The sequence below is a fragment of the Schinkia azotoformans genome (assembly GCF_035811335.1).
In the GTDB taxonomy this organism is placed as follows: Bacteria; Bacillota; Bacilli; order Bacillales; family Bacillaceae_J; genus Schinkia; species Schinkia azotoformans.
Genome location: NZ_JARSMD010000013.1, coordinates 56,322 through 103,795 on the forward strand (window position 1 = coordinate 56,322; position 47,474 = coordinate 103,795).

Sequence of the window (47,474 nt, forward strand, 5' to 3'; positions counted from 1 at the left end):
CTGTACAGCGGATTGAGTGTGGTTTCCATAGACCCCATCCACTCCGTACGGGTAGTACCCGAGTTGTCTTAAATTTTCCTGTAAAATCCGGACGGAAAGACCTTCATGTCCGTAGCGTAAAATAGTGCTTTCAGTAGCCGCTTTCTCGAATGATGCTTCAACATGAAGATTTGGGATCGAGACGGCAACTGCTGCCACGGCTGAGCTCATAAATAGCTTATGAGCTAAGCGCGTTTTTGAATTCATATCTTCCCCTCCTGTCTACATAAATTTGTCCATTCAGTTAAGATATTATGCGAAAAAAAAAAACAGCCCGATTCACGAGGCTGGTTCTGATGTATGCAAATTAAATTGTACAGGCTTGTTTGCATTTGTAATGGATTTGATTTTATATCCTTTTTCGTTAAGGTAGTCTAATAATTTCGGCAACATTTCAACAGTTACTTGTTTATCATGAAGAAGAACGGTTGGAATATAGCCTTTCTTTTCGGTCAAGTTTAATTGTTTAACGATATTGGTATAGACTTGGCCGGGATTATTATTTGTCCAATCCTCACTATCAATGTTCCAGTCCCAATAAATAAAATTTTCATTCTCCAGTCCGTTTTTAATATCATTTGTCAAATGAGGGAAACTGCCAAAAGGGACACGAATTAATGGGGTGTGAAACCTTGTTTGATCGTAAATAGCCCGCTGACATACCTTCATTTCATTGATGGCTACCTTTGGACTGGAATAAAACACATCTACCCGATGAGAAACACTATGGCATCCAACCGCATTGCCCTTTTTTATTATTTCTTTAAGAAGCGTTGGGTGCTTATCAATATTTCCTTTTATTAGAAAAAATGTAGCATGGGCATTCTTTGACTGAAGAATATTAAGAATATCTTGAGTATAACCGTTGGGACCATCATCAAAGGTCAAATAAATAACCTTATTAATTTGCTCATCTACTGGAAAAGAGGGGGATAATTGTTTTTTTTCAATGGAAGAAATAAAATGGGAACCCTCTTTTCCTTTTAGACCATCGGACTGAGCTTTAAAAGATGGAAAATTAAATATATTAGAAAGTATAATAGGCAGTGAACTAATAACTATTAATAGTGCAAATGTTTTTAGATAATGTTTCATGGTGTAAGATTGACGCTAATATTCACCTCTTTAACGCTTTACTATACCTATTAACTATATTACATTTATTCTATAATTTACAGGTAAAAATTTAGATTAAGGGGTTAAAATGATTATTACAACTGCAGGAAGAACGAACAATGAGATGGTTCAATTAGCTATTCGATATGCCACACTATTGCAAATACCTTACATATCGAGAAGAAAATTATCGGTAGAAGAAATAATGGTACAAGAGAAGGATGATGTATTAGTGGTCGGCCAAAACCGTTTGGATATATACCCATTGAATCATCCTCATGAGCCAATATTTTTTCACCCAAATTCAGCGATGTTTCGTGTGAAAAGAGTATTAAGAGGGGAGGATGATCCCCTTGTCTATGCAGCGGGGCTTAAGGAAGGAATGACTTTTCTTGATTGTACACTAGGACTCGGCTCTGATAGCATTGTTGCCAGCAGTGTTGTTGGGAAGACGGGGCGTGTCGTCGGGATAGAAGGAAATCGTTTTATTGCATTTTTACTCCAACATGGATTGAAGACATGGGAAAGTGGCAATGATGAAATGAATTTGGCAATGAGTCGAATTGAAGTTGTACAACGAAATAATCTCGACTTTTTAAAGGAACAAAAAAATAACTCGTTTGATGTTGTCTACTTTGATCCAATGTTCAATATGAAAATAGAAGAATCGGACGGAATAAAAGGTTTGAGGAATATTGCTCTTTACACAGATATTCTTGAAGAAACAATCGTGGAAGCAAAAAGAGTGGCAAATAAACGGATTATATTGAAGGACCATTGGAAAAGTACTAGGTTTGAAACATTTGGCTTTGCCGTTTTCCGCCGAAAAACTGCAAAATTTCATTTTGGTGTCATTGGAACGGATGATTAACAATTAAATTGGACACCTTACCGTTAGGGAGGTGGTTCGAACATGCCAAGAGAAACGAAAGCAGATCCAACAACAATCGGCCTTGGGTCTGCAGATGTGGAAGGTCAAGGAACGACTACGCAGGAAACTGGGAAATATAAAATGGACTCTTCACGTCGGAAAAAACGAAAAAAATCCGGTATCTTATAATGGAAGACTTAAAGGACTAATAGGAATTGATGCCAATAAGTTGGCATTGGTTCCTTTTTTTCTTAATGAACTGCACTCTCCCCCTCATTAATTGTGGTAAAATATTCTTCAAACAAAGAAATGGGGGCTAAGACAGTTATGGCTTTTATGACATCGAAATTAATGCAATCTTTTGAGACTAGTATATTTTCAGAATTAGCCGCATTCAAAAAAGAAAAAATTGCGCAAGGCATACATATGATTGACCTTAGTATTGGCAGTCCTGATCTTCCACCACCACCATTTATTATTGATGCATTGGTAAAGAATGTTCAGGATCCCACTCAATATGGTTATACTTTAACAGGGACAAAAGAATTTTATGAGGCAGTCCTAAGCTTTTATTCGAAGCATTATGGAGTTACCTTTAACCCTGAAACTGAAATAGTACAAATGAGCGGTTCCCAGGATGGTCTTCTTCATCTCCCTATGACTATATGTGACGAAGGGGATGTTATTCTCGTACCAGATCCGGGCTACACCGCGTACGCTGACGGTGTGCGAATGGCAAAAGCAGCTGCCTACCCCATGCCCCTCTTAAAGGAAAATGGATTTTTACCTGATTTAGATGCGATTCCAGAGAAAATCGCGGAAAAGGCGAAAATGATGATTTTAAATTTTCCTGGAAATCCGGTACCGGCAATGGCAAATAAGCCGTTTTTTGAAAAGGCCGTTGCTTTTGCTAAAAAATATGATATCGTTGTTATTCATGATTTTGCCTATTCTGAACTTGTTTTTGATGGTCAAAAACCTGTTAGCTTTCTTGAGGTAGAAGGGGCTTTTGACGTCGGGGTTGAATTTAATTCCCTTTCTAAAAGCTACAATATGGCCGGTTGCCGAATCGGCTACATGATTGGGAACAAACAGATTGTTGGAGCATTAGCGAAACTAAAATCTAACTTGGACTATGGTGTTTTTTCACCAATCCAAAAGGCTGCAACGGTCGCCCTCGTGAACGGCGATTCTTTCTTAAAAGAAAACAATAAGCGTTATGAATCAAGACGGGACGCACTGGTTGATGGACTCCGTACGATTGGTTGGGATGTGGAGCGACCACCGGCAACGATGTTCATGTGGGCAGAGATTCCAAAAGGATATACATCAAAAGAGTTCGCTATTAAGTTAATCGAAAAAGCAGGTGTTGTTGTCACACCGGGAAATGCATTCGGACCATCGGGGGAAGGATATGTTCGAATCGCTCTTGTTCAAGCAGAAGAAACATTAATAGAAGCAGTGCAAAAAATTAAAAACAGTGGTATTTTCTAAAGGAGATTTTTACAATGGATGAACTAACAAGATTACAATTATTAACGGAAGTGGTTATGGAATTTAGAACACTGCTGAGAAATGGAATGGAGGTTGATGAATTTGGGCAGATGGTCCTTGAAATTGTACAACAAGCAAATGACAGACACTTGCTCGAACTAGTTCAAGAAGCCTATGCACAAAGGCAAAAAAGCTTCGCTGCTATTGAAATACTAACTGAAGCCATGAGTTATATGCACGGTAAAATCGACCAACTCCCAAAAAGTATGTAAGTCTTTAGTTACATTTTTATTACAAAAGGGCTTATTCCTAGTTTTTTTACCAGAAACATGAGAAAATATTGAATAAATAATCAATAATAAAGACTGGGGAGACCAGCTCATGAAACTCTGGATGAGAAAACTTTTTGTCGTATTGGTAACCATTTTCACTTTTGGAACTGTTGTTCCGCAGCTATCAGTCGACATTGATAAAAATGTAAAAGAAAATAGTGATGTATCTGACCAAAATGATCGCTTATTAGTTGTTAATGACATAGAAGCATTAGAGGAAATAGAAACCGAAGAAAAAAGTGATCATTCATGGCAAAGTCTTGCGTTTTCGATTGATAATCACTCTGATTTAGTCACATCATTTACAGCTTATTCAATGATTCACGCTGAACAACAATCTATGATGAAATTTGGATCTACGATTGGTGATGTTATTGGCGACGAATTTAAACAGGTGATCCTGCCAAAAATTGAAGAGGCTATAGCTGGGCTTGCGGAAAGGGTTCCTGAAGATGATCTTCGTCAGTTGGTTATTTCAGAAAATCCAACTAGTGGACTTGGCGAAAAGATTTTTCATGTTTACCATAGCAATACAGGTAAGGATTTAATAAGATTCCATGTAAGACGGGACCATCCACCAAAGGAAGGGTATTGGTTTAACTTCCATTACCATACAGCCGAGGATGAGTTTTTAACTCATTATGATATGGGGTCGATTTATTGGGATAAAAATACTCCTCCGCATTGGATGAGTGCGTAAAAAAGAATAAAAGTTACATTTAAAAAACCGACATGGAAATTTGTCGGTTTTTTTACATTTATGCACTGGTAAATTTACCAAATGGGGAATTGTTCCAAAAACCTTCAAGCTGTGATGTAACAAATGTTATAGCTGATTGAGCTTTTTTAAAGTCCGGAAATGATCGGTTTTGGTTCCCTATATTGGCAGCTAGTCCAAGAAGTACCTAAAAAATTTGGCAGAAAAATTGTTATTATAGGGTCATAGTTTATGAGAAGCATGCGAATTATTAGTATATCAACATAATTTAATAACGAGAATAATACATACGAAGGAGAGAAAAACATCATGAAAAAGTTTATTATTACAGCAGGATTGGCGGGTACTTTATTATTTGCTTCGCAGGCTGATGCAGCCACGTACACTGTTAAAAGTGGGGATGTCTTATGGAAGATCGCGTATGACAATAATACATCTGCTTCACAAATAATAGAATGGAACGGGTTAACATCCGCAATGATATATCCAGGGCAAGTATTAAAAGTATCTCAAGATCTAACAAACTCCAAATATACTGTTAAAGCCGGTGATACAATCTATATCATTTCTCAAAAATATAATACTACGATAACAGCTATCCTTGCTATAAATGCGCAAATCACGAATCCAAATAATTTGTATATTGGACAAGTAATCAATGTTCCATCAACTTCTCAAACCGTGCCAGTACAGGAAACAACTGGTCAAGATATCATAAACAGTGGTAAGAAATACATCGGTGCAGGGTATCTTTATGGAGCTTCCACAACTAGGGCAGATGTATTCGATTGTTCTTCATTTATAAAAAGAGTATACGAGGAACATGGAATATATTTGCCAAGAACATCCCAGGAACAAGCTAATGCCGGTACGTCAGTTCCTTTTTCGCAAGCAAGAGTAGGCGATATCGTATCATATGATACAAATTTTGATGGCACGATTGATCATGCAGGTTTATTTGTTGACCCCAATACAATTTTGCATTCATCTTCTTCAAAAGGTGTGGATTACTCTAACACAACTTACTATTGGAAGGACCGTATGGTAAAGGTTACTAGAATAATAAAATAATAAAATAAAAGAAATTAAATCATGCCCTGGTACAAAAGTTTTTGACAAAAAATTATTATTTTTAACACATATAATGTAGTACCAAAACGATATTTGTCACTGTTAATGGTTTATTAATATTATTTTGTAAAAATACTACAAATTTTGTCGGAAGTTTAAAAATTCTAAAAAATAAGCATACCCTATCGAGGATGATATTATATAAGTACATTATTAACAGGGGGAGATGCGCTTGACATTAGAGGGTTTGATTCAAAAATTCGTGGAAGAAAAGGAACATAAACCAGCAAGTGCTAATGATTTACTAGATTTTTTAAAAAGGGGTTATATTCAAGGGAAACTTTCATTTGTTGAGTACAGAAAATTAATCCAAGAACTTGATCAACGTGGGGCAACAATGGCTTAAGTGAAAATTTTTTGCAAAACTAATTGAAAATTGTAAACGAATTCACAGACTAGAAAGTTAGTCTGTGAATTTTTTTTATTTAAATTTTATGTCTTTAATAAATTCTTAACTTGTTTTGCAAATTTGACAACTTTTTGATCATTTTTCTTTTATATTTTTTATACATTGTAGTATACTAAGTTAAGAATATTTAGATTATTTAATTAGTTCTGAAAATGTGAGGGATACATAACTACATGAGAAGGCTATTTGGTACCTGTTTATTTTTACTTTGTTTTTTGCCGGCATTGACATTAGCTAAAGGTGATATTACAGGCTTAACTTTAGAGGAAGCGGAGAATCATCATCAATTGAATATTGATATGGAAGACGAGAAAGTTAAGGATTTGTTGGAACAGTTGGTTATGGTTCCTCTAGAAAATGACTATAACCATCAAGAAGTGGCAGGTATGGTTTCACGTCTGGGACATATTCATCCAACGATTTTACACGATTTAGTTGTAAATAATGTTAAAATTAAGTTGTTCTCAGGAAAGTTAACGGATGAACCGTATTTCGCTGATTTAAAGGGAATATCACCAAGAGGCTGGAGCAGCCATAAAACATGGGATCAAGTGCCAGGTGCAGGTGGAACTTATATTGCTGCTGCAAAAATTGGGGCCAGCGAACCGGGAAACGGGCATGGATCCATTAACCTTGAATTACATGAAATAGCTCATTCAGTTGAGCGTACCGTCTATAAAGGACTTCGTAATAATGATGAATTTTTAGAAATTTGGAAGGAAGAGGTTCCGGTTATATTTCCGGATGATCCATATTTTAATTCTTATCCTGAAGAATACTTTGCAGAGGTCTTTGCGATGTATTATCTAAATGAAGATACAAATATAGAAGTACAGTTGAAAGCTCCAGAAACATATGAATACATTCAAAGGCTAGAAAAAAACGAAAAGATTTCAAAATTAATATTGTGACTATGCGATAGAAGGGATATCTCAAAAGAGAGGTAATCCTTCTATTTTTTGTTATATAAAATTGAATACTGAAAGATTGACCAATCGGTCATTAACGGATAAACTTAAATAAAATGTGATTTAAGGATGGTACAAATGATCGATAAAAAAACAACGATTATCGAAAATGCGATAAAGCTCTTTGCAGCAAAAGGCTATCATTCTACATCAATTCAGGAAATAGCTGATGCCTGCGGAATTGCGAAGGGAACTCTTTATAATTATTTTGAATCGAAAGATGATGTTATGCTTTCAGTTCTGAAATATTATTCAGGTATGATCATGGCAGAGGTAGAAAAGATTGCTAACGATCCATCTTTAACACCTAAAGAAGTTTTTTGGAGGCAAATTCATTATCAGTTAGATGAATGTGTGAAACATCGCGATTTTATTGAAATGCATATCCGGGAGTATGCTGTACCTGTTAATGAAGAGATTAATGATTTCTTATTTTCGATTCGATCCTATCGGATTCAGTGGTTGTCTAATTGTTTCCGTGCTGTATATGGAAAGGAGATAGAACCATTTGTATTAGATTTAGCAACGATGATGAATGGCATTTTACGGGAATATTTGGAATATATCATTTTGGATAAAAAACAATTTGATACTATTAAACTAACAAAATATATTATCAACCGTATGGATAATTTAGTAAAAGCTTTAAGGAACAGTGGTGAGTATTTCCTTGAGCATTCAGACCTTGTGGATTTCTTAAAAAATGGTTAAAATAGATTGTCATGACCAAACGGTCATTTAAAAGATTTAAAAGTTTCATAGATTATACTTGTAGAAAAGGGTGAACCTCATGAATTTATCTCATTTATCCATCAAAAGACCTGTAACGGTTTTGATGGTTATTATCGCCATGCTTATCTTTGGATTTATTTCATTTCCAAAAATGGCTGTTGATTTAATGCCAGAAATGAATCTTCCTGTTGCTGTTGTTGCCACAACTGTTGATGGTGGAACACCGGAGGAAGTAGAAAAGCTGGTAACAAAACCGATAGAAGAATCATTAGCTTCTATTGCTAATGTTGATACGATACAGTCTAGTTCTGTTTCCGGCTCTTCTTTAGTAGTGATCATGTTTAATTGGGGAACAGATATTGACCAAGCAACATTAGATATGCGGGATAAAGTTGGTATTATAGAAGGAATGCTGCCTGATTCTGCAGGCTCTCCGAAAATTCTTAAGTTCGACCCTAACAGTGAACCAGTTATGACACTTGCTCTTTCTGGACATGAGAATGTCGGAGAATTAAAATCAATTGCTGATAATCTTATCAAAACAAACCTTGAACGTATTGATGGTGTAGCATCTGTTGGTATTAATGGCGGTCGTGACCGTGTGATTAAAATTACAGCTGACCCTAATAAACTTGAAATGTATGGAATCACCTTCGATCAAATTCGTGGGGCTCTAAGTGCAACTAATCTTTCCGGTTCGGCTGGTGAGGTTCGAGAAGGCGATGAAAAGCTCCAAATTAGGGTTCAAGGGGAGTACAGCAACATAAAGGAAATTGGTGAAACACCGATTTCAATTGCTGGCGGCAGTATTGCTTTAAAGAATATTGCTAAGGTTGAGGACACTGTTGAAGACATTACGCAGCTTAGTTATTATAACGGTGAGCCTAGTCTCGGTCTAACGATTACAAAGGCGACCGGCGGTAATACCGTTGAGGTTGCTGATGCGGTTCATAAAGAGTTAGAAAGCATCAAAGCACAATTACCTAAGGGTGTCGAGCTTTCGATGATTATGGATACATCTGTTTATATTAAAGATTCAATTAAAACAGTTGCTGAGCATGCTTTATTAGGATTAATTTTTGCTGTATTTATTTTATATTTCTTCCTAAATAGTGCACGTTCCACATTAGTTGTGTCTATTGTAATTCCAATTTCAGTTATTGCAACCTTCTCTCTCATGTATTTTTCTGGAGAGACGATTAACTTGATCTCTCTAAGTGGTTTATTACTAGGTCTGGGATCACTGGTCGACTTTGCGGTCGTAATCATGGAAAATATTTTCCGAAAAAGGCAAGAAGGGATGGGAATGCTTGAAGCAGCCCTTGAAGGTTCGAAGCAGGTTGGTAATGCTGTAATGGCATCTGCTTTAGCTCAGATTGTTGTATTTTTACCGATTGTTTTCGTTGAAGGTATTGCCGCTGAAATATTTGGACCTTTAGCTTTAACCGTTATTTTTTCCCATATAGCAGCATTAGTAGTATCCCTTATGCTTGTTCCAATGCTAAGTTCACGCTGGTTAAATGAAGTTCCTAATGAGGAAATTTATACAGCAGGAACGTACAAAGGATTTAACCCAGTGATGTGGTTTAATATTGGTTTTGAGAAAGTAGCGAAAGTGTATGGACGTTTCCTTAAATGGGCACTTGGTAAGCGTAAAACAGTTCTACTTGCGACAATCGCAATTCTTGTAGGATCAATTGCACTGTTCCCGTTGGTTGGTATGGAATTTATACCAAAAACAGATGAAGGCCAAGTTAGCATATCTGTTGAGATGCCGACTGGAACGATTTTAGAAGAAACAGAAAAAACAGTAACACAGATAGAGGAAGTAGTAAAAAAAGTACCTGAATTAGAGCATATCTATACTTCAATTGGCTCTAATGGTGGGGGCGGAGCAGTCTTTGCTTCATCATCTTCTAATATTGCTAACGTTAACTTGAAATTAGTAGATTTAGATAAGCGAGATCGTTCTACTGAAGAGATTGCCAATGAAGTTCGTAAACAGCTTGATTTCTTGCCGGATGCCAAGATCACTGTCTCAGAGGTATCTTCATCTTCTGGAATGGGCGGCTCTGCAATTCAGATAAATTTACGTGGTGATGATTTACATGTCTTACGTGATATTGCTGACATTATCGCGGGTGAAATTGAGCAGGTTGATGGTACGTATAACGTGAAAACTTCTTTAGATGCAACGAAGAAAGAATTTCAAATTGTTATTGACCAGAAACGTGCAAGCCAATATGGTTTAACAACCAATCAGGTTCTTTCAGCTGTTCGTATTTCCTTTGCTGGACAAAAAGTTACACAATTCCGCACAGGTGATGATGAAATTGATGTTAAGCTTGTAATGCCTTCTTACTTAAAAGAAGATAAAACTTATTTAGATAAAATCAGGATTACAACTCCACAAGGTGGAACCATTGCACTTTCTTCAGTTGCGGATATTAAGAAAGTGGACGTACCTCAAACGATTACTCGTACAAACCAAACGAGAGAGGTTCAAATCACCGGGGATGTTATGGGAAGTGACATAGCAACAGCTTCCAAAGCGGTTCAAGATCGCATCAGCAACATAAATCTCCCTGATGGCTATTCTGTTGATTACGGTGGACAAAGTCAAGAAATGATGGAGTCTTTCGCCCAATTAGGATTGGCTATGTTACTCGCAATCGTTTTAGTGTACATGGTAATGGCTGGACAATTTGAATCATTGTTTACGCCGTTTGTTATCATGTTCTCTATTCCACCAACTTTTATTGGTGTTGTAATAGGACTGTTGGTTACCGCTCAGTCAATGAGTATAATGGCACTTATTGGTTACATTTTATTAATAGGTATTGTTGTTAATAATGCCATTGTTTTAATAGATTATGTGATTCATCTAAGAAAAGATGGTATGGATCGTGATGAAGCGGTGTTAAAAGCAGGACCAATTCGTCTTCGTCCAATCTTAATGACAACACTTGCAACGATTTTAGCAATTCTTCCTTTAGCATTTGGCGGTGGATCTGGTAACGAAACACAGGCACCGATGGCAATTGTAGTTGCATTTGGATTAAGCTTTTCAACGTTAATCACACTTGTTCTAATCCCAGTCGTTTACTGTTGGTTTGATGATATTGGCGCTAAGAGAAAACGTAGAAAAGCTGAAAAACGAGCTAAGAAAATAAAGGCTGTCGCACAATCCGTACAGGCTCAAGAATAGAGGGAGAGAATATATGATGCATAAAAAAATAAAGTTACTACTATTTTCATTACTTTTAATTTTAACAGTTGCTGGTTGTGCTCCTAAACAGCCAGCAACAACTAATAAAGAGGAAGCAGGGGCAGTACCTGTTCAAGTAGAAACTGTGAAAAAAGGTGTATTGGATGCCCAAGCTGGTATTGCAGGTAAATTTGAACCTAAAGAAACGGCTGCTATTGCCCCTAAAGTGAACGGAAAAATTAAAACAATCAATGTTAAATTAGGTCAAAAGGTCAATAAAGGTGATGTTCTGTTCACTTTAGATCCTGAGGACCTACAAAATACAGTTAAGCAATCTGAAGCAGCCCTTAAGGTGGCACAAGCAAACTTAAAACAAGCGGAAGTTAGTTCAAGCCAAGGCCTTGACCAAGCTAAAAGTGGTCTTGTTCAGTCAGATTCTGGAATTACACAAGCCCAACAAGCATATGATGATGCAAAGCTTAATTTAGAACGTACTAAACAGCTTTATGATGCAGGTGCTGTTGCTTCTGTAGAATTAGAACAAAAAGAAATAGCATTCAAAAACGCGGAGATCGCTCTTAATAACGCAAAAATCTCACAAGAAAATGCACAAAAATCTGTACATTATGCGGAACAAAAATCGGCTATACAGGTTGCTAGTGCATCTGTTGAGCAAGCAAAGGTAAATTTAGAAAATGCTCGTTATCAACTGGCTAATGCAACGGTTAAAGCACCAATTAGTGGTATTATCTCAAGTGTTAACGGGGCTTCTGGTCAAATGGCTGGACCTTCACAAGGTGTAGTTACAATTGTTAATATAAATCCTATCGTTGTTAAGGGCAGCCTTTCAGAAAGCGATGTAACATCGATCAAAGTTGGGGCGGTAGTTAAAGTTGAAGTTCCGGCAGTGGATAAAACAATTGATGCGAAAGTTACAGCCTTAAGTCCTGTTATGGATCAACAATTGAAGGCTTATCCGTTTGAAATTGAAATTCCAAATGCGAACGAACAATGGAAATCAGACATGGTCGTAAATGTTGTTTTCCAAGGTATTGATGGCCAACTAAAGGAAAGTCTTATTCTTTCAAGAGAAGCAATTTTTGAAGAAGAAGGCAAGACTTATGTCTATAAAATTGAAAATGATAAAGCAACAAAAGTAGAGGTACAAACTGGAGAAGAAACAAGTGAACAAATTGTAATCTTAGACGGAATCAATGAGAATGATGTAGTTGTTGTAAAAGGACAATCACTGCTAAAAGATGGGGCTAAGGTAACTATTCAAAAACAACAATAAACACTGTAATATATGCATTTATGTCAAACATCTATCAATGATAGGTGTTTTTCTTTTAAAATCATCATTTTTACAATTATAATGGCTTTCAATATGCAGCAATTAATTATAATATAGAATTATATTATATTGATATTACAACATTGATATTACAATGAGCTTCTTATACAAAGGGGAAAGGTCAATGGATGAACTCACAAAATGGTTTCAAAACAAAAGTTTAAAAAGGATATTTATTTTTGCGCTTATTGTCCTTATTTTATTCAGCATGAAAAGTATGATTAACTTCATATTGCTGACGTTTATATTTTCATTTTTGATGGACCGTCTTGTGACCATTGTTTCAAGCAAGGTTCCGATTAATTGGAAATTGATAGTTTTAGTCAGTTATACAGCGATTGTTGGTTTATTAACCTGGGGTATTGTAAAATATTTGCCGATTATTACGTATGAAATTACCGCACTAATAAGGCAGGTAAAGACCTTCTACCAGCAGCCACAGGATAACATCATATTAAATTATATCTTTAGCTTCTTAGGTAAAAATGAAATTTCTCAGTATTTTGAGCAAGGTCTTGCATTTGCAATGAGGTCTTTTTCAGGAATTAGCCATTTAGCACTTCAGATTTTCCTAGCTTTACTGTTAAGTTTGTTTTATTTATTAGAGAAACCGCGTTTAGTTACTTTTACGAAAAAAATGAAATACAGTAAGCTTGCCCCATTTTATAATGAAATTGAGTTTTTCGGAGGAAAGTTTATTCGCACTTTTGGAAAGGTATTGGAAGCACAGTTTATTATTGCTGTTGTCAACTGTATGCTATCGATTATAGCCCTGTCCTTCATGGGTTTCCCACAATTATTCGGGTTGGCCATCATGATTTTCTTCCTTGGCTTAATACCGGTTGCCGGTGTCATCATTTCCTTGGTACCGTTGTGTATGATTGCCTACACAATTGGAGGGCTAATCAAAGTTGTCTATGTTTTAATTATGATTGCCATTATTCATGGAATTGAAGCCTATATATTAAATCCAAAGCTTATGAGTTCCAAGACTGATTTACCAATTTTTTATACGTTTATTGTGTTAATTTTCTCAGAGCATTTCTTTGGTGTTTGGGGATTAATTATTGGTATTCCAGTGTTTGTGTTTTTCCTTGATGTGTTTGAAGTTACAAAATCCGATGGAAAAGGCTGACTTTTTTGAAGTCAGCCTATTTTTTCTGTATTTTCGTTATTTCTTTTACTTCTTCAATACTAGCCAACCATTTTTGATAGTATTCCTTTTGTGTCTCTCTTCCGTATTTCTCAGTAATCTGTTCCCATTCATCTGCTGTTTGTTGTAATGCTTCTTCCGGAGTAAGTTTGTTTATTAATGCTAGGCGCATATTCCGATCAATGCTTTGCATATAGTCCCAGCTACCTGGAATCATCAATTCGGCATTCGTATTGATTAAGCTCTCCTCCAGGGTTGAAAAGAAATGCCTACTTACATCAACACTTGGGAATGGACCTTTTTCATTAATTGAAAAATGACTGTATCGATAGGGATCATTAATAGTTTCATAGGAATTAATTGAATAAATACTGACATCCTTAGACGTCAAGTATTTGATTACCTGCCAAGCTTTATCTGGTACTTTACTATTATTTGAGATCGCTAACACTCTGCCAATCCAGGAACCACCTGCAGGCGCATTTGGACCTCCGCTTGGAACAAGCGTCCAATCAACTAAATCTGCTACTTTGGAATTCCAAGTTTTACTATCATAGGAGAACCTTGCCGTATCACTCCACTGAATCGTCATAGCAAGATGACCTTGGAGAAAGGCATTATTTAAATCGACCCAGTCGTACATAGACCCTTCGGGAACTGCATGACTATTTTGTAAAGTAACAAGATCCTGCAGAGCTTTGACGCCAATTTCACTATTAATGGCCGGCTTCATATTGCTGTCAAAGTAGGACCCACCCATAGATAAGAAGCGTTCAGCAAACCAAATGTAGCCCATTCCACCGCCATTTAATATAGCCGTACCATAGAAGTCAATTTTCCCGTCGCCGTCTTCATCCCTCGTTAAAAATTGCGCAATTTTATCATACTCTTCCCAAGTTTTCGGTGGTGCTAAATCAACTCCGTATTTTTGTTTATATTCCGCATTGTATTTATCAAAAATATCCTTTCGATAAAACAATAGATGGGCATCCCCATCATAAGCCATTCCGTAGGTATGATCGCCATACTCCATATATAGTTTTTGATAAAAGGGCATTAAATCGTCTGCGAATTCATCCGTGATATATTCTTCTAATGGCAGCAGCATATCCCTTTCAACATAAAGAGGAAGTTTTACCGGGAATATGGAGTAAATATCATAGTCTTCTTTCGTTGCAAACAAAAAATTCTCCAAGTTATCTGTGAGCCTTTCCGGATAATTGTATTCTAATCGAACACCAAATTTCTCAGCAATTTCTTTTTCGTTCATTTTAAAAAACACAACAGCCCCTGGTGATTCAGCAATTACTTTTATTGTAGTTAAATTATCGTTATTTTCTCTTGCTACTGTTTGGGCGGGATTAGCAGGTTCTTGGCATGCCCCTAATAAGAGCAGTAGGAATGAAACTACGATCCATGAAAACAGCTGCATGTACTCACCTTCTTAGCTTTTTTTACCAACTCTATTTTACACTAAACTATTTCCCTTTTGTATTATAGTTTTGCCCTGTTTTCGACAAATTTCTAAAACTTTCCACATTAGAAATATCGGATTCATAGGCAGTGGTTTAGACAAGCTTTTACCGCAATGAATATCGTATTTATATAGCATTTAATAGGTAGGAAGGAGGGGGTGTTTTTTTGCTGCAAAAAAGAAAAAGTGGCTTAAGGTTTTGTATTTTTCCGGGTTATAACTGGTGTGGTCCCGGATGCAGTGGTCCTGGTGCTCCAATAAATGCTGTTGATGCAGCGTGTAGGGCGCACGATCTATGTTATCGCAGGGATAGAAATCCATGTGAGTGTGACCGTGAATTTATGCGACGACTCGAGAGGCAAATCAACCTAAGGACAGAAGAAGCAAGACATGCACGTATGCTCTATCAATATATGAAACTCCAATCCTTGTTTACTTGCAGATTTTACCGAAAATAGTACTAAAATGATCGCCACTTCCATTTCTTCAGTGAGATGAAGTGGTTTTCTTTTGTGTTATTTTAAGGACCTTTGAAGGTTTTAAATTGTCCATATTTGAATATATATATTTAAGATAGGGTTGGGAGGGATTGATTTGAACAAAAAGAAGATAATGAGTTCCCTAGGTGAAGCCAGTGAATTTTTAGGCGAAGAGTTTTGGGATGTAATTAATGATTTTCTCCCATTAGTAAATCCGCGAATTGATATCATTCGAACGGAAAAAGAGATGACCATTGTTGGAGAATTGCCCGGAATCCAATCAGAGGAAGACCTCTCCATTCGTATGCAAGGGCGGTTGCTTGTTATTGCAGGAGAAATTAAAAGGCCTTATATCGTGGATGGTCAAGAATTGATTAAGGATGAAAGGTTTACTGGTCCATTTAAACGAAAAATAAGGCTTCCAGAGGATTGTATGATAGAGAAATTAGCAGCTTCCTATATAAATGGTTTGTTAAAGATTGTGATTCCTGTTTACAGCGATGAGCAAAATGATCCTCAGCATGAAATACCAGTTCGTTTTTTAGAAAGCAATCATACCACCAACAATTAACAAGGACATGTAACTTTTTCCGAAAAAGGAATGATGTTAATGAATGGGGAAAAAAGCAACATTCTCCAAGATATTGTAGAAAAAATAGGTGCAATTGAAAAAAGGCTGCAGGAGATGCCCAGTCAACCAACAGTTTATCATATTACGATACAAAACTTGGATATACATGATCCGATATTAAAGGAACTGACATTTAGTCTAGAAAGCTTGGATATAAAGGAATTAAGCGGGGCTTTAAATATGGGGAATAATTTTGGACCAAAGGTTGAACAAAAACCGAAAAACGAGCCAGAAAAGAAGCAAACAAAAAAAGAGCAAACCGAGGAAGAACAGGAGAAAAAAGTTCCAGAACAAACTGATATTAGCAATATCATCGTGAAGGTAAATGGCACTCCAGTAAATTACACAGTTAGTTAAATGCTGAATGCGGTATGGGGAGGGATCCATGATGGCTGGGTATTTATCACCCAACTTCGTTATCGGATCGATTAAAATTGGTTCCATCGAGGGGGCATCTTGCCTTAATATGGGAAATAATTTTCCGAGTAACTTTTCGAGCCACAAAAAACAAAATCAAGGGTTTGGTTCTATAATGGGTGACCATAATGATATTAGAGATATTTTATCAAGGTTGGATGATTCGGATGTGTTAGATATGTATAATCAAATGGATCAGGACGACCCTCCGGAATGGATCAAAGAAATTGTTTCAGCAAAAAAATCAAGGAAAGACCAATAAAGGAAAGGAACCTATCCGTTTTGAAATAGGCTCCTTTCAATGTACTATCAGAATTTAGATTAATTTGTAGATAGTATAGAAAGGATATCGAGGGCCTTTAGGTCATCCCCTCGTGGGACTTGCCACCATTATTGGCGGCAAGTCGTGTTTTTCTAATTAATTAATAAAATCCGCCTCCCATCCAAGAAGCACCAACAATAATTAAAAGGATAAACAGGACAACGATTAAAGCAAATCCTGCTCCATATCCACATCCAACGCCACTCATTTATTACACCCCCTCTTTTATTAGATAATCCATAATATGTACAGCAATACAGACCGACATAGGAAGAGCGTTTATTTTATAAAAAATAGGCTGTAAATGGTACAATTGAAAGGACATGAAAAAGTGGAAGGATGTTACGATGAAAAAAACTGTAGTTTTAGCTGAAAAACCATCTGTAGCCCGTGATATTGCACGAGTGCTAAACTGTCAGAAAAAAGGAAATGGTTTTTTAGAAGGTGATCAATATATTGTGACATGGGCATTGGGGCATTTGGTTACATTAGCAGATCCTGAAAGCTATGATGATAAGTATAAGACGTGGAAGTTAGAAGATTTACCGATGGTTCCAAAGGATTTGAAGCTTGTTGTAATAAAACAGACAAGTAAGCAGTTCCATGCTGTTAAGAGCCAATTACTTCGTTCTGATGTTGGGGATATAGTAATTGCAACTGATGCCGGTCGTGAAGGCCAGCTTGTCGCGCAGTGGATTCTTGATAAAGCAAGGGTGAACAAGCCAACGAAACGATTATGGATTTCTTCGGTTACCGATAAAGCAATAAAGGAAGGCTTTCAAAGGCTAAAGAATGGCAAGGAATTTGATCCTCTATATCATTCAGCCGTTGCCAGATCTGAAGCAGATTGGTATGTGGGATTAAATGCCACAAGGGCATTAACATGTAAATTCAATGCACAATTATCATGCGGACGGGTCCAAACGCCAACACTTGCCATCATTGCCAAAAGGGAAGAAGAGATACGTCAGTTTAAAGCGAAACCGTATTATGGCATTCAAGCCCAGACAAATGAGAAGATTGTTCTGACTTGGCATGAACGTATAAGTAATGATACAAAAACATTTGCAAAAGAAAAGGCAGATGAAATATTATCAAAAGTCAAAAATAAGCAAGCAAAGATTATTGATGTGGATAAGAAAGCGAAAAAAAGCTTTGCTCCACAGCTCTATGATCTAACAGAGCTGCAGCGGGATGCTAACAAAGCATTTGGATATTCTGCAAAAGAAACACTGCAAATCATGCAAAAACTCTATGAACAGCACAAGGTTTTAACCTACCCAAGAACAGATTCACGGTATTTGTCATCCGATATCGTCGACACTTTAAAGGAGAGAGTTAAAGCTTGTGGAGTTGGTCCTTATAAACAATTGGCGCATAAACTTTTGCAAAAGCCGATTAAAGGAAATAGCTCCTTTGTCAATGACAGCAAAGTATCGGATCATCATGCGATTATTCCAACAGAGGAAACCGTATTTTTGAATAAATTCACAGATAAAGAACGGAAAATTTATAATTTAGTTGTAAAACGCTTTTTAGCTGTTCTTTATCCAGCTTTTGAATATGAGCAAACTACGATTAAAGCCGACATCGCAGGTGAAACATTTGTTGCAAAGGGGAAGAGGGTTCTCTCGTCGGGCTGGAAGGAAGTTTATGAAAATCGTTTTGATGATGAAGAAGATGGTGTTAATGAGGTGAAGGATCAGCTTCTTCCGTCTGTTGCAAATGGTGATGCATTGACTATTTCTGGGGTTATCCAAACAAAAGGTGAAACAAAACCGCCTACACGCTTCAACGAAGCATCATTGCTGTCAGCAATGGAAAATCCGGCAAAATATATGGCGGGTGAGAGTAAGGATTTAATTAGAACAATTGGTGAAACGGGTGGACTTGGAACCGTTGCTACGAGAGCTGATATTATTGAAAAACTGTTTAATACGTTTTTAATCGAGAAAAAAGGCAAGGAAATATTTATCACATCAAAAGGAAAACAACTGCTTGAGCTAGTCCCAGAGGAATTAAAATCGCCGGCCTTGACCGCCGAATGGGAGCAAAAGCTCGAATTGATTGCAAAAGGGAAGCTTTCGAAAAATGTATTTATCAATGACATGAAAAACTACGCCAAATCTGTTGTACACGAAATAAAAAATAGTAAGGAAAAATTTAAACACGATAATATGACGGGAACAAAATGTCCTGAATGCGGCAAGCTTATGCTTGAAGTGAACGGCAAAAAAGGGAAGATGCTCGTCTGTCAGGATCGTGAATGCGGGCACCGCAAAAATATCAGTAAAGTAACGAATGCGAGATGCCCTAACTGTCATAAAAGACTGGAGCTGCGTGGACAAGGTGAAGGTCAAATATTTGTATGCAGCTGCGGTCACCGTGAAAAGCTTTCTACATTCAATGAAAGAAGAAAGCAAAATCAGAATTCAAAAGTATCGAAAAAAGATGTCGCTAATTACATGAAAAAGCAAAATAAGCAGGAAGAACCAATTAATACAGCTTTAGCAGATGCTTTGGCTAAGTTGAAGTTGAAATAAAGAGCTTTTTCTTGATTGCATTTGAATCGCGGATTTGATAATTTATCATTAAATAGGAATTTTTATGTAATTTTAGGAGGTGATCATATGGCAATAAGTTTGAAATTGCCATTGAGTGCAGCTCCTCATGCAAAGCCTGGTATCGGAAAGGCGATACTTTGCATGAGTAGAGTTTAATGAATATCGCCTGATGGGCTTTTACGACCATTTCTGATCAAGGCTTTGCACCTTATTTTATTTAGATTAAATAAGGGAGCTGGCGGAATGAATTATGTAAAAGCAACTGCGGTATTACCGCAAGAATTAATAAAAGAAATTCAAAAGTATGTTCAAGGTGAAACGATCTATATTCCGAAACCTGAAGGTAGCCACCAGAAGTGGGGGACACGTTCCGGTGCGCGTCAATTGATTGCTGAAAGAAATGACCGCATTAAGCATGACTTTAGAAACGGAATGTCAATTGCTGAATTGGCAGATGAATATTTTCTTTCTACGGAATCTATTAAAAAAATCGTTTATTCAACTAAATAATGGGTGAAATCAAACAAAGCACTGACATTTTCTTATGGGATGTCAGTGCTTTTCCTTATGTAAACAACAATTCTAAATCATCTTTTACATTTTAGTAAGAGTGAATTTTCACTATAATAGTAAAGTAATTTAGTATTTGGAGTGATGAAAATGAAACCATTTATTCGTACAGATCAGTACAATTTCATAAGGGTGCAGGCAAGAAAACTAGTCAACGGACATTCAACTGCAAAAGATCCGGATGTAATAAAAGCTATAGAGGATATGGTATTAGAAAATATTTTAGCGATGTTTATAAATATGAATGATGAACAAAAACAATTAATTCAGCCTGTCGTTGAGATTCATGATAAAGAAATGGCTGAAAAATTTTTAGCACAATTAAAACAATATGTTATACCTTTTAACGTATCGGAACAGGCAGTTCGAAAATTGTTCCCGAAGGTCAAAAAATTATCGGTTCCACCTTTAGATAAGATGGATTTAAGGGATATTGTATATTTAAGTTGGTTTGGTAACAGTACTAGTAAAAAATATATTGTATCAAGCCATGATAATAAGTTGAGCGGGATTTATGGTTCTTTTACACAAGCAAATCAAAAAGGAATTTGCTCACTTTGCAATGGTCTAGGGGAAGTAGGCATGTTTCTAGCTGAAATAAAAGGGAAGGAGCAAGGGACGTTCACAAAACGTGGAAATTATATTTGCAGTGATAGTCAAAAGTGTAATGAAAATCTGACCTCACTTGATAAATTAACTGATTTTATAGAGCGATTAAAAGGTTGATTTATTGGATAAAATTGGCGCAACAATTGAGCAGTGATTTGGTGGTAGATAATTTGCGTTTATCCTCACCAAACAGAGGTCAATGTCGATTTGACTACGGACAATGACCAACTATTATGAAACTATACATAAAAATCATGGAACCTTTCTCAAATCTTATCGTCTAATTTGTAAATCAATTTAAGAGATACATTGATACAAAGGAGGACGACCATTCAATGAAAGGCTTTTATTTAATACTATCCCTTATTCTTTTTCTTACAGGCTGCGGTTCATCTAGTTCACCAGACTTTGGTTCAGCAAAATTTGGGAAAGATGATTATAAAATGATTACGGAAGCAAATAACCGTTTCGCCTTTAAATTACTAGACGAGCTAATCAAAAATAAAGAGGAGCAAAATACATTTTTCTCCCCATTTAGCATTCATTCTGCTTTATCAATGACCTTTAATGGTGCAGCAAGCGATACTCAAAAGGAGTTGGCTAAGGTATTACAAGTGAGTGATTATGAACCGTCAGATATTAACCGTGCTTATGCATCTTTCTTAAGTCGGACATACGAACGGAATTACGAAGCGACATTGAATATTGCCAATTCTTTATGGTTAAAAGAAGGCTCTCCTTTTTTAGAGGATTTTGTAAAGAAAACAGAGGATTATTATTTGGCGAAGGTCTCTGAAATGGATTTTTCAGATCCGAAGACAACTGATGAAATAAATCAATGGGTTAAACAGAAAACAAACGGCAAGATTGAAAAAATGATAGAAAATATTGAATCTAATACTGTAGCCTATTTGATCAATGCTATTTATTTTTATGGAGAATGGGATCATTCATTTGACGAAAAACAAACGTTTGAAGATACATTTTATGTATCAACAGACCAGCCCCAAAAGCTACCATTTATGAGGCAAACGAATGAATTTAAATATTTTGAAGATGAGCTAGTACAAGTAATAGATCTCCCTTATAAAGATAATGAATTAAGCATGATTGTGATACTGCCCAAAGAAGGGGCCTCTTTGGATGATTTTTACCAACAGCTAACATATGATCAATGGGTCAACCGGATAAATCAGTTTAATAAACAGGAGGTATCTATCACCCTTCCAAAATTTAAAATGGATTACTCTACTAATCTGAATGATTCACTGATCAATTTGGGAATGCCATCGGCTTTTTCTGGTAACGCTGATTTTAGCCGAATGGTAGAAAATGGTGGGGTTTGCATCGATGAAGTTCTTCATAAAAGCTATATTGAAGTTAATGAAAAAGGAACGGAAGCTGCTGCTGCAACATCTGTGAAAATAGAAGAGACAGCGAGCCCCGTGATGAAAATAATGAATGTCAATCACCCGTTCTTTTTTGTCATTCTGGATAACGAGTCAGGAATTATTTTGTTTATGGGAGAGGTTCATTCTCCTGAGGTCAATAAGAAATAGCAATTATAAATACTTCCATTTTATGGAATAATATGTTATTTAAAAAGATAGAATGTATTGAACGGTGCTTCATCAGGCATCGTTTTTATTTTGCAGAAGTATAATCCTAGAGGTCTAGAGGTGAGAATTATGAATAATTCTTGGAACAAAGTAATATATAAAATTTGGTCGCCTATTTATGATCGGATTTTTAATTCAGGTGCATTTCTACGAGCACGGAAAAAGGTTTTCGCTAATACACACTTCACCAATGAACAAAAAATTTTGTTTGTTGGGGTTGGAACAGGAGCAGATTTGGAGTTAATAGAAGATCAATTAGACCTAGATATAACTGCTATTGACTTTTCCCGCGATATGCTAGATAAAGCTAGAGCAAAATTCGAAAATTCTCCTATTAAGTTCCAAGAAATGGATGCTCAGAACATGGACTTTGAGAATAATACATTTGACGTCGCTGTCGCAAGTCTAATTATTTCAGTAGTGTCGGATGCAGATAAATGTTTAAAAGAGATTGGTAGAGTCGTTAAACCTGGTGGGGTAGTTGTTATCTTTGATAAATTTAGTGGAGAAACCCGAAAGCAATCAATCTCCCAAAAGCTGCTAAGACCCATTATTAAAGTATTAGGTACCGATATTGGGCTAAATTTTGAAGAGTTATATAGTATGAATAATGACTATTTAAAAATAGAAGTAGATACGCCCGTTATGATGAATGGCATGTATAGAAAAATAATTCTTAGTAAATTGTAATGCTTATCTATAAACCAATAATCATATTGATTTCAAAATAAGAATCAAATTAATTGACTTACTTGAAGGTAATAGGCTATTTTTTATATTATATTGTTTATTAAAAATTCACTTTAAATAACATCTTTGTTTTATTGAAATGGCAGAGGAGAGTAAATTTATGTCTATTGCGGAAAGTAATTTAATATCTGAAAAGGTACTTGAAATATTTAAAAACGATCCTGATCAAGAAATAAAGCTCGCTCAAGCGCAAAATGTAATGAACTCATTGAAGGAATTAATAAAATTATGCGGAGACGATCCTACTCGAGATGGGCTTCATGAGACGCCGGTTCGTGTCCTAAAAGCTTTTCTAGAGTACACAGAAGGCTATCGAGAAGATCCGAAAGAGCATTTAGAGAAGATTTTTGCAGTGGATCATCAGGAATTAGTCCTTGTACGGGATATTGAATTTTATTCAATGTGTGAGCATCATTTTGCGCCGTTTTTTGGAGTTGCCCATGTGGGTTATGTGCCAAGTGAAAAAATAACAGGATTATCGAAAATTGGCCGTATGGTAGAAGGGTATGCTAGACGGTTTCAAGTACAGGAAAGACTAACGAATCAAATTGCAGATGCGATTGAAGAAGTGCTACATCCTCAAGGTGTGATGGTTGTAGTAGAAGCAAAACATATGTGTATGTGTGGCAGGGGAATTAAAAAATCTAATTCATCGACAACAACGACAGCTGTGAGAGGGATGTTTGCTAATCAGTCTGATGCACGTATTGAGTTTTTATCATTATTAAACAGGTAATATTTCAATGGAAGTAAGATGAATTGACACGATTCGAAAAAATAGGCAGGTGAATTTATTGAGGCATGCAGTAATAACGGCAGGGTCGAAAGGGCTTGGGAAAAAGGTTACGGAACAATTTCTGGAAATGGGTTGCTCCGTTACGATCAATTATCGAAGCGATGTTACTCGGGTGTCTCAATTAATGACCGAATGGGAGCCTTATCAAGAAAAGCTACAATTCGTTCAGGGTGATGTGACCAAGAAAGAGGACATTGCGAATATAATTGAACAAGCTATGAAACGCTTTGGCAGAATTGATTATCTGGTCAACAATGCAGGTCCCTATATTTTTGAACGGAAAAAGCTCGTTGATTATGATGAAAAAGAATGGTATGAGATCATTAATGGCAATTTAAATGCGGTCTTTCATTTTTTGAAGCTAACCATTCCGATTATGAGAAAACAGAAGTTTGGCAGAATTATAACCTATGGTTTCCAAGATGCAGAGCACACACCTGGCTGGATTTATCGGTCTGCATTCGCTGCAGCCAAGGCTGGGCTTGTATCATTAACTAAAACAATCGCCTTTGAAGAGGCTGAATACGGGATTACAGCCAATATGGTTTGTCCTGGTGATATTATTGGAGAAATGAAGGAAGCAGATATTGAAACAGCTAGATTAATTAAAGATAATCATACACCTGTCGGACGTTCCGGTACCGGAGAGGATATCGGGCGGATTATCCGCTTTTTATGCGAAGATAACTCGGACTTTATCACCGGGAGTGTGATTTCAGCGTCAGGCGGTATCCAGGTTGTAAATCGTGGCTTGCAGTAAATATAAAATAAAGGATAAAGAACTTTTTAAACGAAAGCTCCTTATCCTTTTTTATTTTACTATTTTCCCTGATGGGCAGAGCCATCGTCATGGCTGACTTGCCATTCAACACCAAATTTATCTGTTAGCTTGCCGTAGCATTTGCTCCAGAATGTTTCCTGCAACTCCATTTCTACTTTGCCGCCTTCTTTTAGCTGATTGAAGATTGATTTGACCTCATCCATATCCGTGCTAACTATGGCTAGCTCAATGTTGTTCCCTTTTACATAAGGACGCCCAGGGAAAGAATCCGAGAACATAACTCTTGAACCTGATATCATAAGTTCAGCATGCATAACAAGGTTTTTTGCTTCCTCAGGCATAGGAAACTCAGGATTAGGGGGTGCATCTCCGAATGACATGATTCTTGCTTCAGAACCAAAAACCTGTCCATAAAATTCTACTGCTTGTCGACATTCTCCATTGAAAATCATATAAACATTTAAGGCCATTATTTCACTCCTAAGTAAATATTTGCATAGGCATTTCAATTTCTATTGTAACCAAAAGTATGAATAAATAAAAATGATAATTACTTTTAAAAAAATAAGACAATCGGCTGGCCATACGATAAAATAGAGATGTAACAAACTTCCAATTAATAGTTTCAAAAATCTAATAGAAGCAGGGGGTCCAATAATGAAGAAAAACCAATTAGGAACTTCAGACCTATATATAAGCGAAATTGGTCTTGGCTGCATGTCTCTTGGTACAGATGTAGAAAAAGGTATTCGAATTATTCATGAGGCGTTACATACAGGTGTGAATTTCCTTGATACGGCGGATCTTTATGATTTCGGAATTAACGAAGAAATTGTTGGTAAAGCGATTAAAGGTCGTCGTGGTGAGGTCATTGTTGCTACGAAGGTTGGTAATCGCTGGAACGAGAATAAAGACAGTTGGATTTGGGATCCATCGGCTAATTACATAAAAGCTGAGGTAAAAGAAAGCTTGCGCCGGCTTCAGACGGATTATGTCGATTTGTATCAACTACATGGGGGTACAATCGAGGATCCGATTGATGAAACGATAGCGGCTTTTGAGGATTTAAAAAAAGAAGGTCTTATCCGTCACTATGGAATTTCATCGATTCGGCCGAATGTTATAAATGAATTTGTAAAAAAATCAAATATTGTCAGTGTAATGATGCAGTATAGCTTACTTGACCGCAGACCTGAAGAACTTTTTCCACTCCTTAAAGAAAAGCAAGTTAGCATTATTGCCCGTGGCCCATTAGCTAAAGGGTTATTAACAGAAAAAATAAAGGACAAGACCACTGCACAAGTTTTCGAAAAAGGGTATCTTGATTATTCTTATGATGAAATTGTAGCTATTAACGGGGAAATACAAGACTTGTTGATTCCACCGCAAACGGTTAATAATATTGCATTACGGTACCCATTGTTTAATGAAACAGTTGCGACAATTATTCCAGGTGCAAGTAGTATCGAGCAGCTCAGAGAAAATGTGCAAGAAACAATAAAAAATCAAATCACATTAGAGCAATATGAAAAATTACAAGCAATTACAAAGCCAAGTATTTATATGCAGCATCGCATCTAGCCATACAACCAAAAGAAAAAGGGTATGAAATCAACTGGATCTGGATTTCATACCCTTGCTGTCAGGTGAAATATTTACTCAATGATGCCCACACCTTCTATCTTTACGTTCGCTTTTACTCTAAACTCGATTTCAGGGTAAATCGACTGCCACATTTCCCATTCTGTTTTGTTATTAAAATGTCTTGAGCGATATCGAAGTCCAAAGCCGATAGGGTCAAGATTTGCTTTTTGAAGGGATACCAAAAAGTCCTTGATCCTATTTTCTAAATCTTCCTTAGCCGCTTTTTCGTATTTAGGAATATCCTTCATAGAAATATTAAATAGCGCTTCTTCCATGGTACCATTGATGTCTATTTGAACTGTGATATACGGTTTATTTCCAGTAGGTGTATGTATTATATATTTCGAATTCACTTTTTTACCGAATATTAAAAAATAGAGGTCATCTTTTGAGACCTTGAGCTCGAATTTGGGGACATTACCAGTAAGTAAGTTAAATAGTTCCGTTTCATCCGGTGACAGTGTATGTATTAATTTTCGTTTATCCATAATACCTAACTTGTTAATTTCCAGAAGGTCCTTATCGGCTTCAATAATTGGTAAATAGGGATCTTGTCCTCTTTCTATTATCCTTCGTTGAAATTCAAAAAGTGGTGCGGTAATGGTATAGGGTGTTTCCGTTCCAGTTTTGCCAAATGCCAGGAACATTGCATTGGATGGCAGCCGTTCCGACTTCGGTTTCACCTTCAAAACGTCCAAAGCTGTTGGCTTCCCAATGCTCATATAAGCAATTTGTTGAATATCTCTTCTGCGAATAAACCAATAAACTAGGTGTCCTGGCATGTCATTCTTAATTAACTCCTCACCATAAATAATAATCTTTGCATGGCTGAATTCCAGCTCTTTATCTACTTTTGATTTAATTATTCTAACAGCCTCGGTTATTGTTTTAGCTTTCTCCGAAACAATGATAAATTCGTTTTTGCCCGTGCTTAAATCGGAAGCAGGGATTGCAAGTTTAAGGCTCACTAAATATTGTTCTTCTTCGTTTTTAATTGAGTCAATTCCGATCCCTACAACAAAAAAACGTTTATCAATATCTTTAAAGCCACATCCACTACTGATTAAAACAAGAAGAACGAGTAATGATAAAAGCAACAAACCTTTAAAGTAACGCCTCATTTCCGTTTCCACCTACTTAAAAAAAACAATAAAATTAGAACTCCAATTTCAAATAATATCCGGACATTCATCCAGTACCTTGTAAAGGTGTTAAGTAATCTACTCTCTAAAATATTCACTAAATACCCGCCTGCAATGACTAATAAGGCAATGATGCCCCATGTAATCCACTTTGTTTTCTTTTCTGTTTTCGCTGGAAAAGCACCTTTAGCAAGGTATAAAGCAACATGCCAATGAATGGTAACACTTAATAAAGAAAGGGAAAGATATAACATTAAAAATAAAAAAATAACTCTTTCGATCGGACCATAATCAATTCGTAAAGAATCAGCTGTAGTAATCCATGGATAAGTATAGTCACTAACACCATCAGCACCATGAAAAGCAATGGGAATAAAAAAGGTTGTTAGTAAATTAATAATACTGAAAACAAATATTACTACAAACCATTTTTTAGTAATTTTTTCTGGAAATAATCGATTAAAAATTACAAGGTTTAAGTACCCAGAAAAAATATAAGTGGCTGATGCTACAGCACTCCAGGTGGGTGCCTCATTAATATATGTACTTACCTCTAACATCGCATCCCAACTGAAATACTCGCTTCCCATTGTCTTAAAAAAAACAAAAGCAAGGAGTGGAAGATTTAAGATCAATATTATTTCCAATAGAAATAGGACTTTATCAGATTTTAGTTGAATCGCGAATGAGATTGCCGCAACAAAAATCAAATATAATGGGAAAGTTAGGGCTTCTGGGTTCATGAATACTTGTGTAATATTAATACTGGCTATAAGCGTAATAGCTCCAGCAGAAAACCAAATCAAGCTAAATAAAAATAGAATGAGCTTTTTAATCCACTTTGTTTTTAGAATATCTAATATTTCCGGAAGCCCTTGTTGCGGGAAATTTGAAATGCAATTAACAAATAAAACCGTTAAAGTCATCCCAATTGGAATGGCCAAGAGGATGGACATAACAGCTCCTTCAAAACGCTGATCCAATAAAATTTCAGGAACAAAAATGATGACATTAATTAACATGTTTAACAATACTGTGTAAAAAAAGTAACGGTTCAATTAAATGAGAACTCCCTTCAAGTCTTAAACATTTTCTTTGACTCGGAAGGCTTTGCCAAAAATAGTTTTAGATAAGGTTGACCAAAGCTATCAAGATTAACTAGATAAGCAATTAATACAAATATACCGATTACGATCCCCACCAGTCCAAAAAAGATTGCAATGAACAATAGAATGTATTTCGTCAATCTAAAGGAAAAACTCAACGTACTAATAGGAATGACAAAATTAGAAATAGCAACGGCAGAGACTATAATAATCATGATGTTACTAACAAGACTTGCGTCAGTGGCAGCTTGACCTAAAATTAAACCACCTACGGTAGTAGCGGTTTGGCCGATTGTTTTTGGTAAGCGAATACTAGCCTCGGTTAATAATTCCATCATCAATAACATAAATAATACTTCTAAATAGGAAGGATAGGGTACGTTTGCCCTGCTCCCAGCGATTGATAATGCGAGCTGTACTCGAAAAAGTTCCGGGCTATAAGATGTAACCGCAACATAAAATGCCGGCAATGTGATCGTAAATAGTAATCCAATATACCGTAGTGAAAGTAAAAATCGACTAGTCCAAAAGGGCTGATACACTTCCGCCATTGATGTCATAAAGTCATAAAAAACCGTTGGAATAATAATCGCAAAAGGTGAACCAGATACGATTAGTACGATCTTCCCTTGAGCTATATTATAGACAACTCGATCTGGTCTTTCAGTCATCATTATAGTGGGAAATAAAGACCGGTTTCGTCTTGTTATCAGATCATTTAATTGCTCTCCTGATTGAAATAGATCTACATTTAATTCATTAAGCATTTTTTGGGCCTTTATTAATACATCCTTATTTACTGTTTGCTCATCATAAAGTATTGCAACTTTTGTTCTTGAAACGGACCCTACAACTGTATTTTTTACTTTTAAAGATGTTTGCGGGTATCGTTCCCGAATTAGCGTAATATTTATTGCCAGATTGTTGCTTAATGCCAGATGAGGCCCTTGTATCGTCGTTTCGACAGATGATTCCGACAGCGTATCATCAACATCTTTTTTAAAATCAATTAGAAACAAAAAATGTTCCAGGAGTAATAAAATACGACCTGATAATAATTCCTGCAAGGCATCAGCTTCATCCTGAAAGTTCTTCGTTTTTGGATTTGATTGAAGATGGTTTGAAAATTCACTTAATTGCTCTATTTCAAAAAAGGGCTTGATGACTATAGTTTGAATATTCATTTCATCAACTAAGCTTTTGTAATATAGAATAGAGAGCTTTTTTCCTTTTGATTCTACATCCTTTTTTACAATATCAATTGATGGGGATAGTTTTTCATTAATCTGATTGAATACCTTTTCTGAATTATCATTTTTGAAAAACATAAAAATCCTCTTTTCACTTCTATTGGAAAATCCTAGAGTATAATAAGGTTACTTTGCCCAATTTAAATACTTTTTATTGTATTTTTAAGGCGAAAAAATCGGAATTATATTAAAATAAAATAACTAAGTCGCAATTGGTTTAAGGTTAGGGGTGTTTAAATGTATAAGGGTATTGGGTTCACGTTTTTAATTGCATTATTGGGGTATGGTCTGGCTTTGATTCCGGGATTTAAACAGATTGGGCCAATGGCCTGTGCTATTATTTTGGCTGTTGTATATCGACAAATTTGGGGTTATCCAGATACTTTCCGCACCGGAATCCAATTTGCTTCCAAGAAATTATTGCGTTTTGCGATTATTTTGTACGGATTGAAATTAAATATGGATGTTATTTTTCATGAAGGGCTAGGATTGCTTGCTTGGGATGCGGGAACAATTATTTTTGCAATTACTGTAACGCTTTTACTGGCTAAATGGTTGAAGGCGGACACTTCGATCTCTCTTTTATTAGGAGTAGGAACGGGAGTATGTGGAGCGGCGGCGATTGCAGCAGTTGCACCGATTATTAAAGCGAAGGATGAGGATACGGCAACTAGCGTTGGGATCATTGCCTTAGTCGGAACTGTTTTTTCGATTTGCTATACACTGTTATTGCCTATTTTAGATGTGACGGCAGAAAAATACGGCATCTGGTCTGGCATTAGTCTTCATGAGCTTGCCCATGTTGCACTAGCCGCAGCTCCCGGTGGACAAGATGCTTTGGCTATCGGTTTACTAGCTAAACTGGGAAGGGTGTTCTTACTCATTCCATTATGCTTTATTCTTGTCTATTGGATGAAACGAAAAAATCATTCGGAATCGAACGGGAAAGTTGATATTCCATGGTTTCTCTTTGGATTTATTGCAATGAGCTTTTTTGGAAGCTATGTTCTTGGTACATACTTACCTGTGACAGATTCATTTATGAGCGGAGTTGCTACAGCTACAACTTTTATATTAACAACGGCAATGGTTGGGCTGGGATTAAATATTAGTCTTGCGGACGTCAAAACAAAAGCAATGCGCCCTTTTGTAGCGATGTTGATTACATCTGTAGCTCTTTCACTGTTGACTTTTGTTTTACTGTAAAAAACCAACAAAATAGCAGATTGAGATTTTTGTCCTCAATCTGCTATCTGACTACAAAGAAGTAATTTAGATTATATATTATCACGTACTTACTTTTATTTACTTTGCCTTAGTTGTTTTTCATACTCTAAATCGTTTAAAAGCTCATTAATACGTTGTAGGACTTCTTTGGAGGCTTCTTCTAGATTGGATAAGTGTTCTTCTGCTTGTACCATATCTTTAGCTAAATAGGCTTCGGCTGCTTTCCTGGCACACTCATGGACATGGCGGTGTGGTTCATTTAACTTTTGATAGCTGGAAAAGTGTCTGCAACGCTCCTTGGTATTTTCATGAAAATACCATTTGCCTAATCGACAATGATTGTGGGATGTTACTTCATTTGGATCGATTGTTTCCAGCCCCAAGAACATATTATAGATACGCCACTTCCATAATATATGATCTGTTTTGGATAGGCTTAATAATGCCTTTGTAGATAAAAGGATATTATTATTATTAATCATATTTTGTCTGAATGAATCGATTGTCTGACTTAGTGTGTAAACAGCAGATCCCGTGTTTCTTCCCAATTCTCGTACATCTTCAGACAAGTTGGAAATCGAGGCCATACGGTTTGAAATGTCATCAGTCGCAGCTGCCTGTTCCTCACATACTGCCGCTATGCTGTTCGTATTTTCATTAATTTCTTCAACGATTTCAACAATCTCTGATAATAAAGGTAAGGCTTCCTGAGCTTCCGTGGTAGCTTTTTCAATAACAACGGAAGTAGAATTGATAGAGTCTGACACTTCAGTAGAGAAGGCACGCAAATTTTGAACATTATGATTTACTTGCTTCACGGAAGAAACTGTATTTTCAGCTAACTTCCTGACTTCATTCGCAACAACAGCAAAGCCTTTTCCATGTTCGCCGGCTCGTGCAGCTTCAATTGAAGCATTTAGTGCCAGCAAATTTGTTTGGTCGGCAATCCCGTTAATTAAACCAACAATGTCTTCAATAGTGGAGACATATACTTTTAATTGTGAGAAATTTTTTACAATGTTCTCAAATGTATCACGGGTATGGACGATTTCGTCTAAAGCATTACTTATGACATGCCTTCCATTTTCAGCCTTATTAACAGCAAGGGCTGTTTTTTCAGAAACATGTGTTGCAGATCTTGCAACGTCGGCAATCGAAGCAGAAATTTCTTCAGTTGCGGCTGACGCATTCTGTATCTCGTGATTTTGTTCTTCTAAGCTTTGAATTAATCCTTTAATGAACATAATTTCTGCATTTTTATCCATTAACTGGGCAATGCCTTCAGAAACCTGCTCCACTACTTTTTCAGTGAAAACTTCAATCAATATTTGCTGATCTATGTTAATGGCTCGTTGAAGTACTTCTAATAACTGTAGGCATTTATGAGGATTTTGCCCCTTCTTAGCCAATAGGTTGGTAATTAAATAAAAATTAAACTGATTGAATGCAACGACAAGCTTGCCGATGTTATAATGATGTGTTCGAAGTTCCTCAAAAAAGGAAATAATCTGATCAACGTATTCTTCGTTCCGTTCCTCATAGAAAAAAATGTTAATATAGCGTTCAATGGATGCTGTTGAAATCCTTTCAATTCCTTCAGCTTTTAACTCTTTTAAATATGTTTCAAAAATTCTGACCATTTCATTTGTGCTTGATTCTAATAATGATACGATTTCCTTTAGCCTTGCTTGATCCTCGGTTGTGAAATGATTATAGGCTAACGTATCTTTAAATCGTCCCTTAACTTCAATATCAGTTCCATATTGAAGGAACTTATCAATATTGACTCTTGGTTTTAGCTTATCGAACATATTCATCTCTCCTATTAGTAATAAAATCCATCTTTCAGACTATAAGCCTATTATACTGGTAAATATTCCATATGTTAATTAACTTTATTGTGATAAAAGTATAAAATATGGATTATTCATTATCCGGCTAATAGTAGGCGCAGTGATCAGCATTACGAAAAAGCGGATACAAAAGGGTTCTAAGCTCCTTTGAGATTTTTACATTGTTTTCTTTGGCTTTTTCTGATAAATAATATAATGAGGTAGCTGTGTATCACAGGCAAATCACCTGTGATTTTTTAACTTTTAGGAGGTTTGAAAGGAAGTCCATTTATAATGTCAAAAAAAATAAATAGTGCGAGACGTGTTAGCAAAAATATATTGGCCTTTAAATGCCCACTTTGCGAAAGTGAGATGAGAGTGGTTGAACATAAAAGTTTAATTTGCACCAACAATCACACTTTTGATTTTGCAAAACAAGGATATCTCAATTTGATGACTCAGCAGTCAAATAGCCATTACAGCAAAGAGCTTTTTGAAGCAAGACACAAAATAATTAATGGCAGTGAATTATATGATGAGATGCATAAGTCAATATCCAACGTTATTAAAAATAGTATGGATACGTCTATAAATCCATGTTTGATCGTTGATTTAGGGTGCGGAGAAGGGTCACACTTACAACGAATAATAGATGGATGTGAGATCGAGGCGATTACTGGGGTTGGTCTTGATATAGCAAAAGAAGGGATTGTTGCAGCGGCTAAAAGGTACGAAAATCCGATTTGGCTTGTTGGAGACTTAGCAAAATCCCCGTTGGCCGATCACTCATTTTATGTTATTCTCAATATTTTATCGCCATCAAATTACAAGGAATTCAAGCGAATGTTAGTTCAGGATGGTCTCGTCATAAAAGTGGTGCCAGGTCCCAACTACTTAAAAGAAATTCGAGAGGCACTTTTTGAAAGTACTGAGAAAAAAGATTACAAAAATGATGATACAATATCCCTTTTTAAAGAACATTTTAAGGTAATACATAATATTAAACTTAATTATACAAAAATACTTACTAAAGAAGAACTTTACAATTTAGTGGGGATGACACCGCTTGCTTGGTCTGGGGACCAAGATCGGATAAATGCCTTCCGCAATCAGGCTTCCGCAGAAATCACCGTTGATTTAGAAATCTTAGTTGGAATAAATAAGTAATCAAAATAATGGATGTGGATAAATGACGCAAGCGAATGGTTTTCCTGGTAGGTACAAAAGCATTGGTAGAAGCAGGAAAACCATTGGTAAGAAGAGTGAATTAATGAACCGGTGAAATCAAGAGGGGAGAAATAGTATGTTCAAAATACGAAACGCAAAAATGGATGATCTACAGGATGTAGTAGACATCGAAAATCTTTGTTTTATTAAAACAGAGGCTGCTACGAAAGAAGCCTTTATCAAACGTATTCAATATACTCCTGATAGTTTTTTTGTAGCGGAAGATGAGAACGGGAAAATTGTTGGAATTGTCAACGGTCCGGTCATTGAAAATGAGTTCATAACAGATGATCTATTTAGTGAAAGTAAGGAAAATCCAAAACTAGGTGGTCATCAAAGTGTGCTAGGCTTGGCAGTAACTCCGCAATATCAAAAACGGGGAATCTCATCAGTGCTGCTGACACATCTTGAAAATGAAGCAAAAGCGAAGAACCGTAAAACTGTGACGCTCACCTGTAAAGAAAAATTTGTTCCTTTTTACGAAAAGATGGGCTATATGAATCGGGGGCTTTCAGAATCTGGGCATGGAGGCGTTACTTGGTACAACATGACAAAAAAATTATAGGGGGATAAAAATGGACACGATCACCCACACATTATTTGGTCTCTCCCTATATGGCGCCTTCAAAAATGAAAAAGAAACGAAACGTTATAACCGCGCTCTGTTAGTATCAACCATCGGCGCCAGTCAAATTCCAGATATCGATATCGTTTCTAGGGTTTGGGATACAGAAGGCTTATATCAAATGTGGCACCGCGGAATTACCCATTCGGTATTTTTAACACCTTTATGGGCGTTCACATTTTTCTTCCTAATGTGGATCTTCTTTCGCGTAAAAGATAGGCGGCTATTTTATATTTCGTGGCTGGCTGTTCTTATCCATGATACAAGCGATTTGTTCAATGCATGGGGGACCGGCTATTTAGAACCCTTTTCTAACACTAGGATCACGTTTGGAACGATTCCTATTGTTGATTTTGTACTTTGGATTATTATCCTGGCGGCTTTTGTCATTTCTAAACGATCGACATTGCCGACTCAAAAAATATTTCGACTGGCATGGCTTGCAATGGGTATCCATGTCATCATCCAATCAGTATATGGTTTTTATATTTATAGTCAGTATGATGGGAAGTATGAAGAAGTCGCACTTTCTGCCGGTTTTGTCCCTTTTAACTTCACCGTCATTGGCAAAAGTGAAGAAATCGTTGATATCATTGATACTAGTTTTATAAAAGAGGACCAAATTCTTTATCATTTAAAATCTAATGAAGGGGCTGATTTAGACCTGCTTTTTGAAAAACGTCCAGAAGCTAAAACCCTTTATCAGTGGGCTCCGTTTGTCGTCATTGTCGATGATGAGAACTATTTAGGCTTGTACGACCCAAGATTTTATCGAAAAGGGCAGTCGTTTTTATTTGAATATATTAAAAAGGGGGAGCTGTAACTACGTCAGCTCCCTTATTTCATTGAATATTGTAAATAACTTAAAAAAATGCAAATGCTGATAGTGTTTTGACATCATGTGACGAGAATAGTTTAAAGCAGGTATTTTTAGTCAGTACTCTTTATTGTTGATGATCCAATTTCTTAAAAAGAAAATAAGAATAAACCATTGGTATTATTGTAATAATGGCTAAAACGATCATCATGTAAACAAAGGCTATATTTCCGGGTAAAAACGCCAAAATTACAACAAGCAATCCACCAGTTAACCAAAGTGGTCCGCCAAGACGATGTGTTCGGCGCCAAACTTCTTCATTTGCCAACGTCCAAGGTGTTCGAATTCCTATCGTAAAGTTAAATCGAATACGTGACATATAATTGCCAAGAAACATAAAGAGAATTCCTATACAAATTAATATAATCATTTGAATATTAACGGAATGCCCAAGATTATAAAATAGTAATGTTATCATCATAACACTTAGAAAAGTAGAAAAAATTAAGCGAAAAATATCATAAGTTGGTTCAAATTTATCATAATTTCTTTTTTGGGGATCGATGTAGCGAGTTACCTTCATTAATAATGGAACGCCAATGAGTAAAAAGATGTTGAACAGTAAGAAGGTAATCTTCCCTTGGTAGCCGTTCGGTTCACCGCTTATTCCAAAATGAGTGGCTAATTCATTAGGGAGTTTATTATAAAACGTTACTAGTAACCCAATTGGAATTAGAATAATAATTAAAATGAAAAAGTCATATTTATTCCATTTCATTTTACTAGTGCTCATTGTTGGTTTCCTCCTCTTTTTCTAGAATATCCAAAAACCAGCCAACCATTTCTTGAACTACTGAAGTATTTAGTGAATAGATGATGTGCTGGCCTTTTCGTTCATCAATCACAAGTTTTGCTTGTTTTAACTGATTGAGGTGGTGGGAAATGCTTGGTTTAGTCATATTGAATTGATCCGCAATTTCGCCTGCAGTCATATCCTTTTCCCTAAGAAGGCGTAGAATTTTTCGCCGCGTCGGGTCAGACAATGCCTTGAATGATTCATTCATTGAGATCGCCTCTTTTTATTGATTAGATATTTAGATAATTATCTAAATGAATTTTACCATGATTTCGTATCCTGTGACAAGTGGGGTAAATTAAAAAACACATGACTATTATAAAATAAAGGTCATGTGTTTTATGTTTGGGAAAGGTCTACTTAAACGAATACTCCGAGTTTACGTAACAGATGGCATTCTTCCTAATTCCCGTAACTTTAACGATACATGATTAAGCAGGTTTACCATTCGATAACCAAAGAAAAGGATGGTTAAAAATAAGCTAATTAGAATATTCAATATAGATCCCTCCACATTGAAGTTTTGTGTTAGTGACTAACACTTAGCTTATTTTTTATCTAAGTAAAAAAGTTATACCACTATTTCAAACTTAATAGCGTTTGTTTCATCTCATCTTCCATTTTGATTAATTCCTGTTCAGCTTGTTGGCGTTTCATTCGTCCTTCATGCTGAATGCGGATGGTTTCTTGTAAGGTTGTAATTAAATTTTCCTGTGTTTTTTTCAACGTTTCAATATCGACCAGGCCGCGTTCGTTTTCGATCGCGGTCTCAATACTGTTTGTTTTTAGCATTTCCGCATTTTTAAGTAAAAGTTCATTTGTCGTTTTGCTCACTTGCTTTTGTGCTTCTACTGCGCGCTTTTGTCTATAAAGTGTTAAGGCAATCGTAATTTGATTTTTCCATAATGGTATGGCTGTTAAAATCGATGATTGAATTTTTTCCACTAGCGCTTGATTCATATTTTGAATCATCCGGATTTGCGGTGCGCTTTGAATTGTAATTTGACGGCTTAGCTTCAAGTCATGCAGGCGTTTTTCAAGTCTGTCTGCAAACTGGACTAAGTCATTTAAATCCTGATAAACCATTTGGTCGTCCGATTGTTCGGCTTTCTGCTTTAATGCGGGTATATCCTTTGCATGAAGCTCTTCTAATTTTAGTTCACCAGCTGCAATATAAATATTTAGGCCATCAAAGTATTCCTTGTTTTTTTGAAACAGTTCATCAAGCATCTTATTATCAGTTAGTAGAATATTTTTTTGATGATCAAGTTTTACCCCGATTTTATCAATTTGGGACCCAATTTTTTGATACTTTGACAAAATTTCATTGACTGAGGTTGATACCTTATTGAAAATCCGCTTAAATATATTTTTCTTTTCACCGCTTAATTCCTCTGGATTGACCTGTTCAAGCTTTTGCATAAGCTCCTTTAAAATGTCGCCAATTGGACCAGTATCTTTTTTCTGAACGTGCTCAAGCATTGAATGTGAAAAGTTGGAAAGCTTTGTTTGCGCAGCTGTTCCGAATTGGATGATGGTCTGCTGGTCCTTAGGATTAATTTGCGTAGCTAATTCCATTGCTTTTTGGCGGTAGACTTCAGGCAATGAATCAATCATTCGCCTCGGTCTATCTTCTTTAAATTGGGTGACAACAGGCTCGGTTTCAATTTCACCAAATGGGTTTGCCAGCAGATCGTCTAGAGCATTGTTCGTCTCGTTTGAAGCTTTTATTTCGTTACTCATATTTTTTATCTCCTTTCGTCCGGTACCTTATTTTTTTCCCGACGGGCTTGGTCTGTAAAATTAATTTTAATTGATTGTGGTGGCTCTTGGATTAGGTTTTGATTTTGCGTTTGTTCCATAAATCCATTTTGCAGGTCATGGGTTTGCCGTGCAACATCAAGTTCCATATTTAATAACTCAATATCGTTTGAAAGGACGGTAAGTAAGTCTTCATTCAGTGATTTCACTAGTTTTTCCAATGTTTCTTCTGTTTCCGAAAGCGACTTTCGAACCTCTAAATCTTTAATATTTTGGCGTGACAAAAATACGTAGCGTTCCGATAATTCAACAACAGAATCTAAATGATAGAAGAAAAATCGTTCTGCTTGATAAAAACGCTTTGGTTCCTTTTTTACAATTTGATAAATCTGTTTAACAAGTCGTTGCAGGTTGCCCAGTAGTTTCGCTGCACGAAAAGAGCGAATGCTAAGTAGCACTTTATTAAGACGCTTGATCTTTTGGTTTGCCTCTTTAACATTTTGAGCAATATACTGATACTCTTTTTTTGTTAATTGATTTTCTTTTAAAAGTTTATTCTGTCCGCGCTTTTTTAAAATGAAATTGGCTAATCCACCCCCAAGTATTGCTAACAAAGAGGAGTTCAAGAATGATTGCTCAAATCCAAAATAAGCGGTCGGCCAGATGATTCCAACTATTATCACTGAAATCAAACTGCGAAATAAAAACGTTAAGACGGATCTCATAAAAAATTCTCTCCTAGAAATGAAATTACGATTACTACTATTATACGACAAAAGATGCAGACAAGTTTCATCATTGATGGTATTTTCTTAGGAAGCGTCAAATCTAGGTACAATATCCTAATTATTAATAATTTTGTAACTTTTTTGGAATGGCTGTCGTATTAATTAATGGGAGCGGGGAAAACAATGTTTATTCAATTATACCCTGCTTACCATCTCTCAGGAGGAGTGGTTGGTTGCAATGCTTAATATTATCTGGTTAAGTTTAGGTGGTATTATTCTTTTATTTTTACTTATTGGTGGTGGGATTGGCTTTTTTATTTTAAAAAAGCATTACCGAACGGCGAGTTCTAACCAAGCGCTTATTATTACAGGTCCGAAACTGGGGAATCCTGATAGCGACCCGCGTATTTTTGAAGACGAAAACGGCAGAAGTTTAAAAATTATCCGCGGAGGTGGGGTTCGCTTAAGATTGTTCCAAACATGTACACCCGTTGATTTAAATTCATTCCAAATTAAATTAACAACTCCAAAAGTGTACACAGCTCAAGGGGTGCCGGTTATAGCAGATGCGATTACCTCAGTTAAAATCGCTGACTCTTTAATTGGAATCGCTAATTATGCTGAACAATTTTTAGGAAAAAAACAGCATGAGATTGAAGAAGAGGTCTCAAAGGTCCTCGGGACAAATCTGCGGGCTATTTTATCGAAATTAACAGTAGAAGAGATTAATAATGACCGGGAATCCTTTAATCAACAAGTGCAGGAAATAGCGCAAAAAGAACTTGATAACATGGGTTTTAAGATCACTTCATTTGGTTTAGATGATCTTCGAGATGCGGATGAGGAAAATGGATATTTAGATAATCTTGGACGACCGCGGATTGCGGAAATTCGCAAAAAAGCTGAAATGGCAGAGTCAGATGCGGAAAAAGAAACACGAATCTATAAAGCGAAAAATGATCAAGAAGCCCAGGATGAGGAAAATAAGCGTCTTACTGTAATCGCCGAATCAAAGAAAGAGAAGGATATTAAGGAAGCACAAATAAAAGAAGAAACGGAAAGAGCGCGGGCAAAGGCGGAACAATCTTATGAATTGGAAAAAGCAAGACTCGCCCAGCAAGTCAAGGAAGAGGAAATGAAGATTCAGTTCATTGAGCGTCAGCGTCAAGTAGAATTGGAGCTTGAGGAACAAAAACGCCGGAAAGCACTGGCAGATTCTAATGCCTATGATATTAAAGCAAAAGCAGAGGCAGAAGCGGATAAAGCGCGAATTGATGGAGAGACAAAAGCACTCATTGAAAAGCAAAAAGGATTGGCTGAAGCTGCAGTTATCCGTGAACGAGGGCGTGCTGAGGCTGAGGCGAAGGAATTAATGGCACAAGCGATGGCGAAATACGGGGAAGCGGCAATCCTCGAAATGTTCATGGATATGCTGCCTAAGTATGCTCGTGAAGTAGCACAACCACTTTCCAAGATTGAAGGCATGAAGGTGATTGATATGGGTGGCTCTGATTCCAGTGGAGCTGCGAAGATCACAAACAATGTGACGAAAACAATGCTTGGACTACAGGAAAGTTTGAAAGAAAGCACAGGAATGGATTTAAAGGCGATGTTAGAGAGCTTTGTATCTCGTGGGAATGTAAATAATTTTGATGACTCGAAATCAGAAATAGCCGTAGGAGGGGAAGAGGATAGGGAAACACAGCTTCATGAGCCAGTTATGGACCAGGAGAAACAAGATAAATAGTGATTGATAGATAGAGGCCGCCTCCAATTTAAGAGTCGGCCTCATTCATTGTGTAAAGGGGAAACCTATCATCCAATGATCGTATCAACAATCTTGATTACTTCCTCACGTTTCAATTTTTCCCGGTTGTTTTCAATAACTCTCAATGTACCGTAGGCAAGAGCTAGTGGAATAGAACAAAATTCATAAATATGCTTGGAGTGAATAGAGGCAATATATTGATCTGCTTGGGACAATTGCTTTTTAGCATATTCAATCATTCTTTCCTGTGTCCAACCATCTGGATAAAAGGATACACCGCGGTCTTGATCCTCCCCCCGGTTACGGATAATGTTTACGGCTTGTAAACCTCGTCCAAAAGCTATGGCTAGATCTGCATCTGTATTAATACCATCATGCCATTTCCATAAAGTAGATAGTAATTCACCAACCAATCCAGCAACGTAATATGTATAATCATCAAGATCCTTCTCTGTTCGAACAACCCAGTTCCGTTCCGTCCAAGACGCCATCCCATAAGCCATTTTTGAAACGAAAAATCGTACCTTTTCCGTAATCTCTGATGGTAGTAGGGTAAGCCAATCATCAATCCGGACTGTCACCTCTGGCAATACGTCGTCTAAATCGGCAAATACTGGGGAAAGGGGAGTTCCGATCTTAAGAATTTGTTCTCCGATAGATCTAAGGAGGCGAATTTTATCTTCTTTAGGTAAGATTGGGTGGTCTTCAATTTCATCAATACTGCGCATACAAAGGTATGCTGCCATGACAACATGATTGAGCGAGCCTTCCAAACGGGATATAGGAATAACAAAAGTACGGCTCGTTTGAGTTAGCACCTCTTGTGCCTCCTGTAATAAATTTTTTCTATCTTTCATAGGTTTCCCTCATTTCTTTCAAGGTGGTCAGATTGATTATTCAGAAGAGCTCAAAATCATTATATTCCTTCTATTATATATCATATAAGAAATTCCCGGATAGAGCCAATAATTAGGCTAAAAAAGAATATAAAAAAACTGACCTGTTGGTCAGTCCTATCATAAAACAATAAACAAATAAAATGTTATTATTGAGAAAGAGTACAGAATGTAAATTGATTATTGGTTAATGAACATAGTTCCTTTTTAAGTTCGTTTTCGGTTGCTTCATATAATTGACGGCCATCTGGCATTTTAAACAAACCGATATTTAAAAGGATATCAATGAAGTAGTCTTTCCCTTCATGACTGTTATACAACATAATCCTCACCTCTAAATTGAAAGCGTTTACAATTATTATTATAAATCTTTATTTAGATTTTGTCAATGTAACAATTGCCTTTTGAAAAGATAATTGCATCCATCTTAAGTGAATTTTGTAAAATAAATATACTAAAAAATTGACTTACTTTAAAAGGAGTTCTTCTGTATATGTCGAATACTTATTGGACGGAAAAGGGAAAAATGGAGAAAAAGTAGGAATAGATAATGTTTGATTTTATTAGAGATGTTGCACCAAATTTATTTTTTATATTGTTTTTAGTATTTTTGTACCAATATTGGTCAGAAAAGCGGGAATGGTCTAAGCCAATAAAGCAAATTGCCGTTTTTCTGTTTGGAGCTTTAAGTATTGTCTTATGCATGAAATTTACAATACCTACCGATAATGGTTTGGTTTTCGATTTGCGCTACATTCCATTTATAATTGGTGGTTTATATGGTGGACCACTTGTCACGATTGGATTATACCTTATTATGTTCATACTGCGTCTTTCGATTGGTGGAATGGTAGGAATTATAATAACGACAACAATAGCGACATTGATCGCTGTTCTTATCTTATCGATTTATGAAAAATTTACGACATGGTCTTCTATTGAAAAAATATCGTTTGCTACTACACTGGGTACCTATTCAGCGTTAACTGTTGCCGTTATGACGGTTCTTATTAGCCCTGGAGCGGGTATGGATCAAAAAAATTGGATTGCTTATATTGTTGCTTACCTTGTAGGTACATGGATAAGTACAAGGGTTGTGGAGGATATTCGTCAGCATGAGCTTCTCCAAAGGAAATTGATAAGAAATGAAAAATTAGAAGCAGTTAGTCACCTCGCCTCCAGTATTTCACATGAAGTACGAAATCCGTTGACGACAAGTAGAGGTTTTATGCAACTTCTAAGTGAACAGGATGTACCCGTTCATTGTAAAGAATACATTAAAATTTCAATTGAGGAGATTGACCGGGCGGCCGGTATAATCCAAGATTATTTAACGTTTGCCAAGCCATCCCCGGAAAAGGTTGAAATCCTTCAAACAAAGGACGAACTTAAGCGTGCGATGGATGTTATGCAGCCGTTAGCAAATATGAATAATGTTGAGGTTCAATCCGTTTTAATGGAAGGTTCCATAAAGGCTGAGCGATCCAGACTGCAGCAATGTTTAGTAAACTTAATGAAAAATGCAATTGAAGCCATGCCAAATGGTGGGTTATTATCAGTCTATTCGAATGTTATAGATGACAAAACGGTTGTGATTCGGATAAGGGATACCGGAATTGGGATGGATGCCAATCAGCTTTCACGCTTAGGAGAACCTTATTTTTCAACGAAAGAAATAAAAGGAACGGGTCTCGGTATGATGGTCGTTTATCGCATTATTGAATCGATGAATGGTTTCATTGAGGTGGAAAGCGAAGTAGGAAAAGGGACGTGTTTTACGATTACCTTGCCAATGAAAAAGAGAGCAAAAGAAAAAATTAGTTTGCAAAGGGAAGTTGTATAGAAAATGAAAAAAGCCTGTAATCAATGAGAGATTACAGGACTTTTACTAGAAAGTAAAGAATCGATAACCCCATAGTTGATAAAGAAAGAGTATTGACATTTTTCGTTAATACCTCATATAGTATGAGTGAATACCAGATAGGGTAAGTAAAACGAATTGAATTCACAAAAATGGAGGAGTTTTATGGTTAAAATAACAGGGGCAGCAATAACGGAAATTATGAAGGAGTTCCAAGAAGCATTTGATGCAGGAAAGGATCTATTCGTTCGATTGAAAATGGAGCTTTGTTGAGGTGGACCTAGGCTTCAACTGGCTCTGGAAGAGTCAGTTTCAGAAAATGACGAGATCATCGAAGTAAGCGGAATTAGGTTAATAATCAATGAAAGAGATCAAGCCTATCTTAATCATGGGAAAATCGATTATGTCAAAAACATTTTTGGTGAAGGTCAGTTTGTTGTCCTTCGGGTATAAATAGGGGGAGCTATAGGCTGCTCCTATTTATTTTGTACTATAAAGTATAAAATTTTATGGATTATAGTAGTAAGAAAAGACATCGTAATTTGCCATCATGGGGAAATTACGTATTTTTTTAACGTTAGATGGTATATTTTGTAATAGAAATGTTGAATCTTCAAGCTAATTCCAGTTGAAATATATGCTAATGTTGAATTGGATATGTATTTCCGTTTTAGCATCTACTTTTTTCATTAAGGAAGTGGTAAAGATGGAAAACTCGAATTGGTGTGAAGAAGTTTCTGAGAGAATTTTAAATGTGTTGTTAGTAATAGATGAAAAACAGGCAAAAAAATATAAAGTGAGCATGCTTTTCCGGATTGTTCAACGTCTGGATCATTTCTCCATGACCAATGGCTGTTCCGATTGTGAAAGCTTAAAAGAAAATATTAATGATTTGCTTTTATTTTTAGAGACACAAAATGATATGGATCATAAGCAATATAAAGAAACTTTTAAATTAATTATTAACCATCTGGTGAAAAAGCACGGTTTAGTTGAGGATGGAACATATCTAAGCCTTGGAATGACTTACGGACTAATCTTAGGGGCAGCATTGTCTAGTATTTATTATATGGCAATTGCTTTTGGGATGTTGTTTGGGTTAATATTTGGCTCAGCTCTGGACAATAAAATGAAAAAACAGGGTAGGGTCATTTAAATTTTTAGGTGGATATGCACCTATTAAAGAATCTAGATAGAGGCAAGATATACCACTAGTGGTAAAAACTTCATCACTGCTTTTTTGAAAGGAGATACCAATATGAGAAATTGGTTGTACACTTTTTATTTTGCTGTAATCGGAATTATAGCCTTTTTTACACATGAAATCGTTACCTTCCTAATGCTTGGATTTGTTATAATCGCCCTACATAATATCAATTCTACTTTGAAAGATATTTTAAAAAATATGAATGAAAAAAAGCAGTAATTGTATATTTTCTCTTGAATTAAGAACTCTATTATTTATATGGAAAATAGATGGAGGGTTCTTTAATGAAAAAACATCTCATTTGGATTGCAGTCATTCTTGTTTTTACGAACGTTTTATTAATGCAGGATGTAACTGTGGCAAGTGACCCAGCTGAGCTAAAAATGAATCTTGAAAAAGCAATTAATAATGAAAAATGGAACTATGCTGCTACCTATAGCAAAGACTTAGCCGAGTTTTATGATACAAACCAAGACTACAACAAAGCTGTCCAATATTATCGGGCGACAGCCGATTATTGGGCAAAGGCAGGACATGCCGATTGGGGAATTGTGAATTTAATTAGGGCCGATCATATCGATACGGAGCTGGACCTATTCGTTGAAGAGACCAATTCAGATCAAGAAAAGCTAGCGAAATTTGAACCTCCAAGCGGGACTTATTTAGGTATGTTTGTAGCCGGAAAACGGGAAAACGGTAGCGTCAATAAAGTGAACGAGCTATATGGGAAGAAACACGCCATCTATTTAACATATACAACATGGAGGAAGAAATATGATGATACAAATTCATATTTTCCATTGTCATTTGCTCAAAAAGTAAAAGAAAATGGTGGGGCAATGCAAATTGGCTGGGAACCATCCAAAGGTTTGGATGATGTAGTAGATGATGACTATGTAAGGCAATTTGCAAGAGAGGCAAAATCTACAGGAATTCCTGTGTTCCTTCGATTTGCCGGTGAAATGAACGGCGAATGGGTCCCATGGAGCGGCAATCCGGAGAAATATCGAGAAAAATTTAAATTAATTCACGATATAATGGCGGAAGAGGCCCCCAATGTAGCCATGGTTTGGTCGCCTAATTTTTTGCCGCGCCACAATATTGAACCCTATTATCCAGGGGATGATATTGTCGATTGGGTAGGTTTCTCCCTGTATACAATTCCATTTTCACATGGGAAAGAGGTGCCGGGCGGAAATCCAATTGATTATTTGCGACCGCTTTATGAAAAATATAGTCATAAGCCAATCATGCTATCGGAAGGAGCAGTTTCCCATTATAGTTATGAATTAGGTAAGGATTTTTCAGAATGGGCTGCAGGGCAAATTGGGAATATGTATGGATTTTTACCAAGGCTTTACCCTAAAGTCAAAGCCATTACTTATTTTAATCTAGATAAAAGAACAACAAATTATGATAATCAGAATAATAATTATGATATGGGCGATAGCAGGCTTGTTGATAACACCTATAAAAGAATTATTGCCAGCGATTGGTTTTTATCAGATGTTACAGCAAGTGGTTCAGGGCAAAAGGCTTCTAAATTTGAACGCATTGAAAATATTTCAAAACTAGCTAATAAACGAAATTGCTTTGTTTATGTGAAATTACCTTTAGGTGAGCAGCCTTATGTTGTCGCCGCCTACCAAGGAAAAAACAAATTAGCTGAATCCTATGTCCAGCCTTGGGAAATGCAAATTGATTTTTCTAAGGTACGGGAGAGTGAACCGATTACAGTAATTGCCTATGACCGTAACTTGAAGAGTCTTGCTAAGGAGAATTTTATGAGTAGGAGATGAGCCGCATCTCCTTTTTTTATTTTCCCTAGTATTGTTGTAAAAATGTTACAGTATTATAAAATAGAGAAAAATAGTTTAAGAGGAAGTCATCAAAAAAATTCAAAGGTGGGGAAGAATTTGAAAAAGAAGATTCTTCGTGGGCATCATCTACTATGCGTTCACGGCTTCAAAGGGATGGGATACAGTTCGGACTTCGTTGAAAAAATGAGTGAAATAGTGGAAGAAATACGTGATCAAACAATTGATTTTCCGATTCAGGTAGTTGTAGGATTGGATGAAACCTGTTCCTTTTGCCCGAATAAAAAGGAGGACTACTGCAACTCGCCTAAGTCAAACTCGTTTGTTATCAACTTAGATGAAAAAGTAGTACGTCATTTAGGTTTAAAAGCAGGTGAAGAATATAAAAAAAGTGAGCTCGTTTCACTTGTAGCCCAAAAGGTTAAGCCTGAAGACCTTGATCACTTGTGTGAAGACTGTTCATGGCTTTCCTATGGAGTTTGCAAGGAAGGAATTGCGAATCTGAAAAAGGGAATAATATTGGAAAATTATTAACAGATAGTTGCAGAGGACCGGTAAAATTTTGTCGGTCTTTTTAATATAATTCACTTGAGTAAACAAAATTCTTGATTTTCCATTAATGTGTGGTATTATTAATTTTCAGCGTCATTCTAATATGTATTACTTAAATTTTATTTAAAGCGTCTATTGACTTCTGCGAAGTAATTTGATAATCTTATTTTTGTCGTTAAGAGAATTTTAGATTAGGGGCATAGTTTAACGGTAGAACTGAGGTCTCCAAAACCTCCAGCGTGGGTTCGATTCCTACTGCCCCTGCCAATATAATGGCGACTGTGGCGAAGTGGTTAACGCACCGGATTGTGGCTCCGGCATTCGTGGGTTCGATTCCCATCAGTCGCCCCTTTCAAACAACATGAATTATCTTTTTAAAAAAAGTTATTGACTTCTTGGAAGATAAGTAGTATGATAGCTTTTGTTGCTGAATGGTAGTAACAAACAAGAATGAAATGATCTTTGAAAACTAAACAAAATGTCAAGCGTGCAAACAAGTCAGTATTAATTTTGAGCAATCAAACACTTTTCGGAGAGTTTGATCCTGGCTCAGGACGAACGCTGGCGGCGTGCCTAATACATGCAAGTCGAGCGGATGATAAGGAGCTTGCTCCTTTAGAT

The 47,474-nt window shown here is 36.4% G+C and carries 49 protein-coding genes, 2 tRNA genes and 1 rRNA gene (1 of these 52 only partly in view); 37 read left to right on the forward strand and 15 right to left on the reverse strand.

Going from position 1 to position 47,474, the window contains the following annotated elements:
• Positions 1-246, reverse strand: the 5' end (the start) of a protein-coding gene (locus P9E47_RS07180; RefSeq protein WP_003329654.1) for a C40 family peptidase. Its footprint begins 498 nt before the window's first position; only the first 246 of its 744 coding nucleotides appear in the window; the start codon lies at positions 244-246; its stop codon lies off the left edge, out of view.
• Between the two features lie 72 nt (positions 247-318).
• Positions 319-1,134, reverse strand: coding sequence for a polysaccharide deacetylase family protein (locus tag P9E47_RS07185; protein WP_003329653.1), 816 nt, complete (start codon positions 1,132-1,134; stop codon positions 319-321).
• A gap of 109 nt (positions 1,135-1,243) precedes the next feature.
• Here P9E47_RS07185 and P9E47_RS07190 point away from each other — a divergent pair, with 109 nt between their 5' ends.
• The 12 genes from P9E47_RS07190 (at position 1,244) to P9E47_RS07245 (ending at position 13,507) form a co-directional block, all read left to right on the forward strand.
• Positions 1,244-2,026, forward strand: a complete 783-nt coding sequence (locus tag P9E47_RS07190; RefSeq protein WP_003329652.1) for a class I SAM-dependent methyltransferase — start codon at positions 1,244-1,246, stop codon at positions 2,024-2,026.
• A gap of 42 nt (positions 2,027-2,068) precedes the next feature.
• Entirely contained in the window at positions 2,069-2,215 is a 147-nt protein-coding gene (locus P9E47_RS07195; protein ID WP_003329651.1) for a YuzL family protein, read from the forward strand.
• A gap of 138 nt (positions 2,216-2,353) precedes the next feature.
• The gene (locus P9E47_RS07200) at positions 2,354-3,520 is read left to right on the forward strand and encodes an LL-diaminopimelate aminotransferase (RefSeq protein ID WP_003329650.1); all 1,167 of its coding nucleotides are present in this window, start codon (positions 2,354-2,356) and stop codon (positions 3,518-3,520) included.
• Positions 3,521-3,534: 14 nt separating this feature from the next.
• Positions 3,535-3,792, forward strand: coding sequence for a hypothetical protein (locus tag P9E47_RS07205; protein WP_003329649.1), 258 nt, complete (start codon positions 3,535-3,537; stop codon positions 3,790-3,792).
• Between the two features lie 109 nt (positions 3,793-3,901).
• The gene (locus P9E47_RS07210; RefSeq protein WP_003329648.1) at positions 3,902-4,552 is read left to right on the forward strand and encodes a YpjP family protein; all 651 of its coding nucleotides are present in this window, start codon (positions 3,902-3,904) and stop codon (positions 4,550-4,552) included.
• 327 nt (positions 4,553-4,879) lie between these two features.
• On the forward strand, positions 4,880-5,641 hold the full coding sequence (locus P9E47_RS07215; protein WP_003329646.1) for a C40 family peptidase: 762 nt from the start codon (positions 4,880-4,882) through the stop codon (positions 5,639-5,641).
• Positions 5,642-5,867: 226 nt separating this feature from the next.
• Positions 5,868-6,047, forward strand: coding sequence for a YppF family protein (gene yppF, locus P9E47_RS07220; protein WP_035196086.1), 180 nt, complete (start codon positions 5,868-5,870; stop codon positions 6,045-6,047).
• A gap of 236 nt (positions 6,048-6,283) precedes the next feature.
• Positions 6,284-7,021 carry an anthrax toxin lethal factor-related metalloendopeptidase gene (locus P9E47_RS07225; RefSeq protein WP_003329644.1) on the forward strand — a complete coding sequence of 246 codons (738 nt, stop codon included), beginning with the start codon at positions 6,284-6,286 and terminating at the stop codon, positions 7,019-7,021.
• A 135-nt stretch (positions 7,022-7,156) separates the two neighbouring features.
• Positions 7,157-7,789 (forward strand): TetR/AcrR family transcriptional regulator, encoded by a 633-nt coding sequence (locus P9E47_RS07230; protein WP_003329643.1) that lies wholly within the window; start codon positions 7,157-7,159, stop codon positions 7,787-7,789.
• 79 nt (positions 7,790-7,868) lie between these two features.
• Positions 7,869-11,018 (forward strand): efflux RND transporter permease subunit, encoded by a 3,150-nt coding sequence (locus tag P9E47_RS07235; protein WP_003329642.1) that lies wholly within the window; start codon positions 7,869-7,871, stop codon positions 11,016-11,018.
• 16 nt (positions 11,019-11,034) lie between these two features.
• On the forward strand, positions 11,035-12,312 hold the full coding sequence (locus P9E47_RS07240) for an efflux RND transporter periplasmic adaptor subunit (RefSeq protein WP_003329641.1): 1,278 nt from the start codon (positions 11,035-11,037) through the stop codon (positions 12,310-12,312).
• A gap of 184 nt (positions 12,313-12,496) precedes the next feature.
• Positions 12,497-13,507 (forward strand): AI-2E family transporter, encoded by a 1,011-nt coding sequence (locus P9E47_RS07245; protein ID WP_003329640.1) that lies wholly within the window; start codon positions 12,497-12,499, stop codon positions 13,505-13,507.
• Positions 13,508-13,523: 16 nt separating this feature from the next.
• On the opposite strand, the gene P9E47_RS07250 is transcribed toward P9E47_RS07245, so the two are convergent.
• Complete coding sequence (locus P9E47_RS07250) at positions 13,524-14,957, reverse strand: ABC transporter substrate-binding protein (protein WP_003329639.1); 1,434 nt, start codon at positions 14,955-14,957, stop codon at positions 13,524-13,526.
• Between the two features lie 209 nt (positions 14,958-15,166).
• Here P9E47_RS07250 and P9E47_RS07255 point away from each other — a divergent pair, with 209 nt between their 5' ends.
• The 4 genes from P9E47_RS07255 (at position 15,167) to P9E47_RS07270 (ending at position 16,788) form a co-directional block, all read left to right on the forward strand.
• Positions 15,167-15,457: a phospholipase A2 family enzyme gene (locus tag P9E47_RS07255; RefSeq protein ID WP_003329638.1), complete on the forward strand. Its 291-nt coding sequence runs from the start codon at positions 15,167-15,169 to the stop codon at positions 15,455-15,457.
• 136 nt (positions 15,458-15,593) lie between these two features.
• On the forward strand, positions 15,594-16,049 hold the full coding sequence (locus tag P9E47_RS07260) for an Hsp20/alpha crystallin family protein (RefSeq protein WP_003329637.1): 456 nt from the start codon (positions 15,594-15,596) through the stop codon (positions 16,047-16,049).
• 39 nt (positions 16,050-16,088) lie between these two features.
• A complete protein-coding gene (locus P9E47_RS07265) occupies positions 16,089-16,466 on the forward strand; it encodes a hypothetical protein (protein ID WP_051015742.1) in 378 nt (125 codons plus the stop codon).
• 31 nt (positions 16,467-16,497) lie between these two features.
• Positions 16,498-16,788: a hypothetical protein gene (locus P9E47_RS07270; protein WP_039956918.1), complete on the forward strand. Its 291-nt coding sequence runs from the start codon at positions 16,498-16,500 to the stop codon at positions 16,786-16,788.
• Positions 16,789-16,948: 160 nt separating this feature from the next.
• Here P9E47_RS07270 and P9E47_RS07275 read toward each other — a convergent pair whose 3' ends face one another.
• A complete protein-coding gene (locus P9E47_RS07275) occupies positions 16,949-17,056 on the reverse strand; it encodes a YjcZ family sporulation protein (RefSeq protein ID WP_081585626.1) in 108 nt (35 codons plus the stop codon).
• Positions 17,057-17,195: 139 nt separating this feature from the next.
• Between P9E47_RS07275 and P9E47_RS07280 the strand changes: the two genes are divergently transcribed.
• The 7 genes from P9E47_RS07280 (at position 17,196) to P9E47_RS07310 (ending at position 24,516) form a co-directional block, all read left to right on the forward strand.
• Entirely contained in the window at positions 17,196-19,391 is a 2,196-nt protein-coding gene (locus tag P9E47_RS07280; RefSeq protein WP_003329635.1) for a DNA topoisomerase III, read from the forward strand.
• A 264-nt stretch (positions 19,392-19,655) separates the two neighbouring features.
• Positions 19,656-19,922 (forward strand): CD3324 family protein, encoded by a 267-nt coding sequence (locus P9E47_RS07285; protein WP_003329634.1) that lies wholly within the window; start codon positions 19,656-19,658, stop codon positions 19,920-19,922.
• A 150-nt stretch (positions 19,923-20,072) separates the two neighbouring features.
• The gene (locus P9E47_RS07290; RefSeq protein ID WP_003329633.1) at positions 20,073-20,708 is read left to right on the forward strand and encodes a FusB/FusC family EF-G-binding protein; all 636 of its coding nucleotides are present in this window, start codon (positions 20,073-20,075) and stop codon (positions 20,706-20,708) included.
• 218 nt (positions 20,709-20,926) lie between these two features.
• The gene (locus P9E47_RS07295; protein WP_326162989.1) at positions 20,927-22,150 is read left to right on the forward strand and encodes a serpin family protein; all 1,224 of its coding nucleotides are present in this window, start codon (positions 20,927-20,929) and stop codon (positions 22,148-22,150) included.
• 129 nt (positions 22,151-22,279) lie between these two features.
• Positions 22,280-22,900 carry a class I SAM-dependent methyltransferase gene (locus tag P9E47_RS07300; RefSeq protein ID WP_326162992.1) on the forward strand — a complete coding sequence of 207 codons (621 nt, stop codon included), beginning with the start codon at positions 22,280-22,282 and terminating at the stop codon, positions 22,898-22,900.
• 160 nt (positions 22,901-23,060) lie between these two features.
• Positions 23,061-23,696 carry a GTP cyclohydrolase I FolE gene (folE, locus tag P9E47_RS07305; protein WP_003329631.1) on the forward strand — a complete coding sequence of 212 codons (636 nt, stop codon included), beginning with the start codon at positions 23,061-23,063 and terminating at the stop codon, positions 23,694-23,696.
• Positions 23,697-23,754: 58 nt separating this feature from the next.
• On the forward strand, positions 23,755-24,516 hold the full coding sequence (locus P9E47_RS07310) for an SDR family oxidoreductase (RefSeq protein WP_326162994.1): 762 nt from the start codon (positions 23,755-23,757) through the stop codon (positions 24,514-24,516).
• Between the two features lie 59 nt (positions 24,517-24,575).
• Here P9E47_RS07310 and P9E47_RS07315 read toward each other — a convergent pair whose 3' ends face one another.
• The gene (locus tag P9E47_RS07315; protein WP_326162995.1) at positions 24,576-25,007 is read right to left on the reverse strand and encodes a VOC family protein; all 432 of its coding nucleotides are present in this window, start codon (positions 25,005-25,007) and stop codon (positions 24,576-24,578) included.
• A gap of 187 nt (positions 25,008-25,194) precedes the next feature.
• Between P9E47_RS07315 and P9E47_RS07320 the strand changes: the two genes are divergently transcribed.
• Positions 25,195-26,118 (forward strand): aldo/keto reductase, encoded by a 924-nt coding sequence (locus P9E47_RS07320; protein ID WP_003329627.1) that lies wholly within the window; start codon positions 25,195-25,197, stop codon positions 26,116-26,118.
• Between the two features lie 74 nt (positions 26,119-26,192).
• Here P9E47_RS07320 and P9E47_RS07325 read toward each other — a convergent pair whose 3' ends face one another.
• From P9E47_RS07325 to P9E47_RS07335, 3 genes are read right to left on the reverse strand one after another with little or no spacing between them, the layout of a single operon-like run.
• On the reverse strand, positions 26,193-27,302 hold the full coding sequence (locus P9E47_RS07325) for a Ger(x)C family spore germination protein (RefSeq protein WP_326162996.1): 1,110 nt from the start codon (positions 27,300-27,302) through the stop codon (positions 26,193-26,195).
• On the reverse strand, positions 27,299-28,381 hold the full coding sequence (locus P9E47_RS07330) for a GerAB/ArcD/ProY family transporter (RefSeq protein WP_003329625.1): 1,083 nt from the start codon (positions 28,379-28,381) through the stop codon (positions 27,299-27,301). Before P9E47_RS07330 ends, P9E47_RS07325 begins: the two co-directional genes overlap by 4 nt.
• 17 nt (positions 28,382-28,398) lie before the next feature.
• The gene (locus tag P9E47_RS07335) at positions 28,399-29,757 is read right to left on the reverse strand and encodes a spore germination protein (protein WP_326162997.1); all 1,359 of its coding nucleotides are present in this window, start codon (positions 29,755-29,757) and stop codon (positions 28,399-28,401) included.
• Positions 29,758-29,916: 159 nt separating this feature from the next.
• Here P9E47_RS07335 and P9E47_RS07340 point away from each other — a divergent pair, with 159 nt between their 5' ends.
• The gene (locus P9E47_RS07340) at positions 29,917-30,885 is read left to right on the forward strand and encodes a YeiH family protein (RefSeq protein WP_003329623.1); all 969 of its coding nucleotides are present in this window, start codon (positions 29,917-29,919) and stop codon (positions 30,883-30,885) included.
• A 95-nt stretch (positions 30,886-30,980) separates the two neighbouring features.
• On the opposite strand, the gene P9E47_RS07345 is transcribed toward P9E47_RS07340, so the two are convergent.
• Entirely contained in the window at positions 30,981-32,717 is a 1,737-nt protein-coding gene (locus tag P9E47_RS07345) for a globin-coupled sensor protein (protein WP_326162998.1), read from the reverse strand.
• Between the two features lie 315 nt (positions 32,718-33,032).
• Between P9E47_RS07345 and P9E47_RS07350 the strand changes: the two genes are divergently transcribed.
• From P9E47_RS07350 to P9E47_RS07360, 3 genes are all read left to right on the forward strand, one after another.
• Complete coding sequence (locus tag P9E47_RS07350; protein WP_039956929.1) at positions 33,033-33,905, forward strand: putative RNA methyltransferase; 873 nt, start codon at positions 33,033-33,035, stop codon at positions 33,903-33,905.
• 136 nt (positions 33,906-34,041) lie between these two features.
• The gene (locus P9E47_RS07355; RefSeq protein WP_326163000.1) at positions 34,042-34,530 is read left to right on the forward strand and encodes a GNAT family N-acetyltransferase; all 489 of its coding nucleotides are present in this window, start codon (positions 34,042-34,044) and stop codon (positions 34,528-34,530) included.
• Between the two features lie 10 nt (positions 34,531-34,540).
• Complete coding sequence (locus P9E47_RS07360) at positions 34,541-35,413, forward strand: metal-dependent hydrolase (protein ID WP_326163002.1); 873 nt, start codon at positions 34,541-34,543, stop codon at positions 35,411-35,413.
• A gap of 121 nt (positions 35,414-35,534) precedes the next feature.
• Here the strand turns inward: P9E47_RS07360 and P9E47_RS07365 are convergent, their stop codons facing one another.
• The 4 genes from P9E47_RS07365 to P9E47_RS07380 all read right to left on the reverse strand — a co-directional run bounded on the left by P9E47_RS07365 (position 35,535) and on the right by P9E47_RS07380 (position 38,749).
• Positions 35,535-36,200: an SdpI family protein gene (locus P9E47_RS07365; protein WP_326163004.1), complete on the reverse strand. Its 666-nt coding sequence runs from the start codon at positions 36,198-36,200 to the stop codon at positions 35,535-35,537.
• On the reverse strand, positions 36,190-36,471 hold the full coding sequence (locus P9E47_RS07370; RefSeq protein WP_003329617.1) for an autorepressor SdpR family transcription factor: 282 nt from the start codon (positions 36,469-36,471) through the stop codon (positions 36,190-36,192). The genes P9E47_RS07365 and P9E47_RS07370 overlap by 11 nt, the downstream gene beginning before the upstream one ends.
• Before the next feature lie 371 nt (positions 36,472-36,842).
• A complete protein-coding gene (locus tag P9E47_RS07375) occupies positions 36,843-38,006 on the reverse strand; it encodes a toxic anion resistance protein (RefSeq protein WP_326163006.1) in 1,164 nt (387 codons plus the stop codon).
• Positions 38,007-38,011: 5 nt separating this feature from the next.
• Complete coding sequence (locus P9E47_RS07380) at positions 38,012-38,749, reverse strand: 5-bromo-4-chloroindolyl phosphate hydrolysis family protein (protein ID WP_326163007.1); 738 nt, start codon at positions 38,747-38,749, stop codon at positions 38,012-38,014.
• Between the two features lie 241 nt (positions 38,750-38,990).
• Between P9E47_RS07380 and P9E47_RS07385 the strand changes: the two genes are divergently transcribed.
• Entirely contained in the window at positions 38,991-40,499 is a 1,509-nt protein-coding gene (locus tag P9E47_RS07385) for a flotillin family protein (protein WP_035196206.1), read from the forward strand.
• A gap of 68 nt (positions 40,500-40,567) precedes the next feature.
• On the opposite strand, the gene P9E47_RS07390 is transcribed toward P9E47_RS07385, so the two are convergent.
• Positions 40,568-41,377, reverse strand: a complete 810-nt coding sequence (locus P9E47_RS07390) for a squalene/phytoene synthase family protein (RefSeq protein ID WP_003329612.1) — start codon at positions 41,375-41,377, stop codon at positions 40,568-40,570.
• Between the two features lie 188 nt (positions 41,378-41,565).
• Positions 41,566-41,739 carry a Fur-regulated basic protein FbpA gene (locus P9E47_RS07395; RefSeq protein WP_081585625.1) on the reverse strand — a complete coding sequence of 58 codons (174 nt, stop codon included), beginning with the start codon at positions 41,737-41,739 and terminating at the stop codon, positions 41,566-41,568.
• Positions 41,740-41,966: 227 nt separating this feature from the next.
• On the opposite strand from P9E47_RS07395, the gene P9E47_RS07400 reads away from it, so the two are divergent.
• From P9E47_RS07400 to P9E47_RS07435, 8 genes are all read left to right on the forward strand, one after another.
• A complete protein-coding gene (locus tag P9E47_RS07400) occupies positions 41,967-43,259 on the forward strand; it encodes an ATP-binding protein (protein ID WP_326163009.1) in 1,293 nt (430 codons plus the stop codon).
• 724 nt (positions 43,260-43,983) lie between these two features.
• Positions 43,984-44,433 (forward strand): hypothetical protein, encoded by a 450-nt coding sequence (locus P9E47_RS07405; RefSeq protein WP_035196048.1) that lies wholly within the window; start codon positions 43,984-43,986, stop codon positions 44,431-44,433.
• 102 nt (positions 44,434-44,535) lie between these two features.
• On the forward strand, positions 44,536-44,703 hold the full coding sequence (locus P9E47_RS07410; RefSeq protein WP_202594793.1) for a hypothetical protein: 168 nt from the start codon (positions 44,536-44,538) through the stop codon (positions 44,701-44,703).
• Positions 44,704-44,768: 65 nt separating this feature from the next.
• Positions 44,769-46,283 (forward strand): glycoside hydrolase family 26 protein, encoded by a 1,515-nt coding sequence (locus P9E47_RS07415; RefSeq protein ID WP_003329608.1) that lies wholly within the window; start codon positions 44,769-44,771, stop codon positions 46,281-46,283.
• A 117-nt stretch (positions 46,284-46,400) separates the two neighbouring features.
• Positions 46,401-46,835 carry a DUF1284 domain-containing protein gene (locus P9E47_RS07420; RefSeq protein ID WP_003329607.1) on the forward strand — a complete coding sequence of 145 codons (435 nt, stop codon included), beginning with the start codon at positions 46,401-46,403 and terminating at the stop codon, positions 46,833-46,835.
• Positions 46,836-47,046: 211 nt separating this feature from the next.
• A tRNA-Trp gene (locus P9E47_RS07425) sits at positions 47,047-47,120 on the forward strand.
• Between the two features lie 8 nt (positions 47,121-47,128).
• Positions 47,129-47,201, forward strand: a tRNA-His gene (locus P9E47_RS07430).
• A gap of 178 nt (positions 47,202-47,379) precedes the next feature.
• A 16S ribosomal RNA gene (locus tag P9E47_RS07435) occupies positions 47,380-47,474 on the forward strand; the annotation flags it as partial.

Excerpts from the sequence above, each read along its gene's own strand:
- P9E47_RS07355 (WP_326163000.1), top strand. The coding sequence starts at position 34,042 with ATGTTCAAAATACGAAACGCAAAAATGGATGATCTACAGGATGTAGTA.
- P9E47_RS07300 (WP_326162992.1), top strand. The coding sequence starts at position 22,280 with ATGAATAATTCTTGGAACAAAGTAATATATAAAATTTGGTCGCCTATT.
- P9E47_RS07245 (WP_003329640.1), top strand. The coding sequence starts at position 12,497 with ATGGATGAACTCACAAAATGGTTTCAAAACAAAAGTTTAAAAAGGATA.
- P9E47_RS07225 (WP_003329644.1), top strand. The coding sequence starts at position 6,284 with ATGAGAAGGCTATTTGGTACCTGTTTATTTTTACTTTGTTTTTTGCCG.
- P9E47_RS07280 (WP_003329635.1), top strand. The coding sequence starts at position 17,196 with ATGAAAAAAACTGTAGTTTTAGCTGAAAAACCATCTGTAGCCCGTGAT.
- P9E47_RS07360 (WP_326163002.1), top strand. The coding sequence starts at position 34,541 with ATGGACACGATCACCCACACATTATTTGGTCTCTCCCTATATGGCGCC.
- P9E47_RS07315 (WP_326162995.1), bottom strand. The coding sequence starts at position 25,007 with ATGGCCTTAAATGTTTATATGATTTTCAATGGAGAATGTCGACAAGCA.
- P9E47_RS07325 (WP_326162996.1), bottom strand. The coding sequence starts at position 27,302 with ATGAGGCGTTACTTTAAAGGTTTGTTGCTTTTATCATTACTCGTTCTT.
- P9E47_RS07385 (WP_035196206.1), top strand. The coding sequence starts at position 38,991 with ATGCTTAATATTATCTGGTTAAGTTTAGGTGGTATTATTCTTTTATTT.
- P9E47_RS07390 (WP_003329612.1), bottom strand. The coding sequence starts at position 41,377 with ATGAAAGATAGAAAAAATTTATTACAGGAGGCACAAGAGGTGCTAACT.
- P9E47_RS07190 (WP_003329652.1), top strand. The coding sequence starts at position 1,244 with ATGATTATTACAACTGCAGGAAGAACGAACAATGAGATGGTTCAATTA.
- P9E47_RS07185 (WP_003329653.1), bottom strand. The coding sequence starts at position 1,134 with ATGAAACATTATCTAAAAACATTTGCACTATTAATAGTTATTAGTTCA.
- P9E47_RS07410 (WP_202594793.1), top strand. The coding sequence starts at position 44,536 with ATGAGAAATTGGTTGTACACTTTTTATTTTGCTGTAATCGGAATTATA.
- P9E47_RS07285 (WP_003329634.1), top strand. The coding sequence starts at position 19,656 with ATGAATTATGTAAAAGCAACTGCGGTATTACCGCAAGAATTAATAAAA.
- P9E47_RS07215 (WP_003329646.1), top strand. The coding sequence starts at position 4,880 with ATGAAAAAGTTTATTATTACAGCAGGATTGGCGGGTACTTTATTATTT.
- P9E47_RS07380 (WP_326163007.1), bottom strand. The coding sequence starts at position 38,749 with ATGAGATCCGTCTTAACGTTTTTATTTCGCAGTTTGATTTCAGTGATA.
- P9E47_RS07350 (WP_039956929.1), top strand. The coding sequence starts at position 33,033 with ATGTCAAAAAAAATAAATAGTGCGAGACGTGTTAGCAAAAATATATTG.
- P9E47_RS07235 (WP_003329642.1), top strand. The coding sequence starts at position 7,869 with ATGAATTTATCTCATTTATCCATCAAAAGACCTGTAACGGTTTTGATG.
- P9E47_RS07210 (WP_003329648.1), top strand. The coding sequence starts at position 3,902 with ATGAAACTCTGGATGAGAAAACTTTTTGTCGTATTGGTAACCATTTTC.
- P9E47_RS07405 (WP_035196048.1), top strand. The coding sequence starts at position 43,984 with ATGGAAAACTCGAATTGGTGTGAAGAAGTTTCTGAGAGAATTTTAAAT.
- P9E47_RS07295 (WP_326162989.1), top strand. The coding sequence starts at position 20,927 with ATGAAAGGCTTTTATTTAATACTATCCCTTATTCTTTTTCTTACAGGC.
- P9E47_RS07370 (WP_003329617.1), bottom strand. The coding sequence starts at position 36,471 with ATGAATGAATCATTCAAGGCATTGTCTGACCCGACGCGGCGAAAAATT.
- P9E47_RS07265 (WP_051015742.1), top strand. The coding sequence starts at position 16,089 with ATGAATGGGGAAAAAAGCAACATTCTCCAAGATATTGTAGAAAAAATA.
- P9E47_RS07400 (WP_326163009.1), top strand. The coding sequence starts at position 41,967 with ATGTTTGATTTTATTAGAGATGTTGCACCAAATTTATTTTTTATATTG.
- P9E47_RS07335 (WP_326162997.1), bottom strand. The coding sequence starts at position 29,757 with ATGTTTTTCAAAAATGATAATTCAGAAAAGGTATTCAATCAGATTAAT.
- P9E47_RS07205 (WP_003329649.1), top strand. The coding sequence starts at position 3,535 with ATGGATGAACTAACAAGATTACAATTATTAACGGAAGTGGTTATGGAA.
- P9E47_RS07240 (WP_003329641.1), top strand. The coding sequence starts at position 11,035 with ATGCATAAAAAAATAAAGTTACTACTATTTTCATTACTTTTAATTTTA.
- P9E47_RS07320 (WP_003329627.1), top strand. The coding sequence starts at position 25,195 with ATGAAGAAAAACCAATTAGGAACTTCAGACCTATATATAAGCGAAATT.
- P9E47_RS07270 (WP_039956918.1), top strand. The coding sequence starts at position 16,498 with ATGGCTGGGTATTTATCACCCAACTTCGTTATCGGATCGATTAAAATT.
- P9E47_RS07375 (WP_326163006.1), bottom strand. The coding sequence starts at position 38,006 with ATGAGTAACGAAATAAAAGCTTCAAACGAGACGAACAATGCTCTAGAC.
- P9E47_RS07290 (WP_003329633.1), top strand. The coding sequence starts at position 20,073 with ATGAAACCATTTATTCGTACAGATCAGTACAATTTCATAAGGGTGCAG.
- folE (WP_003329631.1), top strand. The coding sequence starts at position 23,061 with ATGTCTATTGCGGAAAGTAATTTAATATCTGAAAAGGTACTTGAAATA.
- P9E47_RS07340 (WP_003329623.1), top strand. The coding sequence starts at position 29,917 with ATGTATAAGGGTATTGGGTTCACGTTTTTAATTGCATTATTGGGGTAT.
- P9E47_RS07345 (WP_326162998.1), bottom strand. The coding sequence starts at position 32,717 with ATGTTCGATAAGCTAAAACCAAGAGTCAATATTGATAAGTTCCTTCAA.
- P9E47_RS07195 (WP_003329651.1), top strand. The coding sequence starts at position 2,069 with ATGCCAAGAGAAACGAAAGCAGATCCAACAACAATCGGCCTTGGGTCT.
- P9E47_RS07415 (WP_003329608.1), top strand. The coding sequence starts at position 44,769 with ATGAAAAAACATCTCATTTGGATTGCAGTCATTCTTGTTTTTACGAAC.
- P9E47_RS07250 (WP_003329639.1), bottom strand. The coding sequence starts at position 14,957 with ATGCAGCTGTTTTCATGGATCGTAGTTTCATTCCTACTGCTCTTATTA.
- P9E47_RS07230 (WP_003329643.1), top strand. The coding sequence starts at position 7,157 with ATGATCGATAAAAAAACAACGATTATCGAAAATGCGATAAAGCTCTTT.
- P9E47_RS07395 (WP_081585625.1), bottom strand. The coding sequence starts at position 41,739 with ATGTTGTATAACAGTCATGAAGGGAAAGACTACTTCATTGATATCCTT.
- P9E47_RS07365 (WP_326163004.1), bottom strand. The coding sequence starts at position 36,200 with ATGAGCACTAGTAAAATGAAATGGAATAAATATGACTTTTTCATTTTA.
- yppF (WP_035196086.1), top strand. The coding sequence starts at position 5,868 with ATGCGCTTGACATTAGAGGGTTTGATTCAAAAATTCGTGGAAGAAAAG.
- P9E47_RS07275 (WP_081585626.1), bottom strand. The coding sequence starts at position 17,056 with ATGAGTGGCGTTGGATGTGGATATGGAGCAGGATTTGCTTTAATCGTT.
- P9E47_RS07200 (WP_003329650.1), top strand. The coding sequence starts at position 2,354 with ATGGCTTTTATGACATCGAAATTAATGCAATCTTTTGAGACTAGTATA.